Raw genomic sequence first — 57,671 nt, 5'->3', positions numbered from 1 at the left:
CGGCCTCAAAGCGCTGCTGCCTGAAATTCAGCGCAATCTGTGGGCGGCCGATGTAGTGCGTGATCACGCTGCCCACCAGGCAATAGATCACCGCCATCCAGACCATGAAGCCCGGAATGCTGTATTCGCTGCCGTTGAAGCTGAACGCGAAACTGCCCGAGAGCGACCACAGGATGCCGACAAAACTCACCAGTGTGACCACGGCGTTGAGCAAGCCCATCGACAGACTCACCGAGTAGCTGGTGAACAGGTTCATGTCTTCGGCAATGCGCTGGTCCGGGTTGTCTGGCGGTGCGTCTTCGCCCTTGGCGAAACGGGCCAGCTCCAGGTGGTAGAAGGCCTTGTCGGCCAGCCAGCGGTCCATGTAGTGCCCGGTCATCCAAGCGCGCCAGCGCATTTCCAGCACCTGGGTGAGGTAGAAGCGGTAGACCGCAATGATGATGAAACCGAAAGCCAGGTAAGTGAAGCGCCCGAGTTCACGCCAGAACACGGCCTGGTCTTTGTTCTGCAGCGCGTCGTAGAACAACCGGTTCCACTCGTTGATCAGCACCAGCATGTAGACCGCGCCGAGGTTCAGCACAATGATGGCGGCGAGCAGCCCGCGTGCTTTCCATTTTTCGTCCGAGTTGAAGTAGGGTGCGGCCAGGCGCCGCACCTTCCCGGCAAAGACGAGAAAACTCTGGAATTTGGACAGGGGTTGGGTCATCGAAGACTCCGTTGGAGGTGATGGGGTCGGCGCCGATCGTAAATGGATGGGGTCACGCCGAACGCAGGATCAATGCCAGGGGCGATGGATATCTGCCTGGGCTGCGGAGCTGGTCCAGAAATCGAGAGGCCACTCGAAATCGCAATCCGGAATGTGAGTCACACTGTGCGTCAACGAGGTGAAGCCATTCCAGAAATACCGAGAATCCGGTTTCGCCGGTCCAAGGGCATTGCCCCCTGGGGGGTGACGCGCCGAAGGCGCGGCGTGGGGACGTCAAACAGTTTCATCAACGCAGTGTCCCATCCAGGAATGCCGAAGATCCGGTTTCGCCGGTCCAAAGGCATTGCCCCCTGGGGGGTGACGCACCGAAGGCGCGGCGCGGGGGGAGTCACAAGTTCGATATGCCGCTGGCCACATGGCCCGAGGGCACATGGCGCGACGCCGATTCGATATGGCCGGTCTGATCATCAAAGAAGAAGTCGGGCTCGAATTCGCGCAAGAATTCGCCCTTGGGCAGGCCACCCAGGAACATGGCTTCATCCACCTCGATGTTCCAGTTCATCAGGGTGCGGATGGCGCGCTCGTGCGCCGGCGCACTGCGGGCTGTCACCAGCGCTGTGCGGATGCGCATCATGGGTGTGCCTTCGCTCTGCAGCCTGTGCAGCGCTTCGAGCAGCGGCTTGAAGGGGCCACCGGCCAGCGGCGTGGCGGCGTTGCTCGCCTCGTGCGTCTGAAAGGCGGTGAGTCCCTGTGATTGAAACACCCGTTCGGCTTCGTCCGAGAACAGCACCGCATCGCCGTCAAATGCGATGCGCACCTCGTGCGGATGTGCGTCGCTGGCGTGCACCGAGTGCGGATAGACCTGTGCGGCGGGCACACCGGCGTCGAGCGCGGCGCGCACGTCGGCCAGGTGGGTCGAGAGGAACAGGTTGGCCCGCAACGGGCGCAGGTAGCGCCAGGGTGGCTGGCCGCGCGTGAAGCTGCCGCGCTGAATGGGCAGGCCGTAATGCTGTGCCGAACGGAACACCCGCATGCCGGATACCGGGTCGTTGCGCGAAAGGATGACCACCTCCACCCGTTGAGCATGCGCATCATTGAAGGCCAGCAGTTTGTGCACCAGCGAAAAGGCCACACCCGGCGCTGCCGGCTGGTCCAGCCGCTGCAGTTGCAGGTTCATGTAGGCCTTGTCGTCGCCCTGTTCAAAGATCCGGTTCTCTTCCTCGAAGTCGAACAGCGCCCGAGAAGAAATCGCAACCACAAGTTGACCGTCCAGCGAAGCTGCCATGTCAGGGTATCCAGGTGAACATCAGAGTGAGAGAGCGGCCGAAGAGCTTGTTCCGATGGCTGTTGAACATATCAGCAATTCAGGCCAACGCAGACGCATTCTGGACGCAAGACGCCTCGCGCGCAGCGTGGAGAAACAAACAGTGCCTTCGGAGCGGAGTGTCTCATTCCAGAGACACCGAGGAACCGGCTTTGCCGGGCCTCAGGTGTCGCCCCCTTGAAGGGGGTGACGTGCCGAAGGCACGGCGCGGGGGTGGGTCAAGTACTTGCGCGGGGGTGGGCTAAGTGACCAGCTGATTCAGCTGGATGATCGGCATCAAAACCGCCAGCACGATCATCATCACCACCAGGCCCATGGTCACGATCAGCAAAGGCTCCAGGATGGTGGCCATGTGCATGGCACGGCGCTGCACTTCCGCACTGAGCTGCTCCGCAGCACGGGAAAGCATGGCCGGCAACTGACCGGTTTGCTCGCCCAGTCTGGCAAACATGCTCACCAGCGCGGGAAAGCGCTTCTTGCTGGCCAGTGCCGAAGCCAGTGGCGCCCCCTCGCGCACCAGCACCAGGGCATCGAGCGCGTCGGCCCGCATGGCCTGGTTCGACAGTGTTTCTGCAGCGGTCTGCAGCGAGCGCAGAATCGGGACGCCTGCAGAAGCCAGCATGGCCAGGGTGGCGGCGAACCTGGCCGCGTTGTATCCACGCGCCAGACGACCGATCAGGGGCAGCCGCAACCATGCCGCATCCATGCTCAGGCGCATGACCGGATTGCGGCGCGCCATCACCACACCCATCACAGCGAGCACCCCGGCGCCCAGCATCCACCAGCCGTAGTCACGAACGAAATCACTGATGGACATCATGGCCACCGTGAGGAAGGGCAGGGCACGCTTGCTGCCGGCGAACACGCCGGCCACCTGGGGCACCACGTAGGTCACCAGAAACACCACGATCACGATCGCCACCAGGGTGACGATCGCGGGGTAGAGAGAAGCGGCCAAAAGCTTGTTCTTGAGCGCTTCGCTCGACTCCAGATCGTCGGCCAGACGCTCCAGCACGGTGCCGAGTTGGCCACTCTGTTCACCGGCTGCGATCACTGCGGTGTATGAACTGGAAAATTCGCGCGGGTACTGAGCCAGGGCCCGGGCAAACGGCGAGCCGCCATTGACCTCGGATCGCAGCGATGCCATGAGATTGCGCTGACGACTGACTTCAGCCTCTTCGGTGAGCGCCGCCAGCGCACGCTCCAGCGGCAACCCGGCCGCCACGAGTCCGGCCAGCTGACGGGTCCACACGGCCAGTGCTGTGGCATTGAAGATGCGACCGGCCCAGAGCGTGACATTCAGCCCGCTGGAACTCCCACCCGTGCCCGACGACCCCATGGCCGGCTCAACCAGGATTGGCACCAGCGAACGCGCCCGCAGCATGCCGCGCGCCGAGCGTGCGGTATCCGCATCGATCAAACCCTTCTGGGTAGCGCCCTTGGCGTCCAGCGCTTCAAACGTGTATGCAGGCATGTTCAGTGAGAGATTTCAAAGCGCCCCGCGCAGAGATGGAGCGCGGCTGGGGTGTGCAAGTCCTTCCGGTGCGAAGTGCCTCAGTCCAGAGATACCGAGGAACCGGCTTTGCCGGGCCTCTGGTATCGCCCCCTCGAGGGGGTCGCGCGAAGCGCGGCGGGGGGGTGCCAGTCCCTCCGGCGCGAAATGGCCCAGTCCAGAGATACCGTCGGGCCGGCTTTGCCGGACGACTGGTATCGCCCCCTCGAGGGGGTCGCGCGAAGCGCGGCGGGGGTGCCCCAATCTAGTCCCGGGTGACACTCATCACCTCGGCCACAGACGTGATACCTGCATCAATGAGGCGCTGACCATCTTCTCTCATGGAGCGCAGGCCTGCCGCTTCCGCCGCGACATAGACCTGGCTTTCGGCAGCGCGGTTGTGGATCAGCGAGCGGATCTTGTCGTCGGCCACCATGAGTTCATAAATACCGGTTCGACCCTTGTAGCCGGTCTGGCTGCAACGATCGCATCCCACGGGGTGCCAGCGTCGGTGCTCGTCCTGTCGACGACAGTGCACGCACAGGCGCCGCACCAGGCGCTGGGCCAGCACACCCAGCAGGCTGGAAGACAACAGAAACGGTTCCACGCCCATGTCTGTCAGGCGGGTCACTGCGCTCGGCGCGTCGTTGGTGTGCAGCGTGGCCAACACCAGATGGCCCGTGAGCGATGCCTGGATGGCAATCTGCGCAGTCTCGAAATCCCGGATTTCACCGATCATGATCACGTCGGGATCCTGCCTCAGGATGGCGCGCAACGCTTTCGCAAAGGTGAGTTCGATCCGCGCGTTGACCTGTGTCTGACCAATGCCCGGCAGTTCGTATTCGATGGGGTCTTCCACCGTCATGATGTTCTGTGTGCTGGCGTCCAGTCGCTGCAGGGAAGCATAAAGCGTGGTGGTCTTGCCCGAGCCGGTGGGCCCGGTGACCAGGATGATGCCGTGCGGTTGCCTGATCAGTCCCTCGAACTGGCCCAGCACATCGCCCTGCATGCCCACCGCCTCCAGATTGAGCTTGCTTTCGCTCTTGTCCAGCAGGCGCAGCACCGCGCGTTCGCCGTGGGCGCTGGGTAGCGTGGACACCCGCACGTCCACCGCACGCGTGCCGATGCGCAGCGAAATGCGGCCGTCCTGTGGCAAGCGCTTCTCCGAGATGTCGAGCTCGGCCATGATCTTCAGGCGCGAGATCAGCGCGGCGTGCAGTGCCCGGTTCGGCTGCACCACTTCGCGCAGGGTGCCATCCACCCGGAAGCGCACGCTGGAATGGCGTTCATAGGGTTCGATATGGATGTCGCTCGCGCCATCGCGAGCAGCCTGCGTGAGCAAGGCGTTGAGCATCCGGATGATGGGGGCGTCGTCTGCGGTTTCCAGCAAATCCTCGATCGCGGGCAGATCCTGCATCATGCGGCTGAGATCGGCATCGCCCTGCACCTCGCTGACCACCGCTGCGGCACTGGATTCCCCTTGTGCGTAAGCGGCGCTGATGCGCTGGGACAGCGATTCGCTGCTTTCCCACTGAATGTCGCTCACGGTGTGGCGCCGCAGAATCTCGGACAAGGCCGACAGGCGGCGCGTCTGCGTTTGGGTATCGGCGGCGGGTGTGTTGCTTCCCAGCAGCGTGACCACTTCGCCGTCGTCTTCAAGCAGCCAATGGTGTTCCCTCGCAAACGCGTAGGGGAGCGGGTATTTCGTCACGACCACGACCTACCTTTGGGGACCTGCTTCAGCGGGCGCGGCGCCGGCAGGCGCTGGTGTCGGGTCTGGCGCAGTCGTGCCGAGCGGGGGCAACAGTGCGCCTGGGGCCAGTTGTGGCGCCAGCACGGGCGAATCGTTGAGCTGAAGGACGCTGCTGGGTCGGGGTTGTGCATCTTTCTGCACCGCACGCATGAGTTCGTAGCGATCCAGTGCCAGTGTGCTGGTCTCCCGGCTGTCGCGCATCACCACAGGGCGCAGGAAAACCATCAGGTTGGTCTTCTTCCGCGAGCGGGTTTCGCTCTTGAACAGGTTGCCGAACAGGGGAATGTCACCCAGACCCGGCACCTTGTCCTGGTTGCCAGCGTACTCGTCCTGCAACAGGCCACCCAGCACAACGATGGCCCCATCGTCCACCAACACGGTGGATTCGATGGTGCGCTTGTTGGTGATCAGGCCGGTGGCCGAATTGACCGATGAAGGTTGCACGCTGCTGACCTCTTGATAGATGGTCATCTTGATGGTGCCGTTTTCGCTGATCTGGGGCTTGACGCGCAAGGTCAGGCCCACATCCTGGCGTTCGATGGTCTGGAACGGGTTGACCGACCCTTCGTTGCTGCCGGTGTTCGTGAACTGGCCCGTCACGAAAGGCACATTTTGGCCAATGACGATCTTGGCTTCTTCGTTGTCAAGGGTGAGCAGGTTGGGCGTGGACAGGATGTTGCCTTCACCCGTCTGTTGCAGCATGCGAGCCAGAAAACCCAGCACGTAAACCCCATTGCGGCGCTCCGCCACACCCAGATTCAGGCCCGGACCGGGCGGTGTCACATTGGCAAAACTCCCTGTGGCCACAGGGAGCGTGTTGGTGAAGATGTTGTTGCCACCGGAACCGAAGTTGGTGCCCAGCACGCCCACCATGCGTTCGCCAAAGGCGCCCAGCGGGCCTTGCCATTGAATGCCGAACTCGGCCGCCTTGTCGGCGTTGACCTCGGCAATCAGGCTTTCCACATAGACCTGTGCGCGCCTGGAATCGAGTTTGTCGATCACCGCGCGCAGTTGCCGGAACACGGGTTCGGGTGCGGTGATGATGAGTGAGTTGGTGGCCGGGTCTGCCTGAATCTGTCCGCCGGTGGACGGGCTCGCGCTGGCTGAAACCGGCGCTGTGGCCATGTCGGTGGCGCCAGCAGGTCTGGCAGCGGCAGATGTGGCCACGATACCGGAAGAACCACCTCCACCGGCGCCGCTCCCCTCTGCCGCCATCGCGGCCCGCAGCGTGGTGGCCAGCGATACCGCGTCCGCGTTCTTGAGGTAGACCACATGGATGTTGCCGCTCGCAGCATCGGAGGTCGGGCGGTCCAGTCTTGCCACCAAGGAACGGACCAGCGCCTGTCTGGCCGGGTTGGCTGCGCGAAGGATCAGGCTGTTGCTTCGTGGCTCCGCCACCAGGCTGGTCCTGACGGACACGTCGACTGGCGCCGCACCGGCCGCCGCCACTGTGCCGCCGGAATCGATCAGCTTGGTGATCAGGCCCACCAGATCCTCGGCAACGGCGTGTTGCAGCGGGATGATTTCCACATCGGTGGCCCCGGAAACGTCAAGGGCCGCAATGATGCGGCCGATGCGTTGCAGGTTGTCGGCGTAGTCGGTGATCACGAGCGAGTTGTTGCCCGGGTTGACGTTGATCGTGTTGTTGGGTGCGATCAGGGGTCGCAGCACCGGCACCAGGTTGTTGGCTGATTCGTGATTGAGCCGGAAGATCTGGGTCACCACCTGGTTGGATGCGGTCAGCCTGGCCACCGAGCCCGCGCTCACGACGTTGCCCTGCAATTTGGCATCGGCTTCGGGAACGATCTTGTAAAGTCCGCCGGTGTCCACCAGCGAGAAGCCTTGCAGACGCAACACGGCGCCAAACTGGTTGAGTGCCGCTTCGGGTGATACCGGCCGTTCGGTAGCGAGGTTGATGGTTCCCCGGACCCTCGGGTCGACCACCACGTTGCGGCCTGTGATGGTGGCCATGGTGCGCGCGACCGCTTCAATTTCAGCGCCCACGAAATTGAGCACAACCGGTTCGCTGGCGCGGGACTGGGCCATGGCCGATGGCCCGATAGCGAAACCGAGCCCAGCCAGAATGCAGGCGCTCAGGGCCAGCATCGCTCGTGCCGAACCGTGCTTTCGCGGACCTCGAAGGTCGCGCTGGACGGGGTCAGCACGGAAGTAAAAAGTTTTCATATTGGAATCCTATCGCGAAGTGTGCCGCACGATGTCAGTTTTTTGACTGGATGCATGGCGGGACTGTGCAGGGCATCCTTAACCGATATTGACCAGTGAACGGGGGCCGTCACGGCGGCCGATGATATTGAGCAGGTTGGTCAAGGTCCCTTCGCGTCCGGGTGCGGCACTGGCCTCACCCTCGAACCGGAGACGCCCACCGACCCATTGCCCCGATCCCTGGAGCTGCAGATCGCCCCGCAGCGTCTGCAGGTCCAGCGATGCCGAGTGACCATCCGCGAGCGCCTGAAGTTCCAGGCGGTAGCTTCCCAGTGGGCGCAGCGTGGACAACCGGGAAGCGATGTCCAGCGCGTCGATGGCCAGCGCGCCTTCCAGGTTGGCTCGGCCCTGCGCCCATCGGAGCGTCATCCCCGTGGTCTGCAAGGCCAGTTGCCCTTCCATGCGCAGGGTGTTCCAGGGTGTGCCCAGGCCGGTCAGCAGATCGGCCGGCCACTGACTGCTGGATGCCGCAATCTGCAGCTCGCCACCGCCCCAGCGGGGCCTCGCTTGCAGATCAATGGGTTTGGGCGTGCAGCATGGCGCGTTCAACCGGATGCCAATGGCGGGTATGCCGGCATTCAGGCGGGGAGCCAGGCGCCATTGCAGGCCACGCGGCAAGACCGTCTGGGTGCGGCTCCCTGCGCCGCCAGAGAGCATCAGATCGGCTTTCCCGCGCCAGACGGTGCCACTGGCATTGATCAGCCGCAACTGACCGTTCGATGCTTTTTCGATACCCTGCGCAAGCCACCGTGCAGGTGCAAACAGCAACAGCGCCAGAACAAGCCCGAGCACGAGTCCGACCCAGGCCATCCGGTGCGTCCAGGTGGCTGTCATGTCTCAGTTGCCTCCGCTGAGCGATGGCCCGGCCAACACCAGATTTCCGCTCCAGCTGACAGGTGTGGTGTCCCCCGAGAGCTGTGCTTCCACCGGCGTGAGGCGCGCATTCAGGCGCACGCGGGCCAGCCAGGTGGCCAGGGCTTCCGGTGACGTACCGCGCAGCGTGACGGAGGGCCGATCGCCCACCACGCTGAGCTGACCCGTGCCGCCCAATGTGCCCATGCTGTCTTCCAGCGCGCGCAAGGCTTCGGTTCTCCCCAGTGGTTGCGCCGTGTTTTGCGAGCGTACCGCTTCGGCTGTCGACGCCATGGCCCTGAGGCTGGCCAATTGGGCATCGATCTGCGCGTGCTGTGCGGGCGCTTGCCGCAGCGTCTGGATGGCCGGGGCCAGTGCCACCCACCAGAGCAGAAAAATGCCCACAATCCAGGCTGTTGCCGTCACCGCGATGCGTTCGCGCGGCGACAGGCGCTCCATTGCTGTCTGGAGGCTGTTGGTCAGACGGACTGACAAGGGGGTAGGGGAAGGAGAAGGCGAGGCCATGGTATTTCAGGGCATGGGGGGGCGGATGAACAGGTCACTGCCTTCGATGCGTACCTGCCAGCCGCCCCGTTCCATCGCCTGGATGAGTGCATTGAGGGATTCCTCGGAACCCCTCCATGCACCAAATCGTCCTTCGTTGTTGCTGTACGCAATTGCGGCAGGGATGGGCCGAGGTTCCACCGAAGACTGGGCGATGGTGCCCAGCAGGCTTTCCAGGTCTGCAGGCGACAGCATGCCGCTGACCTTGAGCAGCTGGGTCAGTTCGCGCTGCATCTGGACCGGGGCATCCAGAACCAGGCTCACGTGAGGGAAGGTCTGTTGGAGCGTCTGTCTTGCCGCCACCTTCTTGGCTTCAATGGTGTTGCGTTCTGCCCAGGCCGCCACATTCAGTCCCACGAGTTGAACCGCCACCAGGGCAGCCAATCCCCAGCGTGCGGCCCGAAACGTGGGAGAGCTGCGCCAGCGCCGTGCGGTGCGGAGCCAGCGCTGTCCGCGGCGGGCGCCTGAAGACAGGCTCAGGTCGAATTGCGCCAGATTCCAGTCGGAAAAGGCGCATTGCAACAGCCACGAAGGACGGGATACCAGGTCAAAGCGTTGGTTGAGTGCACGCTCTGCCATGGCCGCCACCGAGGGGTCGGCCAGCCAGCGCGTCGTGGCAGGGTCCGATGTGGCGATATCGACAGGTGGTCCCGCCGTGGCAGGTGCCAAACCGCCGAATGCGGACTCGCCAAACGTGCTGTTGGCGCTTTCTCGCAATGGCGTGCAGCGCACGCCCAGGGGGCAAGAAGTCGCAAGCCAGACCTGGTCACCTTCATCATGCGCCCAGTGCAAGGTGGGTTCGGCGCTGAGGCTGGCGTCGTTGACGTCGGAGTTTGGCGTGAGGGGGGTCAGCGGCCAGAGTGACGGCACGATACGTGACACAGGTCGACCCACGCCTTCCAGCGCCTGCAACCAGCTTTGTAACCACGCCTTGGCGCAAGCCGCCACCCAGACTGTCTGGCCGGATCGCCCACCGGGCTCCAGCGCGAAGTGCAGTTCATTGGTGTCGCTCAAGACCCGCTCTTCAAGCAGGCCGTCGAGCACAGCGCGCAGCTTGGCCTGCGGCACCTTGGGCAGCACCACGCGGTGCCAGGACACCGCACGGGGTGGCAACACCAGAACCACATCGGCGTCGCGCGGGAGCAGCGAGGCGGCGCACTGACCGTGATCCAGCACCATCTCGCCGTCTGCAGACAGCGCCCAGTCGACCAGGGCCGATGGGCCAGCCGTGGGAGCGACGGAAAAATCGGAGGCGGTGACGATCAGCACGGCAGGGTGGTGGCAGGTTGGTGGACCATGGGTCGGGCACCCATTCTAGAGAGACAGTGTGTCAAAAGGGTAACGTTCATTGTCCGGCAATGCGTTCACGCCACACCACCCTCACACTGAGACCACTGCGTACCACCACGGAACGCTCCTCGATCACCACATCGTCGAGCCTCAGGCGACCCCGTATTTCGAAGAAGCGGCTGCGCGCGCCGTGGTGAAGGTCGGACAGTTGCACCGCTTCGTCACGCACCATCACCTCGGCGTCGTTCAGGCTCTTGAAAGGGTTTCGTTCCCGCTCGGTGATCAGTTGCTGAGCCCGGGCCATGTCCAGGCCCGGGACGCTGGCGGCCAGGGCCTGCCGGCTGGCTGTGTTGATGTTGAGCGTCGTTCGCGTGGGCAACACGACGGCGTGCGGCTCCAGCACCGCCAGGCTGGACTCCCGGATGCCCATCCAGGCCAGGTGGGCCAGCTTCCTCGGAGCCAGCGCGCTCGCCGACGGTTTGGGGTCGCTCAGTGCCAGGTTCTGTGTCCTCACCAGCTCGTTCGCCGCAGCAGTCAGCTCCGAGGCCGGCAGGTCCAGCAGTTCAAACAGACGGGTGAAAGCCCGCATGTCGGTCTCGGAAAGCGTTGCCTTGGTCTCGGCGCCGTCACCGGTCACTCGGACCAGGTTCGTGAAATTCATCCGCGACTGCAGGTCAATGATTTCACCCGAAAGAAACGCTTGCAGCACGTCGTCGGTGTTGTTGTTCTTGTCGACCGCCAGAAAACTGGACAGGCGGGCTTCCTCCAGCGGCATGGCCCAGGGCTCGCCCAGGTGATCGCCGTTGCCGCTGTTCTGGTTCGCGCGGGCATCCTCGCGCAGGATCAGCCGGGACCAGTCAAGCGCGCCGGTCAGGATCCATGAGGCCTGCATGCGCTGGCGTTCCGCCGTTTCCACCTCGGTGGCCCGCCACTGCTGCCACATGGCGGCGGTGGCCATCGTGGCCACCAGGGTGACGGTCAGCATCGCCAGCAACAGGGCCGCACCCCGTTGCGGTCGGGCAACAGATCTGCCCACGCAGGCCCTGTTCACCGGCCTGCCTCCAGCGTGGTGCGGACCCAGTCACGCACCAGCTCGCCCGACAGGCTCTGGCCCGGCGGCAAGGTCAACACCACGCGGATGCCATTGGGGAGATTGCCCTCGTCGACGCCGACACCGCCTTCATTGCCGATGGCAGATTGCGGGTTGCCCCAGGTTTCACCGCGGTGATAAAACAACTGCCATTGGGCAACGGGAATCAGCGCCACACTGCTGTCGTCGCTTGCCGGCGCTTCGCTGCGGGCCTCGCGCCCCCACTCCGATGCCCTTTGCCACGCCCGTGCCAGCTGGTCGCGCCGCTGAATTGATCCCGACTGCCAGCGGGACCACTGGGCTGGTCCGGCACCATCTGAAATGCGCGACCAGGCCACGACACGTATGCCGGGGCTGTTCAGACCGGATTCGCTGGCATCTCGCCGGGTGAGGCGCAACACGCGGCCGTCAAAATCCAGCGCATTGACTTCGCCTGTCTCATACACGGCGTCAAGATCGGCGCTCCATTGCCCCAGTGTGGCCTGCAGACGCAGCAGGTCGTCGGCGTGCTGCTGCGTCATGGCCTGGGTCCGGGTCATGCCATCAATAGAGCGCCAGCTCAGCAGCGCCAGCATCGACATCACCACAATCGCAACCAGCAGCTCGATCAGGGTGAAACCTCCGATTCGGCGGACGCGAAAGGGCTGGGTGCTCATCAGTACCTTCCCTGAACGGTGGAAAGATTCAGCAAACGCACGGATGAAGGGCCAGCCGTCGACTCGACCACCGCGTCCACCCGGCGAAAATTCGGATTGGGGGTGGGCAGAACGGACAGTCTCACCACCAGGGTGCGCCCTGCCTGCGCACAGTTGATGGTGCTTTCCCCCACATTGGGCAACTGGCGGGCCAGGCGCAGTCGGGTCAGTTCGTTCTCGGCGCAAAGTTGCGCCAGCCATTGCTCGCTCTGGCGTTCGGCCGAGCGGGTCAGTGCGCCGGTGGCCTGAAGGCCCGCTGCCAGGGCAATGGCCACCACCGCCAGTGCCACGAGCACCTCGATCAGGGTGAATCCCCTGTTTCGGTGAGGCTCGGCACGTGGGCAGGCTTTCATTGTGCGTTCTCTGGTGTCGCCACCGCAAAGGGCGACAACCCGTCGGTGGCGAGCACGAGGCTGCGATCACCTTGTTGCAGCGTCAGCTGCTGAGCGGCAATCAGAGGTTCTGGCCCCAGGACCAATGTTTGCGCGCCTGCCGGTCTGGTGACCTGAGCACGAGTCACCGGGTTCAGCCAGTTTCGGGGCCCCCAGATGGAAGCGGTGCCCACGGTCGGCACGTCGGGGCGGTTTCGGACGCCCACAAATTCGAATCCCTCGGGTCGGGTGCGCCAGACCACCGGCACGCCGGTGGTCCTTGACTGGGCACGGGCTGCTTCCAGCATGGCCGACAGCCTCAGCGCCTCTCGTTCAAGCTGCGTGGCCTGACCGTCGCGCAAGGCCAGGGTTGCACCGGCGGTGGCCATGGCCGCGATGGCCACGACCACCATCAGCTCCAGCAAGGTGAATCCGCGGTGACGGCGCATGGCCCTTTGGCTTATTGCCAGCTGCCGATGTCTGCATCGCGGCCTTCGCCGCCTGGCTGACCGTCCGCACCCAGAGACAACACATCAATCTCTCCGCGCAAACCGGGGTTCAGGTACTGGTAGGGGCGGCTCCACGGATCGTTCGGCAGCTTGTCCAGGTAGGGGCGCCAGTTGGGAGGCACCGGGCCAGCAGACGGCCTGACGACCAAGGCGTTGAGACCTTGCTCGGTGGTGGGGTAGCGCTGGTTGTCCAGGCGATAGAGCTTGAGCGCCTGCACGATGTTGTTGACATCGGTGCGTGCGGCCGTCACCCGCGCATCGTCTGCACGGTCCAGTACGTTCGGGACGATCAGTGCGGCCAGCAAGCCGATGATGACCAGCACCACCATCAGCTCAATCAAAGTGAAGCCTCGGCTCACTGCGTGCCAGGCTCTGGGCAGCATGGCCAGCGACCGTGCCCGAGGGGGGGCTGTGTGTGTCAATACGTTCTCCCGAAACAAGTCTTCGGCCACTTGAGATGGCTGCGTGATGGCCGCGTGTCTTGGCCTAGGTCGATCATAATGCGCCCATGAGCAAGTCACTTTCGTTTGGGCATTCTGTCTTTCAGGGTGATGTACCTGCCGGCCTGGTGCCCGCGCGGCGTCCCTGGCCAGGGGTGGCCGCGGGCGTGATCTGGCTCGCTGCGGGTCTGAGCGCAGGTTACTGGGTGCTCCAGACGTTGGGGCGTTCGCCTGTGACGCCCCTGGCATCAGCGTCCGTATCGTTGCCCGTGGTTGATACCACCAGCGTTGCGCAGGCGCTGGGGGCCACGCTCGCGCCCGTGATGACCAATGACAATGTGCCCGCGGTGGTGGCCACCCGCTACGACCTTGTCGGTGTGGTGTCCGACCGCCGTCAACAAGGGGCTGCGCTGATTGCGGTGGATGGGCAGCCACCCAAGCCCTACCCCGTGGGTGCCGAACTGGAAGGCGGTGGCATGTTCCTGCAGTCGGTCAGCGGACGTACCGTGCGTCTGGGCCCTTCCATGACAGCGCCTCACAGCATGGAACTCACCCTGCCGGTGCCTGCCGAAGGCGCTTGAATAGGCCCACCCCCGCGCCGCGCCTTCGGCGCGTCATCCCCTCGAAGAGGCGATACCAGTGGCCCGGCAAAAGCCGGTTCCACGGTAGCTCTGGAATGGGTCACTTCGAGCCGGATGTGCGCACCCCCTGACGGGCCACTCGGGCCCGTCCAACTGCCATTTCTAGGGTGACTTCATCAGCTCTGGGGCGCCAGCAGATCGCGCGCCGCCAGCAGCAATGGCCAGGCCAGCAGCGCGCCGACGCCTTGGCCGACCCTGAGCTCCATGTCCATCAGCGGTTGTGCCTGCAGATGGATGAGCAGCAAGCGATGTCCCGGCTCGGCAGAGCGGTGGCTGTAGATCAGGTAGTCGGCAACGGCAGGGCGCAAACTCCGGGCGACCAGCGCCGCCGCACCCGCCACAAAACCGTCCACCAGCACCACGCGCCGTTCGCTCGCCGCCTGTACCATGGCGCCGGCCATCATGGCGATTTCGAACCCCCCCATGGCGGCAAGTGCTGCCAGGGGCGATACGGCTTTGCGATGGCGGGTGGCTGCTTCAAACAGCTTCTCCAGTTTGTGCCGCCTCTCGTCGTCCGGCGGGCCACCCTCCTGGTCGTGGTCGCGCCCGCAGGCATCCGCCAGTGGAACGCCACAAAGCCGTGACAGCAACAAGGCCGCGCACGAGGTGTTACCAACCCCCACGTCGCCCAGCGCCACCACATTGCCGGGCAAGTGGCGAACCACATCCATACCGGCATGCAACGCCGACACCGCCTGCGCCACCGACATCGCCGGGCTCAACACCATGTTGCGCGTACCGTACCCGATCTTGCGCAGCAACAGGGGCACTTGACTTGGGTCGTCCGCAGGCAGATTCAGCGGATTGGCCAGCCCTGCATCAATCACGGTCAAATCGAAACCGTGAAGCCTGGACAGTGCATTGACGGGTGCCCGACCAGTGAGTATCTGGGTGGCGCGTTGGCACGTGACTGCCTGGGGAAACGCCGACACCCGCTCGTCTGCGATGCCGTGGTCGGCGGCGAACACCAGCATCTGGGGAGAACGAAACCCAAGAGCCTCAAATGGGGCTGGGGGAGTGTGCTGGATCCGACCCAGTTGAAGCACAAGTGCTTCCATTCTTCCCAGGGCATGCTCGGAAAACCCCCTTGGTGTGACGCGAGCGCGCAGCGCATGGTCCAGGTGGATATCGGCCGTGGGTTCTATCTCAGGCAGCCTCAATCCACTGTTCGTCACAGTGGGCTGCCTGGAGGCTGAATGGGGAAAAGGCTGAATGTTCATGCGCGGCCCGAGGACACCTCAGGTCTTGAGGAAGAGGCGGTAGACCGGGTTCGCGGTCTCTTCGACGTACGGGTAGCCCAGGGTTTCGAGGAATTTGTTGAATGCCTTGTCGTCTTTGGCCGGCACCTGCAAACCCACCAGGATGCGACCGTAGTCAGCGCCCTGGTTGCGGTAATGGAACAGGCTGATGTTCCAGCCTGGGCGCATCAGGCTCAGGAATTTCAACAGCGCGCCCGGACGCTCGGGAAACACGAAGCGCAAGAGACGCTCATCCTTCGACAGCGCCGAATGACCGCCCACCATGTGCCGTATGTGCTCCTTGGCCAGATCGTCGTGGGTCAGGTCCAGGGTGTCAAACCCGTGGCGGCTCAGATTCGCCGCGATTTTTTTGGACTCTCCCTTGCCATGCGTCGTCATGCCCACGAACACATGCGCCTGGGCGCCGTCGTGGATGCGGTAGTTGAACTCGGTCACATTGCGCGGTCCGCCGGGGAGCTCGCCAATGACCTCGCAGAACCGGCGAAAGCTGCCCCGCTCCTCCGGGATCGTCACGGCAAACAGTGCCTCCCGTTCTTCACCCACTTCGGCCCGTTCGGCGACAAAGCGCAAGCGGTCGAAGTTCATGTTGGCCCCACACAGTATGGCCGCGTAGGTTTCACCCCTGGTCTTGTGGCTGGCCACATACTGCTTGATGGCCGCCACCGCCATGGCGCCCGACGGCTCCACGATGCTGCGGGTGTCGACGAACACGTCCTTGATGGCCGCACACACCGCATCGGTATCGACCACCACGAATTCGTCAACCAGCCCCCGCGCGATCCGGAACGTTTCTTCGCCAACCAGTTTGACTGCCGTGCCATCGGCAAAAAGCCCCACGTCGTTCAACGTGACCCTTTCGCCCGCTGTGATCGACTGCAGCATGGCATCCGAGTCGGTCGTCTGCACGCCGATGACCTTGATCTCAGGGCGCACCGCCTTGATGTAGTTGGCTATCCCTGATATCAGCCCGCCACCACCGATGGCGACGAAAACGGCATCCAGGTGGTCAGACCCCAGGCTTTGCAGTTGCCTGAGAATCTCCATGGCGATCGTGCCCTGGCCTGCAATCACGTCGGGATCGTCAAACGGATGCACAAAGGTAAGGCCCTGCTTCTTCTGCAGCACCACGGCATGGGTGTAGGCGTCTGAATAGCTGTCGCCGTGCAAGACCACCTCGCCGCCCAGTGCGCGCACAGCATCCACCTTGAGTTGCGGTGTGGTGGTCGGCATCACGATCACGGCGCGCGTGCCCAGCTTGTGGGCGCCCAGTGCCACGCCCTGGGCGTGATTGCCTGCCGAAGCGCAGATGACGCCCCTGCCCAGCTGTTCCGGATCGAGATGCGCCATCTTGTTGTAGGCACCACGCAGCTTGAAGCTGAACACCGGCTGCTGGTCTTCGCGCTTGAGCAGCACCTTGTTGTTCAGACGGCGACTCAGGTTTTTCGCGGGTTCCAGGGCAGATTCCACTGCCACGTCATAGACGCGCGCAGTCAGGATTTTCTTGAGATAGTCACCCGGACTCAACGCCTCTGATGGAGCAGGGGTCTTGGTTCTGGTCGTCAGAGCGTGGGATCTTGGGGTGCGGGCTGCCATGGTATTCCTTGGCTCGCATCATATCGGGCCAGAAAACGCCCCCCACGCTCCGCCGCTTGCGCGGGTCGCTGCCCCCCGAGGGGCGTTTTTTGCCTTGGGGGCTGCCCGGCGGCAAAAAAAACCCGGACTGGCAGAACCGGTCCGGGCTTAAATCCACCCGTGGAGGGTAGAGGAGACAACCTTAAATACAATGAGGCCAGTATAGCCCTGTCATGCTGCGTTGCAACATGCACAAGCGGGTCTTGGCGCCGTTTAGAGCGCTTTCCTCAAAAAAACCACTTTTTTCACACGGGGACACACGATGGAATGCACGGTCAGTTGGACAGGCGCAACGGGCACACGCTCGCAGATGGGTTTTGTCGCTGAGACCGGCAGTGGGCACGTGCTGACCATGGACGGCGCCCCCGACGCCGCGAAACCGGAAAATGGTGGCGCCAACCTGGCCCCAAGGCCCATGGAGACGGTGCTCGCCGGTACCGGTGGCTGTACCGCTTACGACGTGGTCCTGATCCTCAAGCGCGGTCGTCACGACGTTCGCGGTTGCACAGTAAAACTCACCACCGAACGCGCACAGACCGATCCCAAGGTGTTCACCCGGATTCACATGCACTTTGTGGTCACCGGCAAAGCGATACCGGCCGCGGCGGTGGAACGCGCGATCGCCATGAGCCATGACAAATACTGTTCTGCCAGCATCATGCTGGGCAAGACCGCCGAAATCACCACGGCGTTCGAGGTGATCGAAACCTGACGGGCGGCGTGGGGTGGGCGCGCCAGCGCGCTTTGCATCGGCAGTCTTACACCCGATGCGCCACCGTGGTCATGAGGCGTGCAGCCAGCGTCATCAGCCCTTTTACAGGTCTGGGCAACTCCACCGCACCCGCCTGGGTGGCTTCTCTGGCGTGCCGGGCCTCATCCGCTTTCATTTGCGCCACGATCGCGCGTGAGGCATGGTCATGGATCGGCAATCGCTCCATGTGTGATGCGAGATGGGCCTCGACCTGCCGCTCCGTTTCCACCACAAAGCCCAGGCTCACACCACGTCCCATGCGACCCGCCAGCATGCCCAGACCAAATGCGCCGGCGTACCACAAGGGATTCAGAAGTGAGGGGCGGGCGCCGAGCTCGTCCAGGCGGCGCTGCGTCCACGCCAGGTGATCGGTTTCTTCCCTGCCGGCCGCTTCCAGCTGCTGGGCCAGGGCATCGCCTGCACTCCCCGCCCTGCGCGCGGCCAGGGCCTGGGATGTGTAGAGTGCCTGTGCGCAGATTTCACCGACGTGGTTCACCCGCATTAATGCGCCTGACAGCCGACGGTCAGCTTCCGTCAGAGCTTCGGCATCGCCTTGTTCTGGAAGCGTGGGGCATTCGCGTGAGGCTCTGGGCGCCACAAACAGAGTCCTCAAGGCCGAATCGGCAGCGTTGATCAAGGCATCCATGGGCATCTCCTGTCGATCTGATAGAGGCTGTGTATGCTAGCAAGCACAGCCAGCATTGTGCCGCGACACATGCTCTGGCTGGCTGCAGGGTTTGGGGTGGTTCGATGATTCCCGGTATGCACCATTATGGGGCGTTTCATTTGAAGAGACCTGTTGCCCCTGCACCACAAACAATCGCTCAATACACAGAAAGCTTTGCATCTGACCGCGCCATCTGGTGCAATAGATGCAACTTCCAAAACACGGAGGTTGGCGCGGGGGCACTAGACCCACGGCCCTTTTTTCAACCTTGGAGAAACTCTCAATGAAAAAGACTCTGATTGCTCTGGCCGCTGTGGCAGCCACCGGCGCTGCCTTTGCTCAGTCTTCCGTTACCCTTTTCGGCGTGGTGGACTTGAACGTCCGCAGCGTGAAACAAGGCGGTGAAAGCCTGACCTCCATGTCGCAAGACGGTATCGCTTCCAGCCGCCTCGGTTTCCGTGGCGTGGAAGACCTGGGCGGCGGCATGAAGGCTGGTTTCTGGCTGGAAGCTGGCCTGAACCCCGACACCGGCACCCCCAACGGCCTGCAATTCCAGCGCCGCAGCACCGTGAGCCTGATGGGCAACTTCGGTGAAGTGCGTCTGGGCCGTGACTACACCCCCACCTTCTGGAACCACACGGTTTACGATCCGTTCGGCACCAACGGTGTGGGCAGTTCGGTGAATACCTTGTCCGTGCTGGGCAGCGGCGCCACCACCCTGGTGCGTGCCAACAACAGCATTGGTTACTTCCTGCCCAACTTCGGTGGTTTCAGCGGCCAGTTCATGTACGCCCTGAAAGAAGCCAAGACCGCCAACACGCCTAACGAGTACACCGGCATCCGCCTGACGTACGCTGCAGGTCCCCTGAGCGTGGCCCTGGCTACTGCCACCGAAGGTTCTTCGGTTGAAACCGATTCGTTCAAGCGCACCAACGTCGGCGCGTCTTACGACTTCGGCGTGGCCAAGCCCATGGCTCAGTACACCATCGGCAAGTTCGGCGCGCGTGAAGTCAAGCACCTGATGGTCGGTGTGGTCGCTCCTGTCGGCCCAGGCAATATCAAGGCTTCCTACACCCGCTCTGATTACAACCCAGCAGCTGGCAACGGTGATGCCAACCAGATCGCCGTGGGTTACGACTACAACCTGTCCAAGCGCACCGCTGTGTACGGAACCTACTCGCGCCTGACCAACAAGAACGGTGGTTCTTCCTTCGGTCTGGCACCCAACGCTGCTGCCCAGACCGCCAACGGCAAGTCCACCGGCATCGAGTTCGGCGTGCGTCACACCTTCTAAGCATTCGACTGGCGCAAGCCGGTTCGTAGCTTGAAGCAAAGCCCACCGCGAAAGCGGTGGGCTTTTTCGTTGGGGTGACCAATGGGTCTGAAGCAGTGATGATTCCGAGGCTGGCTTAAAACTTGCTAATAATTTAGTGGATCTGTCGTGTTGTCGGCCTGCAACGTTGTCTCCGGATTGCTTCAAAATTTAGGGATTACCCCATGTTTCGAAGCGGCAAGTGCATAACATTGGCAGGTGAAGATTTTTTGACAAACCCGTTTTGCTAACCTCCTTCAAGGAAAATTCCATGAAAAAATCGTTGATTGCACTGGCCGTTCTCGGCGTGGCTGGCGTTGCACAAGCCCAGTCCAGCGTGACCCTGTACGGTATTGTTGATGTGGTCCTGCACAAGGACAAAAATGAAGCCACCCAGCTGACTTCGGGCGGTTTGAGTGCCAGCCGCTTGGGCTTCAAGGGTACTGAAGATCTCGGTGGCGGTTTGAGCGCTGTGTTCCTGCTTGAAGGTGGCCTGGACGTGGACACCGGTACCGCTTCCGGCTTCAAGTTTGACCGTGAATCCTATGTGGGTCTGGGTGGTGGTTTCGGCGAGATCCGCTTCGGCAAGAACTGGACGGCCTACGACGACATCGCCTTCAACACCAACCCGGTGTTCGACTCCGTGTTTGCACCCACCGGCATCTGGACCAGCCTGGGCTTCACCGGCAATCCCAACAACGGCATCAAGTACGTGTCGCCCGAGTTCGGTGGCGTGAGCGGTGCGTTCAGCACCAACCTGCGCGAAAACACCAACGAGCGCAGCACCGCTTTCCACGTCAAGTACGAAGGCGGCCCTGTGTACGCCGGTGTGGCTTACCAGGTGGACAAGGTCGGTTCCGCAGAGACCAAGTACACCACCGTGAACGGCTCCTACGATCTGGGCGCAGCCAAGATCCTGGCCGGTTATGGTCGCGTGGCTGTTCCAGGCACCAAGACCAACGAGCTGTCACTGGGTGCCGATGTGCCGCTGGGCGAGGCTTTGACGTTCTCTGCTGGTGTGGCCACTTCCAAGCCGGATGGTGGCGAGACCGCTCGCAGCATCGGGCTGGGTCTGTCCTATGACTTGTCCAAGCGCACCACCGCCTACGCTGGTGTTCGCAAGGACAACGATGCAGCGACCGCTGCCGGTGGCGTGGACACCCGCTACGGCTTGGGCATTCGCCATTCGTTCTGATGATGGGCGGTCGTTGGCCGCCTGATCTCGCGCACCAAGAAAAGGCCGCTGGTTGACCAGCGGCCTTTTTGTTGAGCGTCATATTGGTGCAGTGGTCTTTCAGACCACGTCGCTTCGACGATACCTACTTCTTTTCCGCAGGGGTGGCACTGCCTGTGGACGTGTTCTTGAACGCAGCACCATTGACCGTCAGACCCTCCGCCGACAGCTTCACAGCGCGCTTCTCACCAATGCCGGAAACGCGTTGAATGAAATCGTTCCAGTCCTTGAACTTGGCACTTTTGCGCTCTTCGAGAATCCTGGTAGAGGTTCCCGGCCCGATGCCCTTGATGCTGTCGAGATCGGCCACAGTGGCCTCGTTGACGTCCACGGCAGCCATGGCGACGGTGGCAGCGAGAGCCAGCAGCGTGGCGAGAAATTTCTTGAACATGCGTTCCTCCTGATTGAGTTTGGTGTGACAGACTTTGCGGCAGAGGAGGGCGCAATGGGAACGCTGCCGCAACCCATGTTGGTGCAGCTTGGACTCCCTCCCTTGTCGCGGAGAGGAATCTACCCCGACCTCCATCGACCGTCATGCCCCATTTGGAGGATGCCCTGGGTCTGGTGTGGTGCTGCCGCATGCGCTTCTCAGCAGGGATGTGCGAAGCAGCACTGTATTCGGCAGCACGAGCAATCCAATGCTTCGTCACTGGACATGGCGTGTGACTGTACTGATTTGGCCTGGAGCGGGCTGCAAGAACGCAATGGACAGACGCGATCACGAAGCACGCAGACGCATCAAGGGAGAAAGCGTTGCCGACCCTGCTGGGTCGAAAGCGCTGGTTTGGCTGCGTTCCTGCCGGCCACTTGGACCGCGGCGCACTTGAGAGCGTCTCACTGGAAGGCAGTCTGGGCAGGCGCCATATCTTTGCTGCCTGCGTTCATTAGCACTTCTTTCTCATCATCAAATGCTCGAATAGCTCAGAGGGAAATGACACCATGGAGACGCTTTGGCCGCATGCAGGGCATTCGCTCCGGGTAAGTCCGGAGCGTGCGCGGGAACGTTTGTTGCATAGTGTCGAAATGTTCATTTTTAATTTAGGTGTCAACCAATGAAACTGCGCCAAACGAACCTGCGAGTGGCTGTCCTGTGTGCTGCCCTGGCACTGGGAGCCGGTGGCTTGCAAGCCAAGACCTTCAAATGGACCAGCGCCAGCGACATCCCCACCTGGGACATCCATTCCCAGAACAACGCGCTGGCCAACGGCGTTCACGCAGCCGTATACGAGTCCCTCGTGTACTACAACAGCCGCACGTTCAAGCCCGAACCCTTGCTGGCCAGCAGTTGGACGCAGCTTTCTCCCACGCAGCTTCGCATGACGCTGCGCACGGGCGTGAAGTTCCATGACGGCTCGCCCTTCACCGCAGACGACGCGGTGTTCTCGCTTGAGCGCGCCATGAGCAAGACGTCCAACTTCACCGTCTACACGCAGGGCATCACCAAGGTGGTGAAGGTGAACGACAACACCATCGACATCATCACCGGGGGCCCCAATCCAGTGCTGATCAACCAGCTGACCGAGCTGAGGATGATGAGCAAGGCATGGGCAGAGAAGAACAACTCGGTGGCGCCGAAAGACATCAAGACACAAGAGGAGAATTTCGCACACCGCAACGCCAACGGCACAGGCCCCTTCACGCTCAAGGAATGGCAGCCAGACCAGAAGATCGTTCTCGCGAAAAACCCGAACTGGTGGGGCAGTGCCGAGGGCAATGTGACCGAGATCGTTTACACGCCGGTGCGCAACGTGTCCACACGCATGGCGGCATTGCTCTCTGGCGAAGTCGACTTTGTGCTGGACCCCAGCCCGCAGGATCTGCCACGGGTCCGTTCCAACACCGACCTGAAGGTCATCGATGGGGTGGAAAACCGGACCATCTTCTTCGGCATGGACCAGTTCCGCGATGAACTCCCCGGCAGCGACGTCAAGGGCAAGAACCCCTTGAAGGACCAGCGCGTGCGCAAGGCCCTCTACCAGGCGATCGACATCAATGCCATCGCGCGTGTCACCCTGCGCGGTCTGGGTCAGCCCACCGGTGCCCTGGTGGCGCCACAGGTCGCTGGCTGGACCGAAGCCGTGCATGCCCGTCATCCGTTCGACGTGGCTGCCGCCCAGAAACTGCTGGCCGATGCCGGCTACAAGGACGGTTTCGAAGTCGACTTTGCCTGCCCGAACAACCGCTACATCAACGACGAGCAGATCTGCCAGGCGGTGACGGCAATGTGGGCACGCATTGGCGTGAAGGCCAAGCTGCGTACGCTGCCGCTGGCGACCTACTTCCCCATGATCCAGCGCTATGAGGCCAGCATCTACATGCTGGGCTGGGGTGTGCCCACCTTTGATGCGCTGTACAGCCTGCAGTCCCTGGTTCGCACCACCGGCACCGGCGGCGATGGCAACTACAACGTGGGACGCTACAGCAACCCCAAGATGGACAGCATCATCGACCGTGCGAAGACCGAAACCGATCAGTTCATCCGGCCTCGCCTGCTCACGGAAGCGCTCGCCTTGCAGAACGAAGACGTGGCCCACATCCCGCTTCACAACCAGATCATTCCCTGGGCGATGAAGAAGAACATCGATGTGGTGCACCGTGCCGACAACCGTCTGGACTGGCGTCTGATCAAGGTAAACTGAAAGTCAGCCTGATGACCGGGGGTCGCGCACCGAGGTGAGCGACCCTCTCTTTATTCCAACAAGATGTTTGCATTCATTCTCAGACGGCTGGCGCAGGCCGTGATCGTCATGGTCAGTGTGGCGTTCATCGCCTTCATGCTTTTTCAGTACGTGGGCGACCCCGTGGTGTTTCTGCTGGGGCAGGATGCAACCGCCGAGCAGATCAGGGAGCTTCGCGCTGATCTCGGGCTGGACAAGCCTTTCTTCTTTCAGTTCGCCGCCTTTCTGGGTAATGCCGTTCAAGGCGAGTTCGGATTGAGCCTGCGCCAGGGTGCGAAAGTGTCACGCCTGATCGCCGAGCGCTTTCCTGCGACGCTGGAACTGGCCACAGTGGCCGCCCTGCTGGCTTTGGTCATCGGCATTCCGATGGGCGTATACGCTGCACTCAAGAGGGGTACCTTCATCAGCCAGGTGTTCATGACGGTTTCCCTGCTGGGCGTGTCTCTACCCACCTTCCTGATCGGCATTTTGCTCATTCTGGTGTTTGCCGTGAACCTCGGGTGGTTCCCCAGCTTTGGCCGGGGTGAGGTCACCCAGGTGGGCTGGTGGACCACAGGGTTGCTGACCGCCAAAGGCTGGCACCACATCACACTGCCAGCCATCACACTGGCCATTTTCCAGCTCACCCTCATCATGCGGCTGGTGCGGGCTGAGATGCTGGAGGTGCTCCGAACCGACTACATCAAGTTCGCCCGGGCGCGAGGCCTGACGAACCGCGCGGTGCACTTCGGGCACGCGTTGAAGAACACGCTCGTGCCCGTGATGACCATCACCGGTTTGCAACTCGGGGGGCTCATCGCGTTTGCGATCATCACCGAGACGGTGTTCCAGTGGCCTGGCATGGGGCTGTTGTTCATCCAGGCGGTGACCTTTGCCGACATTCCCGTGATGGCCGCTTATCTTTGCCTGATCGCGCTGATCTTCGTGGTCATCAACCTGATCGTGGACCTGCTGTACTTCGCGGTGGATCCGCGTTTGCGTGTGGAAAAGGCGGGTGGACATTGAACGTGAGACACGAAATGTCTGCGCCACGCATCAAGGCCCACGGCCGGGCGTTTGCGCACATCGCCGCCTTTCATCCGGAGCTCACCGCACTGCGCCGTGACCTGCATGCCCATCCTGAGATCGGGTTTGAGGAGCACTACACGGCCCAGCGGGTGGTGGAATCGCTCAAGGTCTGCGGAGTGGACGAAATCCACACCCAGATCGGCAAGACCGGGGTGGTGGCGCTGATCCACGGGCGCTCGCGCAGCAGCGGGCGCATGATCGGTCTCAGGGCCGACATGGACGCCCTGCCCATCACCGAGAGCAACGACTTTGCCTGGCGCTCAACCAGGCCCGGCATGATGCACGGGTGCGGACACGATGGCCACACCACCATGCTGGTCGGGGCAGCGCGCTACCTTGCTCAAACGCGCCAGTTCGATGGCACCGCCGTGCTGATCTTTCAGCCCGGCGAAGAAGGCTTTGCCGGCGCCAAGGCCATGATCGAAGACGGACTCTTCGACCGCTTTCCCGTTCAGGCCGTGTATGCCATGCACAACTGGCCACAGATGCGCCCAGGCATGGTGGGGGTGAATCCCGGTCCGATGATGGCTGCGGCCGACCGCATCACGATCGAGATCACGGGCAAGGGCGGTCATGGCGCGCATCCGTACCTCACCGTGGACCCCGTACTGGTGTCGGCGCACATCATCACGGCGGTGCAAAGCATCGTGTCGCGCAATGTGCGGGCGATCGACAGCGCCGTCATCAGCCTGTGTGCCATGCACGCGGGCGACATGGGTGCATTCAGCGTGGTGCCTGGCAAAGCCACGCTGGTCGGTACTGTGCGCACCTTCAATCCCGAGGTGCAGGACGTGGTTGAACGCCGCCTTCATGAGGTTTGTTCTGGCGTGGCGCTGGGCCTTGGAGCTTCCGCGCATGTGAACTACGAGCGCATCTATCCGGCCACCATCAACAGTATCGACGAGGCCCGATTTGCCGGCGATGTCGCGCAGCGCCTGGTGGGGCACGATCATCTGGACCGACACATGGACCCCAGCATGGGGGCGGAAGATTTTTCTTTCATGCTGCAGGTAAAGCCCGGTGCCTACCTGCGGCTGGGGCAGGGTGGTGAGGGGAGCTGCATGCTGCACAACAGCCGCTACGACTTCAATGACGATGTTCTGCCACTGGGTGCTGCCTTGCACGCGGGGTTGATCGAGCACGGCATGCCTATCGGATCGACTGAATAGGTATTTTTCTGGTAACCCGCTAAAGGAGCGACACATGCAATTCAAACAAACGCTGACTTCTGCCTTGGTGGTGGCTGCCATGGTGGCCATGGGGGCCGCTTCTGCGCAGACCGTTCGCATTGGCAATCAGGGCGATGCTTTGTCCATGGACCCGCATTCCCTGAACGAATCGCTCCAGCTGAGCGTGACAGGAAACGTGTACGAGCCACTGGTGGGGCGCGACCGCAATCTCAATCTGGTGCCCGCATTGGCCACCAGCTGGAAGCAGACCTCACCTACCGTCTGGCGCTTCGAGCTGCGCAAGAACGTGAAATTCCATGATGGAACGCCGTTCACGGCCGACGACGTTCTGTTCAGCTTTGAGCGCGCCTCGGGCGACGGGTCGGACATGAAGAGCTACACCAACGATATCAAGGAAGTCCGAAAGGATGGCGACCACGCGATCGAGATCGAGACCAAGGCACCGTTCCCGATCCTCCCCGACGTGATCTCGTTGCTCTTCATCATGAGCAAGAAGTGGGCGGAAGAAAACCAGGCCACGCGCCCGGTGGATCGCCGCAAGGGCGTCGAGAACGCCGCCTCGTTTCGTGCCAACGGCACCGGTCCGTTCCGCCTGCGCGAGCGTCAGCCCAACGTGAAAACCAGCTTTGTTCGAAATGGCAATTACTGGGGCAAGATCGAAGGCAACGTGGTCAATGTGGAGTACACCCCCATCGGCAACGACGCCACGCGCGTGGCGGCACTGTTGTCCGGTCAGGTAGACGTGATAGAGCCCGTGCCGCTGCAAGACGTCGCACGCATCAACGCCAGCGGCAAGACCAAGGTTTTGCAGGGTCCGGAGTTGCGCACCATTTTTCTGGGGATGGACCAGAAGCGCGACGAGCTGCTCTATTCCAATGTGAAGGGAAAGAACCCGTTCAAGGACAAGCGCGTGCGCCAGGCCTTCTACCAGGCCATCGACATCAACGGCATCCAGCGCACCGTGATGCGCGGCGCGGCCAATCCGACCGCATTGATGGTCGGCCCAGGCATCAACGGCTTCGACGCTTCCATGAACACGCGACTGCCCTACGACACCGAAGCTGCCAAGAAGCTGCTGGCAGACGCGGGCTATCCCAACGGGTTTGAAGTGGGCATGAACTGCCCCAACGACCGCTACGTCAACGACGGTGCCATCTGCCAGGCGGTGGCCGCCAGTCTGGCCCGCGCAGGCATCAAGGTCAATCTGCAAGCCGAAACCAAGGGCACTTACTTCCCGAAAATCCTCAAGCGCGACACCAGCTTCTACCTGCTGGGCTGGACGCCCGGCACCTACGACTCGCACAACGCGCTCAACGCCCTGATGCGTTGCGTGGACGACAAGGGTTCGGGCCAGTTCAATCTGGGTTCTTACTGCAATCCCAAGGTGGACGAACTGACCTTGCAGATCCAGTCCGAGACCGACAAGACCAAGCGTGACGCCATGATCAAGGAGGCCTTCAAGCTGCACGCAGACGACATTGGTCACCTGCCTCTGCATCAACAGGCGCTGGCCTGGGGTGTGGCCAGCAACGTGGAGTTGGTGCAACTGGCCGACAACTTCATGCCTTTCCGCTACATGTCGGTGAAGTGACCGTCTGACCCTTGCAGTACCGCCGGTCGTGACGTTTTCACGACCGGTTGGTTTGTGCCTTACCTTCTGGAACGTTCAACGTGATCAGCACCCTCAAGCGGTGGTCCAACAGCGATGTGGGCCACAGTTTCATCAATTCACCCACAGCACTGGTGGCGGCCCTGATTGCACTCATCTGTGTGGTTGGTGCCGTTTTTGCGCCGTGGCTGGCACCACACAATCCTTTCGACCTGGCCACGCTGGAGTTGTCCAACGCGCGACTGCCTCCCGCCTGGAGCGAGGAGGGTTCTCGCAACTTCCTCCTGGGTACCGACGATCAGGGACGCGACATTCTGTCTGCAATCATGTACGGCGCGCGGATTTCCCTGGCCGTCGGGTTTGCTTCCGTGGTCTTGTCCGTGGTGGTGGGTGTGGCCTTTGGCCTGCTCGCCGGCTTCATCGGTGGCTGGATCGACGCCGTGCTCATGCGCCTGTGCGACGTCATGTTGTCCTTCCCTGCCATCCTGGTTGCGCTCCTGATTGCCGGCGTGGGCCGGGCGCTGTTTCCGAACGCGCAGGACACGGTGGCCTTCGGGGTGCTCGTCATTGCGATTTCGCTCACGGGCTGGGTGCAGTACGCCCGTACGGTGCGCGGCTCGACGCTGGTGGAACGCAACAAGGAATACGTTCAGGCCGCGCGGGTGACCGGCGTTGCGCCGCTGCGCATCATGCGCAGCCATGTGCTGCCCAACGTGATGGGCCCGGTCATGGTGCTGGCGACCATTCAGGTGGCCACCGCCATCATCACGGAAGCCACGCTGTCTTTTCTCGGGGTTGGTGCGCCACCCACGTCGCCGTCGCTGGGTACGCTGATCCGGGTGGGTAACGACTACCTGTTCTCAGGCGAATGGTGGATCACGATCTTCCCGGGGTTGATGCTGGTGCTGATTGCCTTGTCGGTCAACTTGTTGGGTGACTGGCTGCGCGATGCCCTGAACCCTCGCCTGAGATGATTTCCAGTCTGTCGCAGTCACCGCGTGCGCGTTCACTCCACCGCATCCACACATGAGCCTCTTACAAGTCAAAAACCTCGTTGTCGAGTTTCCGAGCCGCCATGGCACGCTGCGGGCGCTGGACGATATTTCATTCGATATCGCGCCTGGTGAAATTCTCGGTGTGGTGGGTGAGTCCGGCGCTGGGAAGTCGCTGACCGGAGCATCCATCATCGGTTTGCTCGAACCCCCGGGACGCGTGGCCTCCGGGGAAATCCTGCTGCACGGGCAGCGCATCGACAACCTGCCCTATGAAGAGATGCGCAAGGTGCGCGGGCGCAAGATCGGCGCGATTTTCCAGGACCCGCTGACTTCGCTGAATCCGCTCTATTCGGTCGGTCGCCAGTTGATCGAGACCATCACCACCCATCTGCCCGTGAATCAGTCGGAAGCCCGGCAGCGCGCCATCCAGTTGCTCAAGGACACCGGTATTCCAGCCGCTGAACAGCGCATCGACCACTACCCGCACCAGTTCTCTGGTGGTATGCGTCAACGGGTCGTGATCGCGCTGGCCCTGGCCGCGGAGCCGCAGCTCATCGTGGCCGACGAGCCCACCACGGCGTTGGACGTTTCGATCCAGGCGCAGATCATCACCTTGCTGAAAACCATCTGCAAGGACCGGGGTGCCGCCGTCATGCTGATCACGCACGACATGGGTGTCATTGCTGAAACCTGCGACCGTGTGGCGGTGATGTACGCGGGCCGGGTCGCCGAAATTGGTCCGGTGCACGAGGTGATCAACCACCCGGCCCATCCTTACACGGCGGGCTTGATGGCCTGCATTCCCGACATGGGCGAGGATCGGGATCGTCTTCATCAGATCGATGGGGCCATGCCGCGCCTCAACGCGATTCCCAAGGGCTGCGCCTACAACCCCCGCTGCGAGCGGGTCTTCGATCGCTGTCACCTGGAGCGGCCCGATCTGTTGCCCGCCGGTGCGACCCGGGCTGCCTGCTGGCTGCACGCCGCCGCAGGCCAGGCACCGTCGATGTCGGAGGTCGCAGCATGAGCGCAGATCTGACAGCGAGCCCCGCAGGTACCCTGGCTGGCGTGCGGCGCCACGATCCCGGCGCAGCTGCTCCATCGTCGACCATGGATGCCAAGGCGCCACTGGTGCGGGCCACCGACCTGGCCAAGACCTTTGATGTCTCGGCCCCCTGGCTGAACCGTGTGCTCGAGCGCCAGCCACGTCAGTTGCTTCGGGCGGTGGATGGCGTGTCGTTCGACATTCCGCGCGGCGAGACGCTGGCCCTGGTGGGTGAGTCGGGCTGTGGAAAGAGCACGGTGGCCCGGCTGCTGGTGGGCTTGTACGAGCCCACGCGCGGCGGCTTTGAATTTGACGGCCAGGATGCCCACGCGGCGTTCAAGACACCCGAGGGTCGCAAGCTGCGTCGGCGCATCCAGATGATTTTTCAGGATCCGTACGCGAGCCTGAACCCACGCTGGCGGGTGGAGGACATCATTGGTGAGCCGCTGCGTGAGCATGGCATCGAGACCGAGCCGGTGGCCCTGCGTGCCCGGGTGGACGCTCTCCTTCAGTCGGTGGGGCTTTCCCCGCTGGATCGCGTGAAGTACCCGCACCAGTTCTCCGGTGGGCAGCGTCAGCGCATCTCCATCGCCCGTGCATTGGCCACGCAGCCCGAATTTCTGGTGTGTGACGAACCCACATCGGCGCTGGATGTGAGTGTGCAGGCGCAGGTGCTCAACATCATGAAGGACCTGCAGCGCGAACTGGGACTGACCTACCTCTTCATCAGCCACAACCTCGCGGTGGTCAGGCATGTGAGCGACCAGGTGGGCGTGATGTACCTGGGCAGGCTGGTCGAGCTGGCACCCAAGCACACCCTGTTTGACTCCCCGCGTCACCCCTACACGCGCATGCTGCTCGATGCCATTCCCAAGATGCACGACACGGGTCAGGCCCGCACCCCGGTGTCGGGTGAGGTGCCCAACCCACTGAACCCGCCTGACGGTTGCGCGTTCAACCCCAGGTGCCCGCATGTGAACGACCGCTGCCGAACCGAGCGCCCGAACCTGCTGGACCTCGGCGGTATCCGCATTGCCTGCCATGCAGTGGAAGAGGGCAGGATCTGAGTCTGAAGTTCGCTGATTGGTTGACCCGCGTCCGGCGCATTTGGGTCCAAGACCAGGGGTGCTGCGGAACCGGCTTAGCCGGGCCGCAGGCATCGTCCCCCTTCGGGGGAAGACGCGTCAGCGGCGCAGGGGGCGTGCCAAGCCCTGCGCACGGTTACGCATACCGCTTGCTCCGAAGATTGTTCTTCATCTCCTTGAGCAAAGGCTGCAGCGTGGCGCCTCCGATGCGCAACGCCAGGCAGGTCGCGAGCACGTCGATCACCATCAGGTGCATCAACCGAGAGGTCATCGGGCTGTAGCGGTCGTAGCCTTCGGGATGGTCTGCTGCCAGATGGATGTGCCCTGCCTGGGCCAGCGGCGACCCGCTGGTGGTGATCACGATGACGGTGGCGCCATGCTTGCGTGCAATATCGGCCGCGTCCATCAGGTCGCGGGTGCGCCCTGAATTGGAAATGATCACGACGCAATCGCCCGGTCCCAGCAGCGAGGCGCTCATCACCTGCATGTGGCCATCGCTGTAGGCAATGGCGTTGATGCCCAGGCGGAAGAATTTGTGTTGTGCATCCTGGGCCACGATGCCTGAATTGCCCGCACCAAAGAATTCGATGCGTCCTCGCTTCTTGTAGGTGGCCAGCAGCGCGTCCACCGCTTTCTCCACAGCGTGGGTCGACGCGTCATTCCGGTATTTCAAGAATGCGGCCACGGTGTTGTCGATCACCTTGACCAGGACGTCGCTCACCTTGTCGTCAGCGTCCACGCTGCGATGTATGAATGGCACGCCTTCGCTGACGGTACCTGCCAGCTTGAGTTTGAAATCGGAAAGTCCGTCATAACCCATGCTGCGGCAGAACCGCACCACCGTGGGCTTGCTCACATGCGCCCGGTCAGCCAGTGTGGACACCGGCAAGCTGGCAAAACTGCGGGGATCCAGCAGAACCAGTTTGCCCACACGCTGTTCTGCAGGGGCCAGGGAGGGCAAAGAGGCTTTGATGCGATCGAGCATGACCGGATGGTAATCGAGTTACATGAAATGGTGAAACCTTCACACCCGATAATGGCGCAATGAACCAGCTAGACGCACTCAAACAGATGACCACCGTGGTCGCAGACACCGGTGATTTCAGGCAGATCGCCACGTTTTCTCCGCGCGACGCGACCACCAACCCGTCGTTGATCCTGAAAGCCGTCCAGAAGCCCGAATACGCCCACCTGCTGCATGAAGCGGTTGCGAAGTACGGTGACCAGGGTCTTGATGAGGCCATGAATCGGCTGCTGGTGAGCTTCGGCTGTGAGATCCTCAAACAGATCCCTGGTCGCGTCTCGACCGAGGTGGATGCCCGTCTGAGCTTTGACACCGAGGCCACTGTCACCCGGGCTCGTCGCATCATCGATCTGTACCAGGGCGAGGGCATACACATCGACCGTGTGCTCATCAAGATCGCCTCCACATGGGAAGGTATCCAGGCAGCCTCGCGGCTTGAGCGGGACGGTATCCATACCAATCTGACGCTGCTGTTTTCGTTCGCTCAGGCGGTGGCTTGCGGTCAGGCCAAGGTACAGCTGATTTCACCTTTCGTTGGGCGTATCTACGACTGGTACAAGAAGAGTGCAGGGGCAGCCTGGGACGAAACCGCCATGGCCGGTGCCAAGGATCCCGGGGTGCGTTCGGTGCGGGCGATCTACCACTTCTACAAGAAGCACGGCATTGCCACCGAAGTGATGGGCGCCAGTTTTCGCAATGTGGGCCAGATCACGGCGCTGGCCGGCTGCGATCTGCTGACCATCAGCCCGGAGTTGCTGGCGCAACTGGCAGCCAGCGAAGCGCCGTTGTCGAAGGCACTGGATGCGGACGCTGCAAAGGGAATGGATATTCCATTTGTGCACTACGACGAAGCCGGTTTTCGCTTCGCGCTCAATGAAGACGCCATGGCGACCGAGAAGCTGGCCGAAGGCATACGGGCCTTTGTGGCCGACACGATCAAGCTGGAAGCTTTGATGCGCTGAGGGGTCCTTCTTTGGCCGGGCACCCATGCATGTGGTGATCGAACAGCAGAAACGAAAAAACCCGCGAGTTGCCTCGCGGGTTTTTTCTTGGGTGTCGGTGGCACACCAAGGTGCACCTACGACACAGCATGAGGCGCCAGGCCAAGGCGCAAGGGCGTAGACAGTGGCAGCGCCACGGCAAGCTCTTGCAACGCCGGCATGGCGTCTCAGGCAAGGAGAGCTTACATGCCCATGCCGCCCATGCCGCCCATGCCACCCATGTCGCCGCCCATGCCACCAGCAGGTGCATCGTCCTTAGGAGACTCTGCGACCATGGCTTCGGTCGTGAGCATCAGAGAAGCAACGGAAGCGGCGTTCTGCAGGGCAGTGCGGGTCACTTTCGTTGGGTCCAGAATGCCCATTTCGATCATGTCACCATAGGTGTCGTTGGCAGCGTTGAAGCCGTAGTTGCCCTTGCCAGCCAGGATGGCGTTGACCACCACGCTCGGCTCGCCACCGGCGTTGGCCACGATTTCGCGCAGAGGCGCTTCGATCGCTTTCAGCACCAGCTTGATACCGGCGTCCTGGTCGGCGTTGTCACCCTTGATGGTGCCAGCAGCCTGGCGTGCACGCAGCAGTGCCACGCCACCACCAGCGACGATGCCTTCTTCCACAGCAGCGCGGGTGGCGTGCAGGGCGTCTTCCACGCGGGCCTTCTTTTCTTTCATCTCGATCTCGGTGGTGGCACCCACCTTGATCACGGCCACGCCACCGGCGAGCTTGGCCACACGTTCCTGCAGCTTCTCGCGGTCGTAGTCGCTGGTGGCTTCTTCAATCTGTACGCGCACTTGTTTCACGCGTGCCTCGATGTCAGCCGATGCGCCAGCACCGTCGATGATGGTGGTGTTTTCTTTACCCACTTCGATGCTCTTGGCCTGGCCCAGATCGGCCAAGGTCACTTTTTCAAGGGTCAGGCCCACTTCCTCGGCAATCACCTTGCCACCGGTCAGAATGGCGATGTCTTCCAGCATGGCCTTGCGGCGGTCACCGAAACCAGGCGCCTTCACAGCAACGACCTTCAGGATGCCACGGATGGTGTTGACCACCAATGTTGCCAGGGCTTCGCCTTCGACGTCTTCGGCAATGATCAGCAACGGACGGCCGGCCTTGGCGACTTGCTCGAGCGTGGGCAGGAGGTCGCGGATGTTGGAGACCTTCTTGTCGTACAGCAGCACGAAGGGGTTGTCCAGCAGGGCGGCTTGCTTCTCAGGGTTGTTGATGAAGTAAGGCGACAGGTAGCCACGGTCAAACTGCATGCCCTCGACCACGTCGAGTTCGTTTTGCAGCGACTTGCCGTCTTCCACGGTGATCACGCCCTCTTTGCCCACTTTGTCCATGGCGTTGGCAATGATCTCGCCAATGCTGGCATCGCTGTTGGCGGAGATGGAACCCACCTGAGCAATTTCCTTGCTGGTGGTGGTTGCCTTGGAGGCCTTCTTCAGTTCGACGATCACGGCTTCAACAGCCTTGTCGATGCCACGCTTCAGGTCCATTGGGTTCATGCCAGCGGCAACGTACTTCATGCCTTCGCGCACGATGGCCTGTGCCAGCACGGTAGCAGTGGTGGTTCCGTCGCCGGCGTTGTCAGAGGTCTTGGAAGCGACTTCCTTGACCATCTGGGCGCCCATGTTTTGGAGCCTGTCCTTCAGCTCGATTTCCTTGGCCACGGACACACCGTCCTTGGTCACGGTGGGAGCGCCGAAGGAGCGCTCGAGCACCACGTTGCGACCCTTGGGGCCCAGGGTGACCTTGACCGCGTTGGCCAGGATGTTCACACCCTCGACCATGCGTGCGCGGGCTTCGCCGCCGAAAATGACGTCTTTTGCTGCCATGTTGATATCTCCAGAATTCAGTTAATAGTAGGAATGAAAAAGCGAAGAATCACTTCTCGACGACTGCGAACAGGTCGTCTTCTTTCATCACCAGCAGTTCGTTGCCATCGACCTTGACGGTCTGGCCGCTGTACTTGCCGAACAGAACGCGGTCACCGACCTTGACGTTCATGGCGGACAGTTCGCCTTTGTCGTTTTTCTTGCCGGGACCAACGGCCAGGATTTCGCCCTGGTCTGGCTTTTCGGCGGCTGCGTCGGGAATGACGATGCCGGAAGCGGTCTTGGTTTCGCTGTCAATACGCTTGACGATCACGCGATCGGCGAGTGGACGAAGGTTCATTGCATCTCCTGAGATTGGACGGTAAGGGTTTCAAACTGTCGGACCTCGTCAGGCGAGGGCCGAAGATCGACTTGGAGGATGTTGTTAGCACTCAACTCCAGCGAGTGCTAATGATAAGGGCGGAAACCGCCGTTTTCAATAGTCGATGGCGTTTTCTTTTTTTGGACGGGTGCGAAAACACGAAACTGCGGAACGCCACTCATGTTTCCACTATGAGCCACTCAACATTCAATTTTGCGGCTTAGGCTGTACACACCACAGCGTCGATGGAGGGTGTAACTGGGGGGTAGCTTTGGGCGGGCGTCTGATTGACACAACGAAACACGGCTCAGCACTGCAATTGCGATCTTCGGTACATCAAACGAAGCGACCAACTAAAATATGCTTGAAGTGCATAAAACGAGAAGGCGATGACAATCAACAGCGTCGGAGAACTGATTCGGGCCGCTCGCAATGGGCGTAGTCAAAAGGAGTTTGCGCAATTCTTAGGTGTGAAGCAGTCCTCTGTGAGTCGATACGAGAGCGGCAAGGCGAGCCCGCCGATCAACGTCATCGAGCAGTGCATGCGTCTGGTGCATACGGTCGGTCCCGACGATGCCCCGACTGCGGAGCAGCTTGCAGACCGTGTTCGCGTGGCGCTAGCCGACCCAGACATGCGGCAAGTGCGCTCGGCGCTTTCTCGCCTGGTGGATGCCTTCGTGTCCGAACACGCGCAGACTCGTACAACGAGTCCTGCGCATCAATGAGAAAAGGAAGCCGACATGGCAACCCAATCGACTATCGAATGGACGGAACAGACTTGGAATCCAACCACGGGATGTACCAAGGTCTCACCGGGTTGCAAGCATTGCTACGCTGAAGTCATGGCGCGGCGCTTGCACGCTATGGGCGCGCCAGGCTACGAGAACGAGTTCAAGCTCACCGTGCACGAGAACCGGCTTGATCAGCCGCTGATGCGCAAGAAGGCGACCACGTACTTCGTCAACAGCATGAGCGACCTCTTCCACGAGGACGTGCCGGATGACTTCCTTGACCGCGTGTTCTCCATCATCGACGAGACGCCGCACCACACGTATCAGATCCTGACCAAGCGAGCAGAGCGACTGCCGGAGTACTTCGCGCGGCGCCCCTGTCCGCAGAACGTTTGGCTCGGTGTGTCGGTGGAGGACAGGAAGTACGGCGTACCCCGTATCGATCACCTACGCAAAGTGGATGCGCACATTCGATTCCTCTCAGTTGAACCGCTGCTAGAAGACCTGGGCACGATCAACTTGCATGACATTCACTGGGTGATTGTCGGCGGCGAGTCGGGCCACAAGGCGCGACCCATGCGCGAGGAATGGGTTGCGAACGTTCAGGCGCAAGCTGAAGCGGCTGGGTCAGCCTTCTTCTTCAAGCAGTGGGGAGGCTGGGGCGCCGACGGCATCAAGCGCCACAAGAAGGCGAACGGCCGTGTCTTCCGGGGCCGTACGTGGGATGACTACCCGAGCACCTTGGCCACCACGCGGGCCTAGAACAACTTGCCTTGCCCCTCGATATTCGATGCCGTGGCCCAGAACTTGTGGGCGAGTTCATGTTTCGCCGCCAGAAGCAACCAGTAGAGCGGTTGATTCTTGCTGCCGGTGATCAGGCGCATCTCGGTTGACGGCCAGACCTGTCGGCCCGCTACTTTGTCACGCCAGTACTGAAAAACTTCCTGCCGCAGGCCTTGCTGACCTTGAGCGATGGAAACGCTTTGGCGCCAGCCCGGAGCGAAGACGTCGAACGCCGAATCGTCCGAGGTCGCGTTGCTGATCAGGTTTCTCTGTAGGTCCATCTGACTCACGTGGACCAGCATGTCGATTCGCTTCAGTGTCGAGAGGGCCTCGATGATGCCGAATTCGAGCGTTGCCAGATCGAACGGATCGAGAAATGCGAAGTGCAATCCGTAGGGATTCAGGGTCGGAACGATCTGCTGAATCGCATCAACAGCCGAGCCGTCCATCTCGACGACAGGTGCGCCTAGCTGGCGCAGTCGTGTCGCGCTTGCCTCACGTCTTTGCGCGTCGAGATCACCTATGTAGACGTGCGTGAACGGGGCGCCACCTTCGCAGCTCTTCTTCCAGGCGGCTACCGCGCCCCCGTCAATCCATTCGCCTGTCTCACGAACTTTCGAGCGCCCTGGGCCACAAAACGGATCGATGAATGTGGCACCAGCTTTGCCTGGCGCCGTCCATCCAGAACGGACTGCCCGCGAAATATCGATGTAGCGACAGAGGTACTGGTGCTTCTCTTTCGCCCAGACACCAACGTCCTCAGCGGGCAAGCCGTCATCCCCATCAATCAGTCGTCCCATGGTGGCGGCTTCCTCGGTTGCTGTGACCCAGTCGAAGTGGTTGGCCCTACCGGACTTCCCTTTGAGCGGGAACGGAGCACAGCCTGCAGGTCGCCGAGACAAGATCGGGCTCTACGCTGCCACCACCTGACCACGTCGTGTCGAAGCGCTCGAACTTCGCGCTGCTCTGCCAGTGTGAACCGCTCCAGTTCGACCCCTTGTCGAGTACGTCGGCCGTTTCGGACGCGCCGCACTGCGGGCACGTGAGGCGGTGGGTGGTCTTGTCGATGATGCCCACAGCAGATCTCCTTACTCGCCTGACTCAAACTCAGCGTTCTTGAACTTCAGCACATTGCAGTTCTCCTTCACTGCGCGCTGCAGCCCGTCGTCGAAGCCGGTGGCCGATTCGGCCTGGATCTCGATGGCGATCTTGACCTTCACGCCGGTGCGCATGGTGAACTGCTGGACGACCTCGTCGACCAGGTCGGCGAACTGCTTCTTCGCCAGGATCGGGTCGAGTTCGATGCTGCCGTAGAACTGCTTCTTCAAGGCCTGGCCGGCGGCGCCCGTGCCTGACGGGTATCCGCCCTTGCCCGAGTCTTCGACTCGAGGTGTGTCGCCGCTACCGCCGGTGGTCGCGGTGGTGGATGCGCCGCCGGTGTCAGCGGCCTTGGCGCGCGAGGCTTCCTCTGCCGCACGCAGCGCCTCCATGTAGGCCGCCGCCGCGAACGGCTCAATCAGGAGCAGCGACGAGTCCATGATCAGCGACGTGCGCTTGCCGTAGCTGAACCCGACGTAGCGACCATCGTCCTTACCCTGCGCGAAGCCGAAGAAGTCGCGGCTGTCGGCGCCCGCGGCCATAGTCAGCTGGAAAACGGTGTCGTCCTTCAGGCGGGGCAGGTAAAGCTGCTGGCAGCTCTGCTGCCAGACGTTCAAGGCGCTGGTCTCCTTGGCGTCATCCTTCCAGAACCAGTCCTTCAGCACCTTGGCCAGGTGGATCGGCGCCCACTCGTTGATGAGCAGCTCGTTTTCCTTCAGCACGCGCTCGACCTCTTGCGCCCAGTTCTGCGCGCTCGGGTTGGCCTGGAAGTGCTCCCACCGCAGTTCGGACAGGCCCTTGCCAGGCCGGGCTTCCTGCATCGGCGCCACGATCCACTTATAGGTCTCGCGGATCATGCGGCGTACGGTGTCCTCGGCCTGCTCCATGCTGGCGCTTGCCTGCTTAGCCATCAGGTTGTCCAGGACGATGCGGTTGTCCTTGTAGTCGGCAACGATGCTTCGCCACGCCAGGTACGAACGGACGTGGTCCTTCAGACGGCTGACGCTGTCGTAGTCGGCCGCCAGGAAGATCAAGCGGTTCTGCTTGAAGCGGGGTTGGTCGCCTCGCTTCTTCAGGATCTCGGCGGCGCGGTCGATGGCCAGGCTCTGGCCGCTCTTGCTGAATGCGGCATCGGGGGGCAGCACCACCAGGCGCAGCGCCCAGTCGTCGGGCACGTCGCCACTGTCCGTGAAGACATGGATGCCGCCGAACACGCCGCTGGCAAAGCCTCGCTGCACCCGCTCGCGGACTGTGGGGAACACATCCTCCTTGTCCTGGAATCGGCGCTTGCGCTCTTCCATCTCGCGCCGCAGGTTCGGCCGCGTGTCGAGCCAGAAGCGGTTGTTGGCGTGGTTGAGGTAGTGCAGTCGGTCGCCGAGCCGGCGCAGTGCGTCCTTGAACAGGCCGATCTGCTGGCCGGGCTGAACGATGCCGAGCATGACGCGCTCCAGCTCCAGACCCCGCACCAGCTGGTTCGTGGTGCTGGGCGCGCTGCCCAGGAACACCGACCGCGCAGCCCGGCGGCAGGCCTGAACGCTGCCGAAGCGGGTGTCCTTGTTCTCGATCTCGGTGGTTTCGGCGCGCTCGCCGTCCACGTCGCGTTCGAGCACGGGGTCCCAACCTTGCGGTAGGTAGTAGATGACCTCGTTGCGCACATCGGCGTCGTACAGCGGCAGGCTACCCGGCATGATCAGCGGGTCGTTGTTGCCGTCCTTCCACAGGCGGTGGATCACCTTGGCCATCATCTTCAGCACGCCGCGCGTGCGCTGGAAGTTGTCCAGCGTGGACCAGTCTTCGTAGAGCCGGTCGAACACCTCAGGGTGGATGGGGTAGGCGTGGACCAGGCGTTCGAAGTAGCGGCTTTCCTGCGTCTCCTGCGGGAAGTCATCGCGGTTGGCGGTGTAGAAGTCCGCGAAGGCGCGGCACACCGACTCCATCGCCAGCTTGTCGTTGATTGACGCGAACAAGCGCCGCCGCACGATCTCGAAGGCTTCCTCGGTCGCCACCGGCTTCCAAAGCGCCTGCACTCGGCCGAAGTAGTGGGCCAGAGCCTCCAGCGCCTTCACGCCGCGCTGGCTGCCGGCTTCCTTGTCCGATTCGGGCAACGACGCCAGCAGCACAGCCGTCGGCACGGCCTTCAAAGCCTCTGTCAGTGCCTGCACGAACGACAGGTTGGAGTCGAAAGTGCCCCCAGTAAGGGCCTTGCCTTCTTCGAACTGGCGGACATACGCCACCAGCTCGTCGATGAGGATGACGCACGGCGCACAACGCGCCAGCAGAGTCTCCAACACCGCTTTGCCCGGCGAGGTGCCCGACGTGTCAGCATCAGCCACCAGGGCGTAGCCTTCTGCGCCGCCCAGCTGCCACGCCAGGTCACCCCACAGCGTACGTACCACCTGCCCATCGCGCTTGATGGGCTGATTGGGGGACGACTTGATGCCGTCCAGCACTGCGACGCGAGCGCGGGGCAGTTCCGTGATCTGCGCTGAGTCCAGGATGGCGGCCACGCCTTGCAGGTCGCTGGCTGGCACCTCGCCCTTGGCCATGTGATAGACCGCGAGCATCGTGTGCGTCTTGCCGCCGCCGAAGGCTGTCTGCAGCTGAATGACAGGGTCGCCGCCCTTGCCCGAAAGGCGCTTCACCACTGAGTCGAGCAGCAGGCGCATGCCCTCGGTGATGAAGGTGCGTTGGAAGAACAGAACCGGGTTCTGATACTCGCCCGTTGCCGTGCCCGCGTGCACACGCGACAGGTCGGCCGCGAACTCGGCCTGCTGGAACGTGCCCTTGAGCACATCCTCGTGCGGTACGGCGACTTCGCGCCAGGGTTTCAGAGCCATGGTGGTTCCCCGATCAGATGTCAAGTTGAGCCTGCGAGCCGATCACGCCAGCTTCGCCAGCGGCTTGTTCGATGCCGCTCCAGGCAGTGACGAGTTCGTTATAGGCGCGAGCGTCTTCTGACCATCCCTTGCGCTCGCAGAGCGTGTACAAGCGATAAGCCAAAGCACGCATCGAGTCCGCATAGGTCGGCATCCGAGCCAAAAGCGCGCCGGCGGACGCCTCGCCGTCTACGTTCAAGCTACGGATAAGCTGATGAAGAGACTCCCACACTGGTGTCCGTACATCAGCTTCAGGTGCCCAGTCCTTGGGAAGCTCCGACCAGCGAAGCAACCGCAGCCTGCCGCCACCGCTCTCAACGACGCCGGAATCTTGCAGGCCTCCGACGCTGGTGCCCTTGGCTCGGGCAAGGACGTCGGCATCGCCGAACTTTCCTTGAGCCCAACCCTGACCCTCGAACCAGTGCAAACAGAACTGTGTGTCGTGATCGAAATCGTCCTCAGCCAGGAACCGGTTGATCAGCTGCAGCGCGGTACGCACTGTCATTGGCTTGCCATCAGCCTCAAGTACTGCCTTGTACTGGCTGAAAATTGCCATGCCCGGGCCAATGATGGCTTGGCTCAAGTCAACAGGATCCACTGGACTGTTGACGCCGCCATGTGTCATATCGAGCAAGGCCTCAGGCAAAACAGAATTGAGTTCCCGTATGAATTCCCGCCGACTTACTGTTGGTGCATCGGCATCGCGTTTTCGACAAACCAAGACGATGCTTGAGGCAAGTGCGTTTGAATCCATGCCTCGCATACGCGTCGATTGCTCCGACCGCATTGGCCACGTACCAGAGATCGCGAATCCCGCTTTCAACACAGCCTCTAGGAACGTCTCCCAACCCGTCGATGCTGTACTGTCGTCTTTCGTTTCAGATTGCTTAAAGGCGTAATAGATCGTGACCGGGAACGCGGGGTGAGCGTGAATTGCCAGCTGATGAATAGCCCGAGTCATCCCCTGCAAGAAGAATCCCTCTGCCGCGTCCTTGTTCGCATGACGGAATGAATCCGCGACTAATTCCTCTGACTTTGGAACGGCCAATGTAGCGAACAAACCGGGAAATATCGGTTTGAGAGAAAGACGCAGCCAAACATAGAAGAAGTCAGCAAGATCCGCATATGGGACGTTGTCGTAATATGGCGGATCGGTTGAAACTACTTTGTTTTCCGAGATGCTTTGATTGGCGGCGTCAAATTGAGAGGCATGGCCTGGAACTGAACCCGTTAGGGTTTCAACGCAACTCGCCTGCCATCCAGAAACGCTAGGCCAACCTCCCACAACCTCCTCGAGAATGTTCGCCTCTCCGAAATCCCAGACCATTGGCACGGCTTGCCGGCCAAATAGGTTCATGATCTTCTGATTGCTTGGGTTCCAGCGGCAAAGCGCGTTGTTGAAGTCTGCAAGGCGGCTAATGCCGAAGCCGAGAAGCAGGCAAAGTGCTTCTGCATAAGCTGTAGCGCCAGCACCCCCGTCCTCAAACGATTGACTATCGTCACGCATTCCAGCGGAAATCGCATCCGCCTTGATGGTTGGCGCGACCTCGATAATCAAATCAGAAAATGTCGACAGTGCAGTGAGCTGACGAGTGGTGAAAAGATCACCGAATCGAGATATTCCGTAGACCCACGGCGTCATGTGCCGTGAATTCTTCGCGAACTCGATATCAGGCTTCCAGGACGGCTGGGCCGTTCGCGCAATGTCCTCGTGCTCTGGTGTGGGTGATAAGTAGACCCTTTCTCTATCACCCTCTGCCACGATGGCAAGCAGCTTCGTGCCGATGCGTCCGGCCTGACCTTCGTTCTTGATGTACTTTCCATCAATTGGCGCGTTCGAAAGCAGGCACCGAAAGGTTCCCCGCCCGCCGGCCTTGGTCCCCTCATCTGCCTTCGAGGGCATGTCACCGGTGCGAACTACAAATTTGTAGTCCTCACCCTCGATGATAGGTTCGACCCACGTCTTCTTGCCTTCCTTTGTTGACAACACGAAAGACGACACGAGTGGCACGTCGATATGTGAGAAGGCAGGGTTAGGACTCTTGACTGTCCGGGCCCATATCCAGGTTATTACCTTCAGATTTCGATCCACATATCTCTGAAGATCAGGGCGACTGCGGATTGCCTCACCTGAGATCTTGATATCTGGATATAGATGGCCCAGTCGCTTAACTGCTTCAGAACCGACCCACGTGCTATAGCGGCGCAAGTCCTCTGCAAGACCGCGGCTACCACTCCAATCCTCGTGAAGCTTTTTCTGACGCTGGTTCGGACGCAGCGGACCTACAGGCTTCCGTCCCCGAAATCGGGGTGGGATCTCAATCATCGCCTTATTTATAAGTACCGGCACAGGATTGAGATCTGAAGCAAAGCTTTCGAGGCCGAGGCGCTGAGCTTCTAGTGGTAGAGCGCCCCCTCCGGCGAATGGATCATGAAATGCGGGCAGCACCTCAGAATTGAACAACTCAGCGGCACGAGGATGGTTCCGATTTAGTTGACAAGTCTCACGCCAAGACTTCCATACCTCTTCACGGGCCTCTCGAAGAACCTCTTCGTTGTCCGTATTTCCCCATTGCGTGAGCTTTTCAATTAGCTTGAATAGTTTGTCCCGATCAATTGCCGCCTGCTCTTTGTTAACACCTCGACCAAGGTGGCGCTCATAGCCAGGATCGTTAACCATCTGCGCGAAGATAATGGCCCGCGCGGCGGTAAGCGGCCGCCGAGCCCACCATTGATGCAGGCCTCTGGGGTGCGCTCCGATCCCAGGTAGCTTCTCGTAAGCTGCGGCCTCGTTGATCACATCGAGCGGCAGCGCGACCTCGATGAGTTTCTTGGGTGCCTTGATGGTCGCCATGTGTTGTTTTCCTTTATGCAGGCTGCTGCGCCCGGGCGAGCAACTGATCGAGATCGAGGTTGATGCTGGTCACCGCCCAGTCGGGCTCCTGGGTGAAGGGCTGCCGCACATAGAGCGGCCCTTCATGCTGTTCGCCGTCAACTATCACGACGGCCAGGATGAACTTGTCGGTCTGGTTGAGCCCGTAGAGGATCTCGTTGCGCGTGACGGTGATCGTGGTCTGGCCCTTGGCACGGCCCTTGACCTCGATGTGGCGCGAGGGCGGCAGCTTGCCGTCCAGCGCCTTGGGCAGGCTGGTGACGTCCCAGCCGCACTTCTCGGCGGACACGTCGATCACGTCGTGCCCCAGCGCCCGTTCGGCGTTCATCACGGCCCGCATGGCGATCTGCTCGACGCGGGCCCGCGCGGCGGCGTCGGCCGACCAGCCGGGCTGGCCCTTGCGTTGCAGCAGCAGGCCCGCGGGGATGACCAACGAGCCGCCCAGGATCACCGGCGTCGCGGAGATGACGTGGCGCATGGCCAGCAGCTCTTTCTCGCGCGACTCGCGGCGGGCAGTGAGGTCGTCGATGGTGCGGCGGACGTTCTCTAGTGTCAGGCGCACGTCCTTGCCTGCGGCGATGTCGTCCTGCAGTTTGATGTAGCGGTCGGACCAGAAGCTGATTTCCTTGACCAGGCGCTCGTGCACGGCGGCCAGCGTCTTGTCCACGGTCTTCTCGCGGCGGGCACGGACCTCGTCGAAGTGCTCGGGCACGAGGTGGGTGGACGCATGAGCCAGTGCCGTCTGCTCCAGATCCTTGGCGATCCAGGGCGCGGCCAGCACATCCTCGATCAGCGCCATGTCGGTCGGAGCCAGTGGTTCTAGGTCCAAGTGAGGGGCCCAGCCGGCGTTGATTGCGTTGCCCTTGGGGTCGATCTCGACAAACTGCATGCGGCGTGACACCACGTGCGTCGGGTCGGCGCCTTCCTTGACCGAGTGGTCGATGATGAACATCACCTTCGGGGTCAGGCCCATGTCGGCCGGGTCCACCAGCACGGCGCCTTGCTTGAGCTTGTTGCGGTGGGCTTCGAGCATCAGGTCGGTCACCGACTGCATCAGCGGATGGGCGGGGTGAAGCAGGCTGGCCATCGGCGCGCCCACGCGGTCCAGCACGCGGACGTATTGCTTCTCGAAGCAGACGCGCTCGTAGCGGCGCAGCACGGGGTCAGCATTGCGTCGGTCGCGCCCGGTGATCTGGCGGTCACGCTCGCGGATGATGGCCGGGACGTTGGTGATCTCATAGCGGCCCGGTTCACGCGGGCGAAGCTCGCCCCCCAGCTGCTGGAAGGCCTGGGTGAAGAACGAGCGAATGAAGAAAGGCTGCAGCTTGCGTGCCTCGGCCTTCTCCATCTCCTCCTTGACGGCGAAGAGGCGCTTCTCGTCCATCACCTCTTCGCACAAGGCGTTGCGCTTGATGATGTCTTCGAGGTGGCGGGTGTCCAGCGCGCCTTCGACCTTGCGCAGCAGGCGGGCGCGGACTTCGGGGTCGGCACCGTAGCGGATGGCTTCGATCAGCAGGTCTTTGAGGCTGCGATCTTCGAACACCTCGCCGAGGACGTCGAAGACACGGCCGCCCAGCGCCTCACGCTGGATCTCCAGCTTTTCGAATAGCCGCTGGAAGACGTCGCCCTCGCGCGTCTCGGATGCGACCATGTTCCACAGGTGGCAGATCTCGGTCTGGCCGATGCGGTGGATGCGGCCGAAGCGCTGTTCCAGGCGGTTGGGGTTCCAGGGCAGGTCGTAATTGACCATCAGGTTGGCGTTCTGCAGGTTCACGCCTTCACCCGCTGCGTCGGTGGCGACAAGAATGCGCGCCGTCGGATCGTTGCGGAACAGCTCCTGCACCTTGCGACGCTCTTCCCGCTTCACGCCGCCGTGGATCATGACCACGGCTTCCTCGCTGCCGATCAGACCGCGGATCTTGGTGGCCAGGTAGTTCAGCGTGTCGCGGTGCTCGGTGAAGATGATCAGCTTGCGCTGGCGACCCACGGAGTCGTGCATCTCGGGCGTGTCTTGCAGCAGGCGGGACAGCTCGTCCCACTTGCGGTCTTGGCCGGAGTGCACGACCTTGCGGGCTTGTTCTTCCAGGTCTTCGAGGATGATGATTTCGGCCTCGAGCTCCTGGATGGTCTGGGCGGCCGTGGCCTGGTCGACGACCGCTTCTTCGAAGTTCTCGTAGTCGTCAGGCGATAGGGCATCGGCCGACTCCCAAATGTCATCGGGCACACCGTTGGTACCCGTGCCGACGAGCGTCTCGGCCAGCGACCTGCCGCGCTGGCCCAGCTTCTCTTCCTCGACCCGGCGCTTGAGCTTGTTGCTGCGGCGCTTGAGCGACTGGTAGATGGCTTCAGGGCTGGAGGCCAGCCGCCGCTGCAGCGAAGTCAGGGCGAAGCCAACGGTACCCTTGCGGCCGCCGTCCGCCAGTTGATCCGCCCGGGCGAACTCGGTCTTTACGTAGTCCGTCACGGCGGCGTAGAGCGCGGCTTCGAGATCGGATAGCGCGTAGTTGCAGGTATAGGCCCGACGCTCCGGGAACAACGGTGTGCCGTCGAACTTGAGCAAGTCCTCTTTGACCATGCGGCGCATGAGATCGGAGACGTCCACCTTGTGCGCGCCGTCGCGGAACTTGCCGTAGAAGCGGTCGGCGTCCAGCAGCGACATGAAGAGCTGGAAGTCTTCTTCCTTGCCGTTGTGCGGCGTGGCCGTCATCAGCAGGAAGTGCCGCGTGATCGAGCCCAGCAACTCGCCCAGCTGGAAGCGCTTGGTCTTGGTGATCTTGTTGCCGAAGTAGCTGGCCGACAGCTTGTGCGCTTCGTCGACGACCACCAGATCCCAGTGAGATAGGCGCAGCTTTTCCTGCAGGTCTTCGGCTCGGGAAAGTTGGTCGACGCGGGCGACCATCAGGTCGATGTCGTCGAATGGATTGCCGCTGCGGGACTGCTCGACCTGCTCGCGCGAGAACAGCGAGAACGTCAGGCCGAACTTCTCGAACATTTCGTCCTGCCACTGCTCGACCAGGCTGCCGGGGGCGACGATCAGCACGCGCTTGGCATCGGCGCGCATCAGCAGTTCACGGATGAACAGGCCGGCCATGATGGTCTTGCCGGCGCCGGGGTCGTCTGCCAGCACGTAGCGCAGCGGCTGGCGCGGCAGCATCGACTCGTAGACGGCCGTGATCTGGTGCGGCAGCGGCTCCACGTTCGACGTGTGCACCGCCATCATCGGATCGAAGAGGTGGGCCAGGTTGATCCGGTAGGCCTCGGCCGCGAGCTTGAACTCCTCGCCCGGCGCATCGAAGGCCCAGGGGCGCCCTGACTCAGCCAGCGACAGCTTGGCCTCGTCGGTGCGGAACAGCATCCGCTCCAGCAGCTTGCCGTCTGCGGTCTTGTAGTAGACGGTCAGGGCGTTGTCACCGACCAGTTCGGTGGTGACGATGCGCACCACCTGCCCGGGCTCCAGGCCCGAGATGGCTGCGTTCTTCTGGATCTGTTCAAGCTTCAGCACGGTGCGCCCCTTGTCGTTCCGGTCCCGATGGATCAGGGCTTGCGCCGGTTGTACGGCGACTGGTTGGTGGGCTTGAGGGAGACGCTGTTCTCGCCGGCCTTGGCACGCACGGAGTCCTCGGTCCGGCCCATCTTCAGGCCGATGACGCGCGTGGGCGTGTTCTCCTTCGCGAGCTGCTTGAGCTGCGTGACGTCGGCGGACGTCCATTGCTTGCCGTGGTTGGCAGGGGTCTTAGCCATGGTGGGGCTCCTTTCGGGCGTGGGGGTTGAGGGCGATGAAGACCATGTTCGTCATCACTCGTCGCCGAGGCCGTCGTAGCCCGGCGCCAGGATCAGGTTCGTCACGCCGTACAAGGCCTGGCGATTGCGAAGCCAGAGGTGGAACTCGCCGCCCTTGAGGCTGTGGTCCTCGGTGCAGTCGACGTTCCAGCGGCGCAGCAGGTAGCCCGCCATCGCGGCGCGGGCCCGGACCTTGAGGACACCGTTCTCCATGCCGTACTCGGCTTCGATGGTGTCGGGGTGCTGAACGTTGGCCGGGTGCGGCACCAGTTCGAGCTCCGTGACCCGGTTCCACTGGATGTCCTGTGCAGGCAGCTCGTGCTCGTTGATCGGGCCGGGCAGCATCTTGGCGTCGGCCAGGCGCGCCAAGACGAAGTCGCGGAACTCGCCGCTGCGGCGGTCGAAAGCGCGCACGTGCCAACGTTGGCCGTCGTCGGCGAGCGCGAAGGGCCCGATCTCCCGGGTGGTCAGCCCGCTCGACAGCGCGCGGTACGAGACCTCGACAGCGGCGTTGCGATGGATGGCCCGCGTCAGGACGGAAAGCATCTCCAGGTCGAGCTGGCCCGGCAGGGCGGTGCCTTCTTGCGGGACGACGCCCTTCCAGCGGATCGGCTCGCCGTCGCCGTAACCCTCCGACAGCCAGGTCAGGACGCGCTCGGCGGGGAAGTCGAACAGCGGCCGGAACCAGGAGGCCCGGACGTAGACCTTGCCCTTGGTGTCGTACTCGAGGTTGCGCGGCGCCAGATCCTTGTACTGCGCGATGTCGCGCGTGGCGGCTGCCGCCTGGATGTCGAATCGGGCGACCAGGTCCTGGCGGCGGATCTCGCCAACGAACCGCAGGCGCAGCTCAACGAACGCGAGCCGGTCGCGTTGCGCTTGAGTCATCTCCGGGAGTCGGTCGCTGGACATGTTCGTGTGTCGGTTTCCGTAGCTTTTGCGGAAGCATACGCATATCCAAAACGAACGTCAAGCAATCGCAAAATGCGGTGCACTACGGCTCATAATGATGATGACAAGCGTGCCGAGTAGTCGAGGCAGGGGTGGGTCGGTAGCGCGCGGGCGAGGCCATGAACTTTCTGGTCTTGGCGTCAACCAAGGTGTAAACTGACAACTGAACTGTCAACCAAGAAAAGATCGGAGCCTACCAGTGAGCGAGAGGATGTCGAACGCACCGGTGTACTACGCGCTCGCGCAGGCGCACTTCAATCCTGTCGCCGCGATGTCCAAGTACGTGGATCAGATCCAGGATCGTCTGCGCCGCGAGGGATATCCGTTGTTCGAGCCGCAACAGGTCACGCACCTAGTTGTGCCGGCTCCTGGCCAGGCGCAGCAAGCAGAGCCACAGATTACGCATACGGTCTCCTGGCTCATCACGCGCGGCGACCGTACGGCCGGGTTCATCCTGGCGCCGTCGGCTATCACGTACCACACGACCCACTACGACACGCACAACGAGTTCATCCCGGAGCTGCTGCGCGGCTTGGCGGCCGTGCACGAGGTGGCAACCCTCGATCACGTCAGTCGGTTGGGCCTTCGCTATCTGGATGCCGTGTTGCCTCGCGCCGGTGAGAGCGTGGAGCAGTACCTCGTCGGTGGATTGCACGGCATTGAGTTCAATGCCACGCAGCGGTACAGGCTGACGGAATCGGTCTTTGGGACGGACACCGGCCCACTGGTGCAGACCGGGACGCTCGTGACACGGGTGCATAGGATGACCGCGCCTTTGGGGTTCCCGCCAGACATGCAGCCCAACGGCTTAATGATCAATCCGAAATTCGAGGTGAAGGAGCCTCGGGCGCATGCGGTCATCGATACAGACCACTTTGTCGAAGGCCGCATGCCTATCGATATGGACAACCTGGGTAATCAGGTGCTCTCGCTGCATGCGACCATCAAGTCTGTCTTCGAAGCGACGACGACGGGTCACGCGCGCGACGCGTGGGCCTGAACCAGCCTAAACAGACGCAATGTACACCGCGACCCTACCTACCCCCCGACCGATGCCGTTCGCCGCGCCGATTGGCGCTGCCGCCACCGCAGCCTTTGCGTTGCTTGGTTCGGCCCTTGCGGTCGGTGGCACGGGCAGCGTCTTCGACATCTCTCGCGCAGGGGACTGGCGCAGGATGTTGGAGGCGCGAGTTCCCTTCCACGTCGACGTCGGGATGGCTGATGACAGCCAGGAGCAACGCCCTGATCTTAGATCAGCATCTGACCACCTCGGCACCATCCGCCAGGTGTTGAATCCGGCCATCGCGGATCTGGCCACGGTGTTCGGCGTCTCCAGACAGGCAATCTACAAGTGGATCGGCGGAGAAGCGACGCCCGAGCCCGACAAGTTCGAGCGGATTCGCGCCCTGAGCCATGCAGCCGACGCTTTCCGAGACGCTGGCATCACTCGTGCGTCTTCCATGCTGAAGATGAAGGCATTTGAGGGCCGGTCCTTGATGGACCTCGCTGCTGCCGGTCAGCTCTTGCCGTCGCACATCCAGTCGCTGATCGCCGAAGCCCAGGCGATGGATGCGGCTTACGACCGATCAGGCTTGGCGAAGTCGAAAGCGAAGCCCTCGGAAGATTGGCGTACCGAGCTGTCCATTCCCGGGTCCCCCGAGCGATAGGTCGGGGGGCGATGGATGCTGGCGCGCGATACGGACTGGCGACAGGGTGATCTTCTAACTTACGAGGCCGCTGCTGCATTGGGTTTGGTCGGCGCGACCGACCAAGGACACCGCGCAATCGTCATCACCCATGACTGCGACTTGCCGCATGTAAGCGAGCACTGCGTCGAGGTCATCGTCGCCGAGTTGGTTGTCAAGGACCCCAAGCCTGACCCGCAGCTCTCCTACGCCAAGAACCCGCGACGACTCCACCTCGCCTACGAGGGCGCCGACGCTGCGCCGTTGATTCTTGAGCTCCGGCATGGGGATCGCCGCAGCGTACCGAAAGGTGACTTCGCCGAGCGCGCAGTCAAAGACAACAGCCTCGCGCTGCCGGTTGACGCGAAGCGTGCCCTGAAGCAGTGGCTTGCCGCGCGATACGGCCGACCGGCCTTCCCCAATGCTTTCGAGGAGCGTCTGCGCAAGCTCTCTGGCAAGCGCACCGTCGAGCAGCTGATCGCCAAGATTCTGGAGCCCGACGCGAAGTACCTGGTCGGGCTGTTCTTCGATTTGGGTGAGCAGAGGGGTGCAGAAGCCGTCGAGGGGGAGCCATACGCCCTGTCAATGTCCGTTGTGTACGACGCAACCGAGGGCGGCACCAACGCGAGGCTGTCGGCTGAGCGGGTCGCCGGGCAGCTGCGCGAGCTGTTCGAGAAGACCTACGGCAAGCCCGACGTTGCCACGGAGATCGCGCTCGACGCTTGCGAAGCCGTGGCAGACACGCACCTGACGCTGGCTAATCTGCGCCGCGTGGATCAGTGGCGCCTGGAATACATCAGCTTGCGAGATGACGATCAAGGCGGTTTCTTTCCGGTTGGCGAAATACCATCATAGATTTCATAGTCTTCTTAAAATCTAAAACAACGGCATTTGCGACAACTGCGGGTTGGCCCCCGACCATCTGGCTTTGCTCTTGATCTGAAGTATGTTTCTGAGCAAAGACTGGGCAAGGTTTCGATCGGCTGTTGGCGCTCTGCTGGTCATGCAGTCCGCGAGAAGCTGTACCACCACGCTAGGGCGCCGCACTCGCAAGTGCATCTCGTGCTGTCGCTGGATCTTGTGCGCGAAATGATCCGCGATCCTCAAAATCTTCTGAGCCTTTTTCAAAGATGTTCGAGCTCTGGGTTCATCGGCGTTGCTCGTATCGTCATACCCAGCTGCAGTTGCAAGTGCATAGGTCACACACAATCCCCCATTCAAACTGAGGGGCCAGACAAGTCTCATGAGTGGTGTGACTTCCCTCGGCGCTTCATTGGTTTCGGGCGCCATCCATTCGATCCCACCATGCACCAGGGTGATCCGCTCGATCTGGTGATTCATCCATGCGGAGAATTGAAGCTCAAGTGGACTCGCCGCGGTCCCTTCGCTGAGCGATAGATCACGATGGCAGCTGCATGTGCTGGGTGTTGGGCGGTGCCACGAGATGGGACGGTTGCAGTGGAGGCACAAATCGGTGAGAACCTCACGATGCTCCGAGCAGACAACTGCCAACGAAAGATCCCAGGCCGCCTTGCAGTGGGCCTCAGTTTGCAGACATCGGATGCATACCCTTGGATAGCTGCGATTCAGAAAATAGCTGCGCCCCAGGGAATGTCCAGCATAGACATACCCCTCGCTATTCCGCCCAGTATGGATCCAGCCAAGAGCATGGTCGAGCGAGCTCTGATCGGCACCAAACCAGCGATGCAGCAAAGGGCTGTCCACTGCGTCCAGCGTAGCGAACCGGCTTTTTCCGAGCCAGATTTTCAGCTGAGGAAGCCCGTTGAGGTGGTTCTCAGCTGACAAGCGTAGCGCGTACCCTTGGCCAGATTCTCCTGGCCGCACGGTGTCTTGGACTGGGAAGACGTATTCCTGCGGTCCCGCGAAATGCGCTGAACCCATCACCGGTTGACCAGGTACTGAATGGGGTGGCGCCACGCCAGCTCCCCAACCCGTGCCACCTAACGTCATCACCGCTCTCCACATCCGTTATGGCGGTCTTCCGCTTGCAAGTCCTCCGCACGCATAGCCTTTTTTTCCTTGCGGATGAGAAGCAGCGCCTGCGCCAATCTCGCACGATCTGTAGGTCGCAAGCCGTCAGTCCATCGCGCTTGCTTGTCCGTGCCATTGCCTCCTACTTCGCATTTGCTCAACCACTTGCTGTCGGGCAGTAGTTCTCTGGTGAACGTTGGCAACCGGTTGATGCGGAGATCAATCCAGACAGGTTTTCGGCGTTCTTTGTCCTTTTCGATCTCAGGAAACTCGAACTTCATTTGGTCATCGTCATGCCAGTACGCATGCCGCATGCGATCTACAAGTTGTTTGACCACAATGGCCAGCGCTGCGTCTTCGCGAGCTTCCCTTTCCGCCTTTGTCTCGACCTCATCTTCCTCGTCAACGAGCGGCATGCCGCAGGTACCACAATCTGACAATCGCGCGTTGCCCATGCTCGCACCGCTTGAGACGAGCAGCGCTCGGTGTACCGTTAAAGGGTGGTTGCACCATCGGCAGAATTCCTTGAGCCTATGGCCGTGTACTCGGCAGTGGGTCACACCCAGCAGGCGCCACTCCCACCGCAGGTAAGGGATTTCGTCGTAGGAAAAGCAGGCACTACACCATCGGTACTTCGGTCTGTAGGCGGAATACATGAGATGTCGTAGGTTGGCAGGCCTGGCTCGGATGGTGTTCATGGCGAACCGACCCTCCCCGCAGGCATGCTCTGCCTGGGAGGAGATGCGTAGCAGCCGGGACCATTGATCGTTGGGAACATGTGCATCCCAATCGCTTCTGACCGGCCTGATGCCTGTTATCTCGCTCAGCTGCGGCAATGAGTACTGATGCTCCCCGCTGACCCTCTGAACCCAGGATGCAGGACTTTCGTCCATGTAAGGCTTGGGAGCGACCCACAGGCGTGGCTCAATAGGTACGGACTGTGTGTAGGTGCTCATGATGACTGCCGCGCTCCAACAGGTTGAACAAACGGGTTCACCCTGTCGGGTGTCGTTCCATTGGCCTCCTGGAATGCCTCGATGAAGTCGTCCCGTGAGACCAAGGTAGCTCCGCGCTCTGCTGCTTGCATGCAGGCGTACATCAGTAGCTTCTTCAGCGAGCGTAGGTTCCCCTTGGTTGCTGTGTGAATCGGTTTGGCTAGTGCCCCGTTGATGATGTGAAGACTGACCTCCGTCACCTGTTGATCAAAACCCCCGAGCAGCTGACGCCATGCGTCTCCAAATTCGAACGGTTTGAGCACAAACGAGGCGCTGGCCCTGCTCACGAATTGGGGGTTGATGGTGTTCAGCCGGTCCAGCGCCAGCGTGCCCGCGCCAATGATCGGAAAGCTGAACCGATCCATGCGAACCTTGAGCCAATCCGTCACAGCGCGCGCTGTGATGTCTCGGTTGCCCTCACAAATGTGTTGCATCTCATCGAGCAGCAAGGCCAGCGGTCGTATGCGCTCCATTCCCCGGTCCACCATGAAATTCATGTTTTCCAGGTTCGGGCGACTCGGAAGTGCAGGGTAGCCCAGCACCAACGTGGCCGCAGCTGAGAGCTTGTGCGTATCGACCGCACTGTCCAGCCTGATCTCCAGCACCGAATCAGCTCGCGACATGCCAGCCGTTCGAGCCAGGTGAGATTTGATCATCTGCAGCAACAGGCTCTTGCCCATGCCGGCTTCCGCCTGAATGAGGATCCCACTGGGTACTTTCATATGCCGCATGTCGTCGATCAGCCTGATACAGCTTTCGAGCACACGTCTGAATTCCGTGTGTTCGACAACGACCTTCAAGACTTGATTTCCAGCGCGTAAGGCCGCTGGTGAGCGCAGCGGCGGTGCTTCGTTTTCGATGACGTTGTTCATTCTTCGTAGTCCGAAAGGTTGTAGGCTTTAAACGGCATCACCTTGGGTAACGCCTCCACCATGGCAAAGCTTGGCTCTGGCACTGGCTGTGGCACAAATATTTGCGGGGTACTGGGCTTGAAGAGGTTTGCTGAGGTCAGTCCCTGTGCCCGAATGAGGTCGGAGTCTTTGCGGACCTTCAGTCCTCGATTGATCGCTTCGTGCCACCGGTCGTCGAGCTCGCGCTTGGCGATATAGAGGACTTCTTCGGCGTTGTTGCGAGTGAGGCGTTTACCGGCTTCGCTGCGGATCAGTTCGTGCTGGAGCAAGGACAAGCCATTGCCGTAGTCAAAGCACGGGCGCTGCAGGGGAACTTGAATCCACTTATCTGCTTTGGGCAGATTCACATGCATGCAACCCAGGTTGTCAGGGTCGAACCGAATCTCGGTTCTGAACTTGATTCCGTACTGCCTACGGTAGTCCTGAAGCTCCAGGGAGTTGTAGCGCATGTACTTGAAAAAGACCCCGTCTCCCCCAACCGTTCGCTCATCTGCGATGCCGGCAGCAAGCTCGAGCTGGGATAGGTCTGTGGGCAGCATCGCGGGCGGAGCCGACTGCCGTCCTTCTTCCCAAAGGTCTCCCGGGCGAACCAGTGTTTTGGGATGGATGTGATAGGGGTGTACTTTGGCCGCCCAGATCAACAGACAGATGCACAGATCGTCAAACAGGATGGCTGCTGATTTCGCAGGACTCAGCACCACAGCGTTTTTCACCGGCGCAAACACCTTGCCGACGTTCGGCAGAATCCGGTTGAACTCCATCATCACCCGCTCGATCGATGCCTTCAGCCAAGGCTGGCGAACGGGGTTGTAGATGATGTCGGCGCGAAGGTGCCAGCCGATGCGGCGGAACACGCGGGCGTGGAATTCCAACCCGTTGTCGACCACGAAGGTCTCTGGCACGCCCATCGCGCTCCAATGGACATCGATCTCTGGAATTTCTGCGACCAGATCGTTCTTCGGGAGAATGGAGCATCGGATGGCCTTCGAGACCGTCCCGCTTGAGGGGCCATAAAAGGATATGTAGACCCCGAGCGCATACCCCGAGAGCCTGTCCATGATCACGGTGATCCAAGGCCGGCCCAGGGGCACACCAGTGCGGGGGTCAAGCACCCAGATGTCCAGCAGCGTGTGGTCGATCTCGACGCGTTCGAGGATTCGCGTGCTCTGGTCCCCCTTCATGCTGTAGCGAAATTTCTGTTTCGCAAGCTCTGGACCTAAGCGCTTCGTATATCGGACGTATTCCGGAATGTCATGAACACGTCGGCTCACAGTCTTTTCTCCCGGTGCTGGGAGCTCAAGACCGTCCCGCCGGTTGATCAACCGGATCTCCTCGCATACCTTTTCGTGGGTGGCCTTGATCGACTTTCCACGCAGTTGCAGGTAGTGCTTGACGATCATCTGCTCAACGATTACTTCCACCAGGTGGTGGATTCGCTTTGGCTTTTGGGCGATCGCTCGCATGTCGCAAAGTACGAATGCATTGCTTCCGGATAGCTGATATCGCTTGATCCAGTTCAACAGCGTCCATGGCGATGGGACCTTGAAGTTGCTGTACAACTTGCACTCCTTGTCATCCAGGCCATTGCTCTTGTTCTCAACCCGAGAGATCACTTCTTTCAACTGGCTGGCGCTACCTGGGGAGGCGCCGTCACGCATCGCCGCCCTGATGTAATCCATCCTGAAAGCTATCAGTGCCTCCTGTTGGGGGCTCAGCACACTGGGCAACTTCAGGACAAGAGGTTCATCAAGCGGTGGTCGCGATGGTGAGTGGATCTCCTGGACCACGGTGATATCTCTGCTGAGGATCTCCCTATAGATTTTGGAAACTTGAAAGGTGTTGACCTCGAAGGTATCCAGGTACTTGAACTGGACCTTTCCTTCACCCAGATCCCTTTCGAACTCCAGCGTCCTCAGGCCCTTACGCAAGACCAAGCCACGTGCAAAAGAAATCATGAGATTCCTCCTTGGTAAGGTTGAGGGAGACGGTTTCCGCGTCCGAAATGCTCAGTCCGGCTGGTATCCGCAGCACATGCGTCGCGACCAGGTTCCAGATCACTTCTTCGGGGATACCCTGTGCGATCAGGTCTTTGACGGTGGCTGAACCAGAAAACCGCTCTTCAAGGATTTGTTTGCACTTGATGCGCTCTGCTTCGCCGATCAGAAGCCTGCCGTACCGCATCAGAAGCATTGCTCTCGCGCCAAGCCCATCTGCATCGATGTGCTTGTCGGTGACGATCAGGAAGCTGTAGCCGAAGCCTGCAAGGCTGGTTCTGGCCGCATCAAGGCGGGCCCGATGCTTCTTGAGGAACACATCCGGCTTGACCTCGATCACGACTTGTTCGCCCGAGGCAAAGGTCACCAAGAAATCGGGTGTGTATCTGTGTGTTTGGTCAGGCCCCAGCCAGACCACAAGGGGTTGGTGGATGATGTCAACGACCAGGGGGCAGCTGAGGGCCACCATGATGAATCGCCTCTCTAGATGCGATTCGTGTTCGACTTCGTGATCCAGAAGCCAGGCGGCGTTTACAACACCCACTTCGCGCTTGGGCGAGCGGGTGACGACTTTTCGTGTCATGTTTCTCTCCAGAAAAGGGTGGGCCGAGCTACTTAAAAAAGCAGCAAGGCGCGACTTGACGTCGCCACCGACCGGAGAGATACTTTGCCTAAGGGACCAAACCTAGGTGTCGTCTCAACGGTACCGGCAGCGCCAGTCACTCGAAAGGGTGGGTGGCGTTTGTCTTTTTGGGCTAGATGTTCTCCTCCTTCAAATGTGATGAGGTGCTGGGTGTTTCAGGCTTGAGCCCCAGCTTTATGGCGATCCTGTGTGACTCGCCGCGCGTGCACTTCGAACGGCCGCTCAATACGGCGTACACCAAGTCCTGTCGAAACTGGTGCATTCGCGCCCAGTCGGCGATGCTCATCCCCCTGAGAAAAAACTCATCTCGTTTCCGCTGGAGCGTGTTGGGATGGATTTGCACATGCAAATCTTACTTAATTTGTTCAAACATGCAATTTTTATTTAGCATTTTTGCCAACAGGCAGAAAACTGCTTGTATCAGCTAATTTGGGCACTTTCGTGCTCAAAACCGACTTCAGAAGAGCGACATGTCCGTAATTCAGCTCGCAAAGCAGTCTTGATGCGAACTGGAATCAAGATGTTCGGATGTTATTGTCCTTGAAAGTGCGGTATATTTAGCTTAATTAACTTTGCAGTAGGGTATCCATGCGAAATGAAATTGAGCTCGCATCGTGCGTTGACAGGGCGTCCGCTTCCAAGGCAGCTGGCACTGAGTGCACGGTCAGCAGTCGACTGCAAGAGGAGCGTGTTCGCATGGGCTTCACACAAACCGAGCTCGCGGAGAAGCTTGGAATTTCAAGGACAAGCGCAACGCTCTATGAGGCGGGGAAGCATCTTCCGCGCGCAGAGGTCTTGATTGCGCTGGATGGTTTGGGCGCCGATGTTCTGTACATACTGACCGGCAAAAGAGCAGCGAATCCGGAGGTCAATGTGGACCTCCTCGCGTTCTCATTCAGCGAGGCAAAGCGACAAAGCTCGCTAACGGGCGAGTCGCCAAGTGATCGAGTTGTGGTGGACAGGGCTTGGGCGATTTATGGCGCTCTCCAGGAGTGCGCTGGCTCTACCAGCTTTCAACTGCCGCAGCCCAGTCGTTCTTGATGCTGTTCAGTACCCGTTCAGGCGTGAGTGCGCTGCAAGCGCGCCTTCAGCAAGTGGTCGAACTGGGACGACCAGGCTCTGTTCAATCCTGAGGGGTGCGGCACCGGGTGCAGAATGAAGCTCCTCTCCACTCCATTGATGCTGAGCACGACTTGGAGCTGAGAGGTGAACTTGTCAGCCCGCTTCTGAAATAGTGCGATGGATCGACGGTTTTCAGGCGAGCTCATACCGAACCATTCGAGTGCCTGGACACCAAAGGTGATCACGTCATTCCCCTGCCAGTTCGCGAGAAGGTCCAGAAGGAAGGGGTAGCACTTTCGGACAACTCCCATTGGCCATTTTTTGTTGCCTATTGGCTTGAATGGAACTGTGTTCATCCAGAAGATGTGTTCGTACTCAAGTCCAATGTCAGTCATGACTGATTTGATTCTCTTTCCCGAGCTACCCACAAAGAGCTTTTGTTCTTTTGACCTGCCCCCCGCCAGCCGTACCAGTCTGAAGTTAGTGAAGTCCGTCAACCACCAGGAGAATGACGGATACGAAGAAGAGCAGATTCACGGAGGATGGCATGGACGCCTCCTGAGTCTTTTTCGATCACGATGGAGGTT

51 protein-coding genes and 2 pseudogenes (1 of these 53 running past the window's edge) are annotated in these 57,671 nt (G+C 61.3%); 18 read left to right on the top strand and 35 right to left on the bottom strand.

What is annotated here, in order from left to right:
- The 13 genes from Q7V46_RS12935 to gspG form a co-directional block, all read right to left on the bottom strand.
- Positions 1-706: the start of an ABC transporter ATP-binding protein/permease gene (locus Q7V46_RS12935; protein WP_304913963.1), read on the bottom strand. Its footprint begins 1,070 nt before the window's first position; 706 of the gene's 1,776 nt are visible here — the first part of the coding sequence; it begins with the start codon at positions 704-706; its stop codon lies beyond the left edge, outside the window.
- A gap of 388 nt (positions 707-1,094) precedes the next feature.
- The gene (locus Q7V46_RS12930) at positions 1,095-1,991 is read right to left on the bottom strand and encodes a 5'-nucleotidase (protein WP_304913962.1); all 897 of its coding nucleotides are present in this window, start codon (positions 1,989-1,991) and stop codon (positions 1,095-1,097) included.
- A gap of 280 nt (positions 1,992-2,271) precedes the next feature.
- Positions 2,272-3,504, bottom strand: a complete 1,233-nt coding sequence (gene gspF, locus Q7V46_RS12925; protein ID WP_304913961.1) for a type II secretion system inner membrane protein GspF — start codon at positions 3,502-3,504, stop codon at positions 2,272-2,274.
- A 283-nt stretch (positions 3,505-3,787) separates the two neighbouring features.
- Positions 3,788-5,239, bottom strand: coding sequence for a type II secretion system ATPase GspE (gene gspE / locus Q7V46_RS12920; RefSeq protein ID WP_370690341.1), 1,452 nt, complete (start codon positions 5,237-5,239; stop codon positions 3,788-3,790).
- Between the two features lie 3 nt (positions 5,240-5,242).
- Entirely contained in the window at positions 5,243-7,381 is a 2,139-nt protein-coding gene (gene gspD, locus Q7V46_RS12915; protein WP_370690344.1) for a type II secretion system secretin GspD, read from the bottom strand.
- Between the two features lie 156 nt (positions 7,382-7,537).
- Entirely contained in the window at positions 7,538-8,332 is a 795-nt protein-coding gene (gene gspN, locus Q7V46_RS12910) for a type II secretion system protein N (protein WP_304913958.1), read from the bottom strand.
- A 3-nt stretch (positions 8,333-8,335) separates the two neighbouring features.
- The gene (gene gspM / locus Q7V46_RS12905; RefSeq protein WP_304913957.1) at positions 8,336-8,845 is read right to left on the bottom strand and encodes a type II secretion system protein GspM; all 510 of its coding nucleotides are present in this window, start codon (positions 8,843-8,845) and stop codon (positions 8,336-8,338) included.
- A 36-nt stretch (positions 8,846-8,881) separates the two neighbouring features.
- Complete coding sequence (gene gspL / locus Q7V46_RS12900) at positions 8,882-10,183, bottom strand: type II secretion system protein GspL (protein WP_304913956.1); 1,302 nt, start codon at positions 10,181-10,183, stop codon at positions 8,882-8,884.
- Positions 10,184-10,259: 76 nt separating this feature from the next.
- Positions 10,260-11,255, bottom strand: coding sequence for a type II secretion system minor pseudopilin GspK (gene gspK, locus Q7V46_RS12895; protein WP_304913955.1), 996 nt, complete (start codon positions 11,253-11,255; stop codon positions 10,260-10,262).
- A complete protein-coding gene (locus tag Q7V46_RS12890) occupies positions 11,252-11,950 on the bottom strand; it encodes a type II secretion system protein J (protein ID WP_304913954.1) in 699 nt (232 codons plus the stop codon). The genes gspK and Q7V46_RS12890 overlap by 4 nt, the downstream gene beginning before the upstream one ends.
- Entirely contained in the window at positions 11,950-12,342 is a 393-nt protein-coding gene (gene gspI, locus Q7V46_RS12885) for a type II secretion system minor pseudopilin GspI (RefSeq protein WP_304913953.1), read from the bottom strand. Before gspI ends, Q7V46_RS12890 begins: the two co-directional genes overlap by 1 nt.
- On the bottom strand, positions 12,339-12,809 hold the full coding sequence (locus Q7V46_RS12880) for a prepilin-type N-terminal cleavage/methylation domain-containing protein (RefSeq protein WP_304913952.1): 471 nt from the start codon (positions 12,807-12,809) through the stop codon (positions 12,339-12,341). The genes gspI and Q7V46_RS12880 overlap by 4 nt, the downstream gene beginning before the upstream one ends.
- Before the next feature lie 11 nt (positions 12,810-12,820).
- Positions 12,821-13,252 carry a type II secretion system major pseudopilin GspG gene (gene gspG / locus Q7V46_RS12875; protein WP_304914020.1) on the bottom strand — a complete coding sequence of 144 codons (432 nt, stop codon included), beginning with the start codon at positions 13,250-13,252 and terminating at the stop codon, positions 12,821-12,823.
- 125 nt (positions 13,253-13,377) lie between these two features.
- Here gspG and Q7V46_RS12870 point away from each other — a divergent pair, with 125 nt between their 5' ends.
- Positions 13,378-13,890 (top strand): type II secretion system protein N, encoded by a 513-nt coding sequence (locus Q7V46_RS12870; protein WP_304913951.1) that lies wholly within the window; start codon positions 13,378-13,380, stop codon positions 13,888-13,890.
- Positions 13,891-14,066: 176 nt separating this feature from the next.
- On the opposite strand, the gene Q7V46_RS12865 is transcribed toward Q7V46_RS12870, so the two are convergent.
- Positions 14,067-15,170: a nicotinate-nucleotide--dimethylbenzimidazole phosphoribosyltransferase gene (locus Q7V46_RS12865; RefSeq protein WP_304913950.1), complete on the bottom strand. Its 1,104-nt coding sequence runs from the start codon at positions 15,168-15,170 to the stop codon at positions 14,067-14,069.
- Positions 15,171-15,188: 18 nt separating this feature from the next.
- On the bottom strand, positions 15,189-16,802 hold the full coding sequence (gene ilvA, locus Q7V46_RS12860; RefSeq protein ID WP_304913949.1) for a threonine ammonia-lyase, biosynthetic: 1,614 nt from the start codon (positions 16,800-16,802) through the stop codon (positions 15,189-15,191).
- Between the two features lie 301 nt (positions 16,803-17,103).
- On the opposite strand from ilvA, the gene Q7V46_RS12855 reads away from it, so the two are divergent.
- The gene (locus Q7V46_RS12855; RefSeq protein ID WP_304913948.1) at positions 17,104-17,553 is read left to right on the top strand and encodes an OsmC family protein; all 450 of its coding nucleotides are present in this window, start codon (positions 17,104-17,106) and stop codon (positions 17,551-17,553) included.
- Positions 17,554-17,599: 46 nt separating this feature from the next.
- Here the strand turns inward: Q7V46_RS12855 and coq7 are convergent, their stop codons facing one another.
- Positions 17,600-18,244: a 2-polyprenyl-3-methyl-6-methoxy-1,4-benzoquinone monooxygenase gene (coq7, locus tag Q7V46_RS12850; RefSeq protein WP_304913947.1), complete on the bottom strand. Its 645-nt coding sequence runs from the start codon at positions 18,242-18,244 to the stop codon at positions 17,600-17,602.
- A 298-nt stretch (positions 18,245-18,542) separates the two neighbouring features.
- Between coq7 and Q7V46_RS12845 the strand changes: the two genes are divergently transcribed.
- Complete coding sequence (locus Q7V46_RS12845) at positions 18,543-19,553, top strand: porin (protein ID WP_304913946.1); 1,011 nt, start codon at positions 18,543-18,545, stop codon at positions 19,551-19,553.
- 289 nt (positions 19,554-19,842) lie between these two features.
- Entirely contained in the window at positions 19,843-20,766 is a 924-nt protein-coding gene (locus Q7V46_RS12840; RefSeq protein WP_304913945.1) for a porin, read from the top strand.
- 124 nt (positions 20,767-20,890) lie between these two features.
- Here the strand turns inward: Q7V46_RS12840 and Q7V46_RS12835 are convergent, their stop codons facing one another.
- Positions 20,891-21,196, bottom strand: coding sequence for a helix-hairpin-helix domain-containing protein (locus Q7V46_RS12835; RefSeq protein WP_304913944.1), 306 nt, complete (start codon positions 21,194-21,196; stop codon positions 20,891-20,893).
- A gap of 661 nt (positions 21,197-21,857) precedes the next feature.
- Between Q7V46_RS12835 and Q7V46_RS12830 the strand changes: the two genes are divergently transcribed.
- The 7 genes from Q7V46_RS12830 (at position 21,858) to Q7V46_RS12800 (ending at position 30,457) form a co-directional block, all read left to right on the top strand.
- The gene (locus Q7V46_RS12830) at positions 21,858-23,444 is read left to right on the top strand and encodes an ABC transporter substrate-binding protein (RefSeq protein WP_304913943.1); all 1,587 of its coding nucleotides are present in this window, start codon (positions 21,858-21,860) and stop codon (positions 23,442-23,444) included.
- Positions 23,445-23,507: 63 nt separating this feature from the next.
- A complete protein-coding gene (locus tag Q7V46_RS12825) occupies positions 23,508-24,488 on the top strand; it encodes an ABC transporter permease (protein ID WP_304913942.1) in 981 nt (326 codons plus the stop codon).
- Positions 24,489-24,502: 14 nt separating this feature from the next.
- On the top strand, positions 24,503-25,720 hold the full coding sequence (locus tag Q7V46_RS12820) for a M20 aminoacylase family protein (protein ID WP_304913941.1): 1,218 nt from the start codon (positions 24,503-24,505) through the stop codon (positions 25,718-25,720).
- 79 nt (positions 25,721-25,799) lie between these two features.
- Entirely contained in the window at positions 25,800-27,332 is a 1,533-nt protein-coding gene (locus Q7V46_RS12815; RefSeq protein WP_370690343.1) for an ABC transporter substrate-binding protein, read from the top strand.
- An 80-nt stretch (positions 27,333-27,412) separates the two neighbouring features.
- Entirely contained in the window at positions 27,413-28,324 is a 912-nt protein-coding gene (locus Q7V46_RS12810; RefSeq protein WP_304913939.1) for an ABC transporter permease, read from the top strand.
- 52 nt (positions 28,325-28,376) lie between these two features.
- Positions 28,377-29,372, top strand: coding sequence for an ABC transporter ATP-binding protein (locus Q7V46_RS12805; RefSeq protein WP_304913938.1), 996 nt, complete (start codon positions 28,377-28,379; stop codon positions 29,370-29,372).
- Positions 29,373-29,455: 83 nt separating this feature from the next.
- Positions 29,456-30,457: an ABC transporter ATP-binding protein gene (locus Q7V46_RS12800; RefSeq protein ID WP_304914019.1), complete on the top strand. Its 1,002-nt coding sequence runs from the start codon at positions 29,456-29,458 to the stop codon at positions 30,455-30,457.
- Between the two features lie 154 nt (positions 30,458-30,611).
- Here Q7V46_RS12800 and Q7V46_RS12795 read toward each other — a convergent pair whose 3' ends face one another.
- The gene (locus Q7V46_RS12795; protein WP_304913937.1) at positions 30,612-31,460 is read right to left on the bottom strand and encodes a MurR/RpiR family transcriptional regulator; all 849 of its coding nucleotides are present in this window, start codon (positions 31,458-31,460) and stop codon (positions 30,612-30,614) included.
- A 59-nt stretch (positions 31,461-31,519) separates the two neighbouring features.
- Here Q7V46_RS12795 and tal point away from each other — a divergent pair, with 59 nt between their 5' ends.
- The gene (gene tal / locus Q7V46_RS12790; RefSeq protein WP_304913936.1) at positions 31,520-32,461 is read left to right on the top strand and encodes a transaldolase; all 942 of its coding nucleotides are present in this window, start codon (positions 31,520-31,522) and stop codon (positions 32,459-32,461) included.
- Positions 32,462-32,682: 221 nt separating this feature from the next.
- Here tal and groL read toward each other — a convergent pair whose 3' ends face one another.
- Positions 32,683-34,332, bottom strand: a complete 1,650-nt coding sequence (gene groL, locus Q7V46_RS12785) for a chaperonin GroEL (protein WP_304913935.1) — start codon at positions 34,330-34,332, stop codon at positions 32,683-32,685.
- Positions 34,333-34,381: 49 nt separating this feature from the next.
- Positions 34,382-34,672, bottom strand: coding sequence for a co-chaperone GroES (locus tag Q7V46_RS12780; RefSeq protein WP_068174446.1), 291 nt, complete (start codon positions 34,670-34,672; stop codon positions 34,382-34,384).
- Positions 34,673-35,082: 410 nt separating this feature from the next.
- Here Q7V46_RS12780 and Q7V46_RS12775 point away from each other — a divergent pair, with 410 nt between their 5' ends.
- Together Q7V46_RS12775 and Q7V46_RS12770 are read left to right on the top strand one after the other, a co-directional pair.
- Positions 35,083-35,418 (top strand): helix-turn-helix transcriptional regulator, encoded by a 336-nt coding sequence (locus Q7V46_RS12775; RefSeq protein WP_304913934.1) that lies wholly within the window; start codon positions 35,083-35,085, stop codon positions 35,416-35,418.
- 15 nt (positions 35,419-35,433) lie between these two features.
- Complete coding sequence (locus tag Q7V46_RS12770; RefSeq protein ID WP_304913933.1) at positions 35,434-36,186, top strand: DUF5131 family protein; 753 nt, start codon at positions 35,434-35,436, stop codon at positions 36,184-36,186.
- Here Q7V46_RS12770 and Q7V46_RS12765 read toward each other — a convergent pair.
- The 6 genes from Q7V46_RS12765 to Q7V46_RS12740 form a co-directional block, all read right to left on the bottom strand.
- On the bottom strand, positions 36,183-37,007 hold the full coding sequence (locus tag Q7V46_RS12765) for a three-Cys-motif partner protein TcmP (protein WP_304913932.1): 825 nt from the start codon (positions 37,005-37,007) through the stop codon (positions 36,183-36,185). The genes Q7V46_RS12770 and Q7V46_RS12765 overlap by 4 nt on opposite strands.
- A 288-nt stretch (positions 37,008-37,295) precedes the next feature.
- Entirely contained in the window at positions 37,296-40,142 is a 2,847-nt protein-coding gene (locus Q7V46_RS12760) for an ATP-binding protein (protein ID WP_304913931.1), read from the bottom strand.
- A gap of 13 nt (positions 40,143-40,155) precedes the next feature.
- Positions 40,156-43,035 (bottom strand): DUF1156 domain-containing protein, encoded by a 2,880-nt coding sequence (locus Q7V46_RS12755; RefSeq protein WP_304913930.1) that lies wholly within the window; start codon positions 43,033-43,035, stop codon positions 40,156-40,158.
- Between the two features lie 13 nt (positions 43,036-43,048).
- A complete protein-coding gene (locus Q7V46_RS12750) occupies positions 43,049-46,576 on the bottom strand; it encodes a helicase-related protein (RefSeq protein ID WP_304913929.1) in 3,528 nt (1,175 codons plus the stop codon).
- A gap of 32 nt (positions 46,577-46,608) precedes the next feature.
- Positions 46,609-46,815: a hypothetical protein gene (locus tag Q7V46_RS12745; protein ID WP_304913928.1), complete on the bottom strand. Its 207-nt coding sequence runs from the start codon at positions 46,813-46,815 to the stop codon at positions 46,609-46,611.
- Positions 46,816-46,869: 54 nt separating this feature from the next.
- Positions 46,870-47,763: a WYL domain-containing protein gene (locus tag Q7V46_RS12740; RefSeq protein ID WP_304913927.1), complete on the bottom strand. Its 894-nt coding sequence runs from the start codon at positions 47,761-47,763 to the stop codon at positions 46,870-46,872.
- Between the two features lie 250 nt (positions 47,764-48,013).
- Between Q7V46_RS12740 and Q7V46_RS12735 the strand changes: the two genes are divergently transcribed.
- From Q7V46_RS12735 to Q7V46_RS12725, 3 genes are read left to right on the top strand one after another with little or no spacing between them, the layout of a single operon-like run.
- Complete coding sequence (locus Q7V46_RS12735) at positions 48,014-48,802, top strand: TIGR04255 family protein (RefSeq protein WP_304913926.1); 789 nt, start codon at positions 48,014-48,016, stop codon at positions 48,800-48,802.
- 19 nt (positions 48,803-48,821) lie between these two features.
- Positions 48,822-49,469, top strand: a complete 648-nt coding sequence (locus tag Q7V46_RS12730) for a hypothetical protein (protein ID WP_304913925.1) — start codon at positions 48,822-48,824, stop codon at positions 49,467-49,469.
- Positions 49,470-49,484: 15 nt separating this feature from the next.
- A complete protein-coding gene (locus Q7V46_RS12725) occupies positions 49,485-50,342 on the top strand; it encodes a hypothetical protein (protein ID WP_304913924.1) in 858 nt (285 codons plus the stop codon).
- A gap of 21 nt (positions 50,343-50,363) precedes the next feature.
- Here the strand turns inward: Q7V46_RS12725 and Q7V46_RS12720 are convergent, their stop codons facing one another.
- The 8 genes and pseudogenes from Q7V46_RS12720 to Q7V46_RS12695 form a co-directional block, all read right to left on the bottom strand.
- Positions 50,364-50,828 carry a hypothetical protein gene (locus Q7V46_RS12720; protein ID WP_304913923.1) on the bottom strand — a complete coding sequence of 155 codons (465 nt, stop codon included), beginning with the start codon at positions 50,826-50,828 and terminating at the stop codon, positions 50,364-50,366.
- Positions 50,829-50,975: 147 nt separating this feature from the next.
- A pseudogene (locus Q7V46_RS20020) lies at positions 50,976-51,389 on the bottom strand (TniQ family protein); the annotation flags it as partial.
- Positions 51,390-51,457: 68 nt separating this feature from the next.
- On the bottom strand, positions 51,458-51,895 hold the full coding sequence (locus Q7V46_RS12715) for a hypothetical protein (protein ID WP_304913922.1): 438 nt from the start codon (positions 51,893-51,895) through the stop codon (positions 51,458-51,460).
- 123 nt (positions 51,896-52,018) lie between these two features.
- Positions 52,019-52,435: pseudogene (locus Q7V46_RS20015) on the bottom strand (TniQ family protein); the annotation flags it as partial.
- Positions 52,432-53,274 (bottom strand): TniB family NTP-binding protein, encoded by an 843-nt coding sequence (locus tag Q7V46_RS12710; RefSeq protein ID WP_304913921.1) that lies wholly within the window; start codon positions 53,272-53,274, stop codon positions 52,432-52,434. The pseudogene Q7V46_RS20015 and the gene Q7V46_RS12710, both read right to left, overlap by 4 nt.
- Before the next feature lie 68 nt (positions 53,275-53,342).
- Complete coding sequence (locus Q7V46_RS12705) at positions 53,343-55,340, bottom strand: Mu transposase C-terminal domain-containing protein (protein ID WP_304913920.1); 1,998 nt, start codon at positions 55,338-55,340, stop codon at positions 53,343-53,345.
- Entirely contained in the window at positions 55,306-55,962 is a 657-nt protein-coding gene (locus Q7V46_RS12700) for a TnsA endonuclease N-terminal domain-containing protein (protein WP_304913919.1), read from the bottom strand. Before Q7V46_RS12700 ends, Q7V46_RS12705 begins: the two co-directional genes overlap by 35 nt.
- A gap of 172 nt (positions 55,963-56,134) precedes the next feature.
- On the bottom strand, positions 56,135-56,365 hold the full coding sequence (locus tag Q7V46_RS12695) for a DNA-binding protein (RefSeq protein WP_304913918.1): 231 nt from the start codon (positions 56,363-56,365) through the stop codon (positions 56,135-56,137).
- A 245-nt stretch (positions 56,366-56,610) separates the two neighbouring features.
- On the opposite strand from Q7V46_RS12695, the gene Q7V46_RS12690 reads away from it, so the two are divergent.
- Positions 56,611-57,063, top strand: a complete 453-nt coding sequence (locus Q7V46_RS12690) for a helix-turn-helix domain-containing protein (RefSeq protein WP_304913917.1) — start codon at positions 56,611-56,613, stop codon at positions 57,061-57,063.
- A 17-nt stretch (positions 57,064-57,080) separates the two neighbouring features.
- On the opposite strand, the gene Q7V46_RS12685 is transcribed toward Q7V46_RS12690, so the two are convergent.
- On the bottom strand, positions 57,081-57,581 hold the full coding sequence (locus tag Q7V46_RS12685) for a uracil-DNA glycosylase family protein (RefSeq protein ID WP_304913916.1): 501 nt from the start codon (positions 57,579-57,581) through the stop codon (positions 57,081-57,083).
- Positions 57,582-57,671 lie beyond the last annotated feature (90 nt).

It is taken from the genome of Hydrogenophaga sp. (genome assembly GCF_030651625.1).
In the GTDB taxonomy this organism is placed as follows: Bacteria; Pseudomonadota; Gammaproteobacteria; order Burkholderiales; family Burkholderiaceae_C; genus Hydrogenophaga.
This window is presented reverse-complemented; position numbering and strand designations above follow the sequence as displayed.

Excerpts from the sequence above, each read along its gene's own strand:
- gspI (WP_304913953.1), bottom strand. The coding sequence starts at position 12,342 with ATGAAAGCCTGCCCACGTGCCGAGCCTCACCGAAACAGGGGATTCACC.
- Q7V46_RS12795 (WP_304913937.1), bottom strand. The coding sequence starts at position 31,460 with ATGCTCGATCGCATCAAAGCCTCTTTGCCCTCCCTGGCCCCTGCAGAA.
- Q7V46_RS12855 (WP_304913948.1), top strand. The coding sequence starts at position 17,104 with ATGGAATGCACGGTCAGTTGGACAGGCGCAACGGGCACACGCTCGCAG.
- gspD (WP_370690344.1), bottom strand. The coding sequence starts at position 7,381 with ATGCTGGCCCTGAGCGCCTGCATTCTGGCTGGGCTCGGTTTCGCTATC.
- Q7V46_RS12930 (WP_304913962.1), bottom strand. The coding sequence starts at position 1,991 with ATGGCAGCTTCGCTGGACGGTCAACTTGTGGTTGCGATTTCTTCTCGG.
- Q7V46_RS12705 (WP_304913920.1), bottom strand. The coding sequence starts at position 55,340 with ATGATTTCTTTTGCACGTGGCTTGGTCTTGCGTAAGGGCCTGAGGACG.
- Q7V46_RS12835 (WP_304913944.1), bottom strand. The coding sequence starts at position 21,196 with ATGTTCAAGAAATTTCTCGCCACGCTGCTGGCTCTCGCTGCCACCGTC.
- Q7V46_RS12865 (WP_304913950.1), bottom strand. The coding sequence starts at position 15,170 with ATGAACATTCAGCCTTTTCCCCATTCAGCCTCCAGGCAGCCCACTGTG.
- tal (WP_304913936.1), top strand. The coding sequence starts at position 31,520 with ATGAACCAGCTAGACGCACTCAAACAGATGACCACCGTGGTCGCAGAC.
- Q7V46_RS12845 (WP_304913946.1), top strand. The coding sequence starts at position 18,543 with ATGAAAAAGACTCTGATTGCTCTGGCCGCTGTGGCAGCCACCGGCGCT.
- Q7V46_RS12725 (WP_304913924.1), top strand. The coding sequence starts at position 49,485 with ATGCTGGCGCGCGATACGGACTGGCGACAGGGTGATCTTCTAACTTAC.
- Q7V46_RS12690 (WP_304913917.1), top strand. The coding sequence starts at position 56,611 with ATGCGAAATGAAATTGAGCTCGCATCGTGCGTTGACAGGGCGTCCGCT.
- gspG (WP_304914020.1), bottom strand. The coding sequence starts at position 13,252 with ATGCTGCCCAGAGCCTGGCACGCAGTGAGCCGAGGCTTCACTTTGATT.
- gspN (WP_304913958.1), bottom strand. The coding sequence starts at position 8,332 with ATGACAGCCACCTGGACGCACCGGATGGCCTGGGTCGGACTCGTGCTC.
- Q7V46_RS12890 (WP_304913954.1), bottom strand. The coding sequence starts at position 11,950 with ATGAGCACCCAGCCCTTTCGCGTCCGCCGAATCGGAGGTTTCACCCTG.
- Q7V46_RS12730 (WP_304913925.1), top strand. The coding sequence starts at position 48,822 with ATGTACACCGCGACCCTACCTACCCCCCGACCGATGCCGTTCGCCGCG.
- Q7V46_RS12775 (WP_304913934.1), top strand. The coding sequence starts at position 35,083 with ATGACAATCAACAGCGTCGGAGAACTGATTCGGGCCGCTCGCAATGGG.
- Q7V46_RS12820 (WP_304913941.1), top strand. The coding sequence starts at position 24,503 with ATGTCTGCGCCACGCATCAAGGCCCACGGCCGGGCGTTTGCGCACATC.
- Q7V46_RS12800 (WP_304914019.1), top strand. The coding sequence starts at position 29,456 with ATGGATGCCAAGGCGCCACTGGTGCGGGCCACCGACCTGGCCAAGACC.
- Q7V46_RS12740 (WP_304913927.1), bottom strand. The coding sequence starts at position 47,763 with ATGTCCAGCGACCGACTCCCGGAGATGACTCAAGCGCAACGCGACCGG.
- Q7V46_RS12735 (WP_304913926.1), top strand. The coding sequence starts at position 48,014 with ATGTCGAACGCACCGGTGTACTACGCGCTCGCGCAGGCGCACTTCAAT.
- coq7 (WP_304913947.1), bottom strand. The coding sequence starts at position 18,244 with ATGCCCATGGATGCCTTGATCAACGCTGCCGATTCGGCCTTGAGGACT.
- Q7V46_RS12880 (WP_304913952.1), bottom strand. The coding sequence starts at position 12,809 with ATGCGCCGTCACCGCGGATTCACCTTGCTGGAGCTGATGGTGGTCGTG.
- Q7V46_RS12745 (WP_304913928.1), bottom strand. The coding sequence starts at position 46,815 with ATGGCTAAGACCCCTGCCAACCACGGCAAGCAATGGACGTCCGCCGAC.
- Q7V46_RS12815 (WP_370690343.1), top strand. The coding sequence starts at position 25,800 with ATGGTGGCCATGGGGGCCGCTTCTGCGCAGACCGTTCGCATTGGCAAT.
- Q7V46_RS12760 (WP_304913931.1), bottom strand. The coding sequence starts at position 40,142 with ATGGCTCTGAAACCCTGGCGCGAAGTCGCCGTACCGCACGAGGATGTG.
- groL (WP_304913935.1), bottom strand. The coding sequence starts at position 34,332 with ATGGCAGCAAAAGACGTCATTTTCGGCGGCGAAGCCCGCGCACGCATG.
- Q7V46_RS12825 (WP_304913942.1), top strand. The coding sequence starts at position 23,508 with ATGTTTGCATTCATTCTCAGACGGCTGGCGCAGGCCGTGATCGTCATG.
- Q7V46_RS12840 (WP_304913945.1), top strand. The coding sequence starts at position 19,843 with ATGAAAAAATCGTTGATTGCACTGGCCGTTCTCGGCGTGGCTGGCGTT.
- gspF (WP_304913961.1), bottom strand. The coding sequence starts at position 3,504 with ATGCCTGCATACACGTTTGAAGCGCTGGACGCCAAGGGCGCTACCCAG.
- Q7V46_RS12700 (WP_304913919.1), bottom strand. The coding sequence starts at position 55,962 with ATGACACGAAAAGTCGTCACCCGCTCGCCCAAGCGCGAAGTGGGTGTT.
- Q7V46_RS12870 (WP_304913951.1), top strand. The coding sequence starts at position 13,378 with ATGAGCAAGTCACTTTCGTTTGGGCATTCTGTCTTTCAGGGTGATGTA.
- ilvA (WP_304913949.1), bottom strand. The coding sequence starts at position 16,802 with ATGGCAGCCCGCACCCCAAGATCCCACGCTCTGACGACCAGAACCAAG.
- Q7V46_RS12755 (WP_304913930.1), bottom strand. The coding sequence starts at position 43,035 with ATGGCGACCATCAAGGCACCCAAGAAACTCATCGAGGTCGCGCTGCCG.
- Q7V46_RS12770 (WP_304913933.1), top strand. The coding sequence starts at position 35,434 with ATGGCAACCCAATCGACTATCGAATGGACGGAACAGACTTGGAATCCA.
- Q7V46_RS12830 (WP_304913943.1), top strand. The coding sequence starts at position 21,858 with ATGAAACTGCGCCAAACGAACCTGCGAGTGGCTGTCCTGTGTGCTGCC.
- Q7V46_RS12765 (WP_304913932.1), bottom strand. The coding sequence starts at position 37,007 with ATGGGACGACTGATTGATGGGGATGACGGCTTGCCCGCTGAGGACGTT.
- Q7V46_RS12805 (WP_304913938.1), top strand. The coding sequence starts at position 28,377 with ATGAGCCTCTTACAAGTCAAAAACCTCGTTGTCGAGTTTCCGAGCCGC.
- Q7V46_RS12715 (WP_304913922.1), bottom strand. The coding sequence starts at position 51,895 with ATGCCGCTCGTTGACGAGGAAGATGAGGTCGAGACAAAGGCGGAAAGG.
- Q7V46_RS12720 (WP_304913923.1), bottom strand. The coding sequence starts at position 50,828 with ATGAATCACCAGATCGAGCGGATCACCCTGGTGCATGGTGGGATCGAA.
- Q7V46_RS12780 (WP_068174446.1), bottom strand. The coding sequence starts at position 34,672 with ATGAACCTTCGTCCACTCGCCGATCGCGTGATCGTCAAGCGTATTGAC.